General features: G+C 58.0%; 57 protein-coding genes and 1 pseudogene (1 of these 58 only partly in view). 21 read left to right on the top strand and 37 right to left on the bottom strand.

Translation table 11 applies throughout. The features are described 5' to 3' along the window. From ACQ4N7_RS17225 to der, 8 genes are all read right to left on the bottom strand, one after another. Positions 1–342, bottom strand: partial view of a cell division protein SepF gene (locus tag ACQ4N7_RS17225; protein ID WP_106867322.1) — the 5' portion only. It extends 258 nt beyond the left edge of the window; only the first 342 of its 600 coding nucleotides appear in the window; it begins with the start codon at positions 340–342; the stop codon falls past the left edge of the window. Positions 343–889: 547 nt separating this feature from the next. After that, entirely contained in the window at positions 890–1,576 is a 687-nt protein-coding gene (locus ACQ4N7_RS17220; protein WP_430712726.1) for a YggS family pyridoxal phosphate-dependent enzyme, read from the bottom strand. Then, on the bottom strand, positions 1,573–1,845 hold the full coding sequence (gene pipX / locus ACQ4N7_RS17215) for a transcriptional coactivator PipX (RefSeq protein WP_106867320.1): 273 nt from the start codon (positions 1,843–1,845) through the stop codon (positions 1,573–1,575). Before pipX ends, ACQ4N7_RS17220 begins: the two co-directional genes overlap by 4 nt. Before the next feature lie 268 nt (positions 1,846–2,113). Beyond that, positions 2,114–3,622, bottom strand: coding sequence for an anthranilate synthase component I (locus ACQ4N7_RS17210; RefSeq protein ID WP_430712725.1), 1,509 nt, complete (start codon positions 3,620–3,622; stop codon positions 2,114–2,116). Continuing rightward, positions 3,589–4,503, bottom strand: coding sequence for an energy-coupling factor transporter transmembrane component T family protein (locus tag ACQ4N7_RS17205; RefSeq protein WP_430712724.1), 915 nt, complete (start codon positions 4,501–4,503; stop codon positions 3,589–3,591). Before ACQ4N7_RS17205 ends, ACQ4N7_RS17210 begins: the two co-directional genes overlap by 34 nt. A 141-nt stretch (positions 4,504–4,644) precedes the next feature. Then, entirely contained in the window at positions 4,645–5,049 is a 405-nt protein-coding gene (locus ACQ4N7_RS17200; RefSeq protein WP_430712772.1) for a putative toxin-antitoxin system toxin component, PIN family, read from the bottom strand. Position 5,050: 1 nt separating this feature from the next. Next, positions 5,051–5,278 carry a hypothetical protein gene (locus tag ACQ4N7_RS17195; protein WP_430712723.1) on the bottom strand — a complete coding sequence of 76 codons (228 nt, stop codon included), beginning with the start codon at positions 5,276–5,278 and terminating at the stop codon, positions 5,051–5,053. Between the two features lie 105 nt (positions 5,279–5,383). Further along, a complete protein-coding gene (gene der / locus ACQ4N7_RS17190; RefSeq protein WP_430712722.1) occupies positions 5,384–6,745 on the bottom strand; it encodes a ribosome biogenesis GTPase Der in 1,362 nt (453 codons plus the stop codon). A 241-nt stretch (positions 6,746–6,986) separates the two neighbouring features. On the opposite strand from der, the gene ACQ4N7_RS17185 reads away from it, so the two are divergent. After that, entirely contained in the window at positions 6,987–7,625 is a 639-nt protein-coding gene (locus ACQ4N7_RS17185; protein ID WP_430712721.1) for a Uma2 family endonuclease, read from the top strand. On the opposite strand, the gene lgt is transcribed toward ACQ4N7_RS17185, so the two are convergent. The 5 genes from lgt to ACQ4N7_RS17160 all read right to left on the bottom strand — a co-directional run bounded on the left by lgt (position 7,622) and on the right by ACQ4N7_RS17160 (position 11,290). Beyond that, positions 7,622–8,449 (bottom strand): prolipoprotein diacylglyceryl transferase, encoded by an 828-nt coding sequence (gene lgt, locus ACQ4N7_RS17180; RefSeq protein ID WP_430712720.1) that lies wholly within the window; start codon positions 8,447–8,449, stop codon positions 7,622–7,624. The two genes, ACQ4N7_RS17185 and lgt, sit on opposite strands and share 4 nt — an antisense overlap. A 55-nt stretch (positions 8,450–8,504) precedes the next feature. After that, positions 8,505–8,942, bottom strand: a complete 438-nt coding sequence (locus ACQ4N7_RS17175; protein WP_430712719.1) for a PIN domain-containing protein — start codon at positions 8,940–8,942, stop codon at positions 8,505–8,507. Next, positions 8,929–9,198, bottom strand: a complete 270-nt coding sequence (locus ACQ4N7_RS17170; RefSeq protein ID WP_430712718.1) for a hypothetical protein — start codon at positions 9,196–9,198, stop codon at positions 8,929–8,931. The genes ACQ4N7_RS17175 and ACQ4N7_RS17170 overlap by 14 nt, the downstream gene beginning before the upstream one ends. 83 nt (positions 9,199–9,281) lie before the next feature. Then, positions 9,282–10,832, bottom strand: coding sequence for a sulfatase (locus ACQ4N7_RS17165; protein WP_430712717.1), 1,551 nt, complete (start codon positions 10,830–10,832; stop codon positions 9,282–9,284). Between the two features lie 194 nt (positions 10,833–11,026). After that, on the bottom strand, positions 11,027–11,290 hold the full coding sequence (locus ACQ4N7_RS17160; protein ID WP_430712716.1) for a hypothetical protein: 264 nt from the start codon (positions 11,288–11,290) through the stop codon (positions 11,027–11,029). A gap of 305 nt (positions 11,291–11,595) precedes the next feature. Between ACQ4N7_RS17160 and ACQ4N7_RS17155 the strand changes: the two genes are divergently transcribed. Further along, a complete protein-coding gene (locus ACQ4N7_RS17155; RefSeq protein ID WP_430712715.1) occupies positions 11,596–11,724 on the top strand; it encodes a hypothetical protein in 129 nt (42 codons plus the stop codon). A 531-nt stretch (positions 11,725–12,255) separates the two neighbouring features. Here ACQ4N7_RS17155 and ACQ4N7_RS17150 read toward each other — a convergent pair. After that, the gene (locus ACQ4N7_RS17150) at positions 12,256–13,188 is read right to left on the bottom strand and encodes an NAD-dependent epimerase/dehydratase family protein (protein WP_430712714.1); all 933 of its coding nucleotides are present in this window, start codon (positions 13,186–13,188) and stop codon (positions 12,256–12,258) included. A gap of 251 nt (positions 13,189–13,439) precedes the next feature. Between ACQ4N7_RS17150 and ACQ4N7_RS17145 the strand changes: the two genes are divergently transcribed. Then, positions 13,440–14,576, top strand: a complete 1,137-nt coding sequence (locus ACQ4N7_RS17145; RefSeq protein WP_430712713.1) for a pentapeptide repeat-containing protein — start codon at positions 13,440–13,442, stop codon at positions 14,574–14,576. Positions 14,577–14,743: 167 nt separating this feature from the next. Here the strand turns inward: ACQ4N7_RS17145 and queA are convergent, their stop codons facing one another. After that, positions 14,744–15,835, bottom strand: coding sequence for a tRNA preQ1(34) S-adenosylmethionine ribosyltransferase-isomerase QueA (queA, locus tag ACQ4N7_RS17140; protein WP_430712712.1), 1,092 nt, complete (start codon positions 15,833–15,835; stop codon positions 14,744–14,746). 143 nt (positions 15,836–15,978) lie between these two features. Here queA and ACQ4N7_RS17135 point away from each other — a divergent pair, with 143 nt between their 5' ends. After that, positions 15,979–16,368 carry a hypothetical protein gene (locus ACQ4N7_RS17135; protein WP_017299034.1) on the top strand — a complete coding sequence of 130 codons (390 nt, stop codon included), beginning with the start codon at positions 15,979–15,981 and terminating at the stop codon, positions 16,366–16,368. Positions 16,369–16,423: 55 nt separating this feature from the next. Here the strand turns inward: ACQ4N7_RS17135 and ACQ4N7_RS17130 are convergent, their stop codons facing one another. Next, positions 16,424–17,008: a hypothetical protein gene (locus ACQ4N7_RS17130; RefSeq protein WP_430712711.1), complete on the bottom strand. Its 585-nt coding sequence runs from the start codon at positions 17,006–17,008 to the stop codon at positions 16,424–16,426. A gap of 155 nt (positions 17,009–17,163) precedes the next feature. Between ACQ4N7_RS17130 and ACQ4N7_RS17125 the strand changes: the two genes are divergently transcribed. Then, positions 17,164–18,069, top strand: a complete 906-nt coding sequence (locus tag ACQ4N7_RS17125; RefSeq protein WP_430712710.1) for an ABC transporter permease — start codon at positions 17,164–17,166, stop codon at positions 18,067–18,069. 82 nt (positions 18,070–18,151) lie between these two features. Here the strand turns inward: ACQ4N7_RS17125 and rarD are convergent, their stop codons facing one another. The 6 genes from rarD to ACQ4N7_RS17095 form a co-directional block, all read right to left on the bottom strand. Then, positions 18,152–19,093, bottom strand: coding sequence for an EamA family transporter RarD (gene rarD, locus ACQ4N7_RS17120; protein ID WP_430712709.1), 942 nt, complete (start codon positions 19,091–19,093; stop codon positions 18,152–18,154). A gap of 24 nt (positions 19,094–19,117) precedes the next feature. Further along, positions 19,118–20,641: an ATP-binding protein gene (locus ACQ4N7_RS17115; protein ID WP_430712708.1), complete on the bottom strand. Its 1,524-nt coding sequence runs from the start codon at positions 20,639–20,641 to the stop codon at positions 19,118–19,120. Between the two features lie 144 nt (positions 20,642–20,785). Continuing rightward, positions 20,786–22,294, bottom strand: a complete 1,509-nt coding sequence (locus tag ACQ4N7_RS17110; RefSeq protein WP_430712707.1) for a UDP-N-acetylmuramoyl-L-alanyl-D-glutamate--2,6-diaminopimelate ligase — start codon at positions 22,292–22,294, stop codon at positions 20,786–20,788. A 32-nt stretch (positions 22,295–22,326) separates the two neighbouring features. Further along, positions 22,327–22,641, bottom strand: coding sequence for a glutaredoxin family protein (locus tag ACQ4N7_RS17105; RefSeq protein ID WP_430712706.1), 315 nt, complete (start codon positions 22,639–22,641; stop codon positions 22,327–22,329). A gap of 12 nt (positions 22,642–22,653) precedes the next feature. Then, positions 22,654–22,719: a hypothetical protein gene (locus ACQ4N7_RS17100; protein ID WP_430712771.1), complete on the bottom strand. Its 66-nt coding sequence runs from the start codon at positions 22,717–22,719 to the stop codon at positions 22,654–22,656. Further along, positions 22,716–23,579, bottom strand: coding sequence for a helix-turn-helix domain-containing protein (locus tag ACQ4N7_RS17095; RefSeq protein ID WP_430712705.1), 864 nt, complete (start codon positions 23,577–23,579; stop codon positions 22,716–22,718). Before ACQ4N7_RS17095 ends, ACQ4N7_RS17100 begins: the two co-directional genes overlap by 4 nt. A 133-nt stretch (positions 23,580–23,712) precedes the next feature. Here ACQ4N7_RS17095 and ACQ4N7_RS17090 point away from each other — a divergent pair, with 133 nt between their 5' ends. The 6 genes from ACQ4N7_RS17090 to ACQ4N7_RS17065 all read left to right on the top strand — a co-directional run bounded on the left by ACQ4N7_RS17090 (position 23,713) and on the right by ACQ4N7_RS17065 (position 28,134). After that, complete coding sequence (locus ACQ4N7_RS17090) at positions 23,713–24,270, top strand: Uma2 family endonuclease (RefSeq protein ID WP_430712704.1); 558 nt, start codon at positions 23,713–23,715, stop codon at positions 24,268–24,270. Between the two features lie 100 nt (positions 24,271–24,370). Then, a complete protein-coding gene (locus ACQ4N7_RS17085) occupies positions 24,371–25,027 on the top strand; it encodes an FMN-dependent NADH-azoreductase (RefSeq protein WP_430712703.1) in 657 nt (218 codons plus the stop codon). 99 nt (positions 25,028–25,126) lie between these two features. After that, complete coding sequence (locus ACQ4N7_RS17080; protein WP_430712702.1) at positions 25,127–25,609, top strand: DUF1772 domain-containing protein; 483 nt, start codon at positions 25,127–25,129, stop codon at positions 25,607–25,609. 70 nt (positions 25,610–25,679) lie between these two features. Continuing rightward, a complete protein-coding gene (gene blaOXA / locus ACQ4N7_RS17075; RefSeq protein WP_430712770.1) occupies positions 25,680–26,528 on the top strand; it encodes a class D beta-lactamase in 849 nt (282 codons plus the stop codon). Positions 26,529–26,562: 34 nt separating this feature from the next. Then, positions 26,563–27,132: a dihydrofolate reductase family protein gene (locus ACQ4N7_RS17070; protein WP_430712701.1), complete on the top strand. Its 570-nt coding sequence runs from the start codon at positions 26,563–26,565 to the stop codon at positions 27,130–27,132. A gap of 807 nt (positions 27,133–27,939) precedes the next feature. Further along, complete coding sequence (locus tag ACQ4N7_RS17065) at positions 27,940–28,134, top strand: hypothetical protein (protein ID WP_430712700.1); 195 nt, start codon at positions 27,940–27,942, stop codon at positions 28,132–28,134. A gap of 35 nt (positions 28,135–28,169) precedes the next feature. Here the strand turns inward: ACQ4N7_RS17065 and ACQ4N7_RS17060 are convergent, their stop codons facing one another. From ACQ4N7_RS17060 to ACQ4N7_RS17015, 10 genes are all read right to left on the bottom strand, one after another. Then, positions 28,170–29,645 carry a cache domain-containing protein gene (locus ACQ4N7_RS17060; protein WP_430712699.1) on the bottom strand — a complete coding sequence of 492 codons (1,476 nt, stop codon included), beginning with the start codon at positions 29,643–29,645 and terminating at the stop codon, positions 28,170–28,172. Between the two features lie 146 nt (positions 29,646–29,791). Then, entirely contained in the window at positions 29,792–31,075 is a 1,284-nt protein-coding gene (locus tag ACQ4N7_RS17055) for a dicarboxylate/amino acid:cation symporter (protein WP_430712698.1), read from the bottom strand. Positions 31,076–31,100: 25 nt separating this feature from the next. Continuing rightward, entirely contained in the window at positions 31,101–32,120 is a 1,020-nt protein-coding gene (locus tag ACQ4N7_RS17050) for a substrate-binding periplasmic protein (RefSeq protein ID WP_430712697.1), read from the bottom strand. A 10-nt stretch (positions 32,121–32,130) separates the two neighbouring features. Then, entirely contained in the window at positions 32,131–32,916 is a 786-nt protein-coding gene (locus tag ACQ4N7_RS17045; RefSeq protein WP_430712696.1) for an aspartate/glutamate racemase family protein, read from the bottom strand. A 63-nt stretch (positions 32,917–32,979) separates the two neighbouring features. Continuing rightward, positions 32,980–34,200, bottom strand: coding sequence for an MFS transporter (locus tag ACQ4N7_RS17040; RefSeq protein ID WP_430712695.1), 1,221 nt, complete (start codon positions 34,198–34,200; stop codon positions 32,980–32,982). Positions 34,201–34,326: 126 nt separating this feature from the next. Then, the gene (locus tag ACQ4N7_RS17035; RefSeq protein ID WP_430712694.1) at positions 34,327–35,247 is read right to left on the bottom strand and encodes an alpha/beta fold hydrolase; all 921 of its coding nucleotides are present in this window, start codon (positions 35,245–35,247) and stop codon (positions 34,327–34,329) included. Between the two features lie 78 nt (positions 35,248–35,325). After that, positions 35,326–36,375, bottom strand: a complete 1,050-nt coding sequence (locus ACQ4N7_RS17030) for a Rieske 2Fe-2S domain-containing protein (protein WP_430712693.1) — start codon at positions 36,373–36,375, stop codon at positions 35,326–35,328. Positions 36,376–36,508: 133 nt separating this feature from the next. After that, positions 36,509–37,570, bottom strand: coding sequence for a Rieske 2Fe-2S domain-containing protein (locus tag ACQ4N7_RS17025; RefSeq protein WP_430712692.1), 1,062 nt, complete (start codon positions 37,568–37,570; stop codon positions 36,509–36,511). A gap of 290 nt (positions 37,571–37,860) precedes the next feature. After that, positions 37,861–39,480: a sensor histidine kinase gene (locus ACQ4N7_RS17020; RefSeq protein ID WP_430712691.1), complete on the bottom strand. Its 1,620-nt coding sequence runs from the start codon at positions 39,478–39,480 to the stop codon at positions 37,861–37,863. Positions 39,481–39,693: 213 nt separating this feature from the next. Then, positions 39,694–40,050 (bottom strand): late competence development ComFB family protein, encoded by a 357-nt coding sequence (locus ACQ4N7_RS17015; protein ID WP_430712690.1) that lies wholly within the window; start codon positions 40,048–40,050, stop codon positions 39,694–39,696. Between the two features lie 695 nt (positions 40,051–40,745). Between ACQ4N7_RS17015 and ACQ4N7_RS17010 the strand changes: the two genes are divergently transcribed. From ACQ4N7_RS17010 to ACQ4N7_RS16995, 4 genes are all read left to right on the top strand, one after another. Continuing rightward, positions 40,746–41,330 (top strand): hypothetical protein, encoded by a 585-nt coding sequence (locus ACQ4N7_RS17010; protein ID WP_430712689.1) that lies wholly within the window; start codon positions 40,746–40,748, stop codon positions 41,328–41,330. 242 nt (positions 41,331–41,572) lie between these two features. Beyond that, positions 41,573–43,423, top strand: coding sequence for a biosynthetic-type acetolactate synthase large subunit (gene ilvB, locus ACQ4N7_RS17005; protein WP_430712688.1), 1,851 nt, complete (start codon positions 41,573–41,575; stop codon positions 43,421–43,423). 268 nt (positions 43,424–43,691) lie between these two features. Continuing rightward, positions 43,692–44,045, top strand: coding sequence for a hypothetical protein (locus ACQ4N7_RS17000; RefSeq protein ID WP_430712687.1), 354 nt, complete (start codon positions 43,692–43,694; stop codon positions 44,043–44,045). Positions 44,046–44,076: 31 nt separating this feature from the next. Then, on the top strand, positions 44,077–45,930 hold the full coding sequence (locus ACQ4N7_RS16995) for a peptidoglycan D,D-transpeptidase FtsI family protein (protein ID WP_430712686.1): 1,854 nt from the start codon (positions 44,077–44,079) through the stop codon (positions 45,928–45,930). A gap of 192 nt (positions 45,931–46,122) precedes the next feature. Here the strand turns inward: ACQ4N7_RS16995 and ACQ4N7_RS16990 are convergent, their stop codons facing one another. Beyond that, positions 46,123–47,100, bottom strand: coding sequence for a metal ABC transporter solute-binding protein, Zn/Mn family (locus ACQ4N7_RS16990; protein WP_430712685.1), 978 nt, complete (start codon positions 47,098–47,100; stop codon positions 46,123–46,125). Between the two features lie 201 nt (positions 47,101–47,301). Here ACQ4N7_RS16990 and ACQ4N7_RS16985 point away from each other — a divergent pair, with 201 nt between their 5' ends. From ACQ4N7_RS16985 to ACQ4N7_RS16975, 3 genes are all read left to right on the top strand, one after another. Next, positions 47,302–48,042: a metal ABC transporter ATP-binding protein gene (locus tag ACQ4N7_RS16985; RefSeq protein WP_430712684.1), complete on the top strand. Its 741-nt coding sequence runs from the start codon at positions 47,302–47,304 to the stop codon at positions 48,040–48,042. After that, positions 48,032–48,943, top strand: coding sequence for a metal ABC transporter permease (locus tag ACQ4N7_RS16980; RefSeq protein ID WP_430712769.1), 912 nt, complete (start codon positions 48,032–48,034; stop codon positions 48,941–48,943). Before ACQ4N7_RS16985 ends, ACQ4N7_RS16980 begins: the two co-directional genes overlap by 11 nt. Positions 48,944–49,034: 91 nt before the next feature. Next, complete coding sequence (locus ACQ4N7_RS16975) at positions 49,035–49,619, top strand: Uma2 family endonuclease (protein ID WP_430712683.1); 585 nt, start codon at positions 49,035–49,037, stop codon at positions 49,617–49,619. 6 nt (positions 49,620–49,625) lie between these two features. Here the strand turns inward: ACQ4N7_RS16975 and ACQ4N7_RS16970 are convergent, their stop codons facing one another. Together ACQ4N7_RS16970 and ACQ4N7_RS16965 are read right to left on the bottom strand one after the other, a co-directional pair. After that, complete coding sequence (locus tag ACQ4N7_RS16970; RefSeq protein ID WP_430712682.1) at positions 49,626–51,536, bottom strand: fumarate reductase/succinate dehydrogenase flavoprotein subunit; 1,911 nt, start codon at positions 51,534–51,536, stop codon at positions 49,626–49,628. 99 nt (positions 51,537–51,635) lie between these two features. Further along, complete coding sequence (locus ACQ4N7_RS16965) at positions 51,636–52,130, bottom strand: AAA family ATPase (protein WP_430712681.1); 495 nt, start codon at positions 52,128–52,130, stop codon at positions 51,636–51,638. A gap of 173 nt (positions 52,131–52,303) precedes the next feature. Here ACQ4N7_RS16965 and ACQ4N7_RS16960 point away from each other — a divergent pair, with 173 nt between their 5' ends. Then, the gene (locus tag ACQ4N7_RS16960; protein ID WP_430712680.1) at positions 52,304–53,218 is read left to right on the top strand and encodes an NmrA family NAD(P)-binding protein; all 915 of its coding nucleotides are present in this window, start codon (positions 52,304–52,306) and stop codon (positions 53,216–53,218) included. An 88-nt stretch (positions 53,219–53,306) separates the two neighbouring features. On the opposite strand, the gene ACQ4N7_RS16955 is transcribed toward ACQ4N7_RS16960, so the two are convergent. Beyond that, complete coding sequence (locus ACQ4N7_RS16955) at positions 53,307–53,921, bottom strand: Uma2 family endonuclease (RefSeq protein ID WP_430712679.1); 615 nt, start codon at positions 53,919–53,921, stop codon at positions 53,307–53,309. A 102-nt stretch (positions 53,922–54,023) separates the two neighbouring features. After that, positions 54,024–54,416: a GFA family protein gene (locus tag ACQ4N7_RS16950; protein ID WP_430712678.1), complete on the bottom strand. Its 393-nt coding sequence runs from the start codon at positions 54,414–54,416 to the stop codon at positions 54,024–54,026. Between the two features lie 36 nt (positions 54,417–54,452). Here ACQ4N7_RS16950 and ACQ4N7_RS16945 point away from each other — a divergent pair, with 36 nt between their 5' ends. Together ACQ4N7_RS16945 and ACQ4N7_RS16940 are read left to right on the top strand one after the other, a co-directional pair. Next, positions 54,453–54,698 (top strand): UPF0175 family protein, encoded by a 246-nt coding sequence (locus tag ACQ4N7_RS16945; RefSeq protein ID WP_430712677.1) that lies wholly within the window; start codon positions 54,453–54,455, stop codon positions 54,696–54,698. Next, positions 54,695–54,862, top strand: a pseudogene (locus ACQ4N7_RS16940) (DUF3368 domain-containing protein); the annotation flags it as partial. The gene ACQ4N7_RS16945 and the pseudogene ACQ4N7_RS16940, both read left to right, overlap by 4 nt. Positions 54,863–54,990 lie beyond the last annotated feature (128 nt).

The raw sequence follows: 54,990 nt of genomic DNA, 5'->3' as shown, positions 1-54,990 counted from the left end.
CACCACTGACTTGCGCTCCCGCAGGGCCTGAATGGCCTGAGGCATTTCCTCAAAGGAGCGAGGCTCCATTACAACCACTTCGGAGGTGCCGTTCATGGCACCGGGCATACCAATTACGTTACTGGCCATTGGGGTCATTCCTGCATCAGTGGGCATCATACGTTCGCGACGGGGGCGGCTCCGCCGAACTTCCTCGGGCTGGGGCTGCACAATCGGCTGGGTGTTCTCTTCCTGGTAGAGGTTTTGGTACTCCTCACCATCCATTTCTTCGTACTCGTAGTCGTAGTCTGCTGGGTCGTTTAGGCCAACGAAGTCCCGCAGTTTAGAAAACATGTTGCTCACAACTTACACTCCACGATGACTATCACTTAGGTAGGCAACCCCGTGGCCATTGACCGATGGGGAGGCGTTATGCTCCGGTTATCCGAGGGCCATGATAGCGCCAAATTTCCATTTGCAACGGCTGTTGTGAAAATTGTTGGGGCTAACTTGGGGTTAGGGGCTAATTTGACCCCCGAAGCAGGTCTTTGACCTCTCAAACCTGGCCACCTAAACCTGACCTAAAAAACCCAGTGGTCACCAACACCGAAGTGAAACGCTTCTCGCTGAGCTAAAGCAGGTTTAGGAGTCTGCATTAATATCCTGAACACAGAATATTGAGACCACAGTATACACGAAATCAAAAAAAGGAATAGCTAGTTCACAATTAGTTAAAAGTTTATCGAATTGTTGGTTTAGCTGCGCGCCTAAACGTAACTTCTGACTTAGACAATACCCAGGGTCAACGGCCACTGGCGATCGCCCCAGGGCCATACCCAGCGCGCCTATCCACCCCTGGTTTAAGTTAGAAATCAAATCTCAAGATTGCCAGATCCTGTGCGGTTGCAAGTCAGCCAGATGGCGGGCGAGGGCCAAACAGCACCGTCCCCAGCCGCACCATCGTGGCTCCACAGGCGATCGCCGTTTGGTAATCCCCTGACATGCCCATGGAGAGCTGATCGATGTGCAGGTGGGCAAAGGCTTTTTGGTTAATGGCACTCGCCAGGTCTTTGGCCCCAGCAAACACATCGCGCACCTCGTCTGGGCTCGCGTCTTGGGGGGGAATAGTCATAAGTCCGCGCAGCCGAAGATGGACAAGCTGGTCGAACTGGGGCAGCAGTTCGGTTAGCTCAGCGGCCTCCATGCCGTGTTTGGGCGGGTCGGGCACCAGCTTGACCTGCAGGCAGCACTGGGGGAGTTTATCCAGCTCCTGGGCCGCCTGGTCGAGCCGCTGGGCTAGCTTTAGGCTATCGACCGAGTGAATCCAGTCGAAGTGCTCGACGGCTTTGCGGGCTTTATTGGTTTGCAGGTGACCAATCAGGTGCCAGGTAATGTCGGGCAGGTCGGTGAGCTGGGCTTGCTTGGCGATCGCCTCCTGCACCCGACTTTCGCCAAAATGCCGTATGCCTCGCTCGTAGGCGGCACGAATGGTTTCTACCGGCAAGAACTTGGTTACCGCAATCAGCGTAACGGCGGCAGGAATGCTCTGGTAAATCTCGTCAAAGTGCTGGGGCAGGGCGCTCGAAGCAGCGGTCATTGAAAGGTCTGCTTGTAGGTGTGCTGTAGGCGATCGTAGTCGGCCTGCTGACCGGCCCGCCGCAGCGTGCGCAGGCGACTTTCCAGCATCAGGCGAGCGTTGCTGCGGCCTAGGGGCTGAAACACCAGCCCTTCAGTAGGGGAGTGAGTCACCACAAAAAACAGCCGCTGGGCATACAGAGTGGCATACAGTTCTTGACCGTCATCTACCATGCACACTCTGAAGAGCAGGCCAAAATTGGGGTGATTGAGATAGGTTTCTGTGCTCATTCAAGTATGGGAGAGGTGCTGTCAAAGGACAGGATGATAGTCACGTCTTGTTCACGCCACATGCATTCTAGAACCTGGTGTGCTGTATGCAAGCATTCCCCAGGCAGATCGGCGGTCAATTACAGGTAATGGCGGAGCTACTCCAAAAGTATTCCGTCTGAAAAATGTCCCTGTTGCCCTGGCCTGTCGTTTGAGTCGGGTATGGCAGCGCTAATGGACTAAGGACTGTGGCGAGAATTGAGAACACACCAAAACTCTAAACCAGTCTTTAGCTAGAACTCTCTAAGCCCAAGGCCAGCAGTTGTGCCCTGGCTTTTTGCAGAGATTCTTGCCACTCTCTCAGCGGATCGCTGTCAGCGACAATACCGGCTCCTACTTGCCCCCATACGGTAGATGCTGTCGATAGGCTATCAGTATGCCCAAACAGCAGGGTGCGAATCAAAATGTTGAGATCTAAATTCCCGCGTCGGTCTAAATAACCGCAGGAGCCGTAGAACAAACTGCGGCGCACCGGCTCCAGGTCTTCGATAATTTCCATACAGCGCACCTTGGGGCAGCCGGTGATGGTGCCGCCAGGAAAGACAGCGCGGATTAAATCGATGGCATTGCGCTGGCGCTGCCCCCCGGAGCGGGAATCGTGCTGCAGTTCTCCCACCACGTTGCTCACCAGATGCATGACGTGGCTGTAGTACTCCACAGTCAGCAGTTCATTCACCCGCACGGTGCCCCACTGGCACACCCGGCCCAGGTCATTGCGCTCCAGATCGACCAGCATGATGTGCTCAGCTCGCTCTTTGGGATGGCTGAGCAGGGTTTGGGCCAGCTCAGCATCCTCGGCGGGAGTGGAGCCTCGCGGGCGAGTACCGGCAATGGGGCGGGTTTGGGCAATGCCATCCTGCAGCTTGATCAGCCGCTCGGGCGAACAGCTGATCACGTCGCCCCAGGGGGTGCGCCAGTAGCAGGCAAAGGGCGACGGGTTAATGCGCTGGAGCTGGCGGTAAAGCTCCCAACTGTGGTGAGTAGTCTCGGTCGAGAACCGCAGCGACAGGTTGACCTGAAACACATCCCCGGCCTCGATGTGCCGCTTGGCCTGACGCACCGCCTGCTGGTACTCTACCGCCGCCATGCCCAGAGTGACAGCGCGGGGATCATGTGCGGCTGGGGCGATCGGGGGTTCCTCTGCGGGTGGCAGACTGAGCTGCTTTTCCAGGCGATCGAGCCCGTCTGGGGAGGGCGCGAAGAGCCACAGCTGCTGGGCCTGGTGATCAAGCACGGCAAAGGTGGCAGGCTCGTACCAGAGGGCCACCGGAAAGGGCAAGGAATCGTTATTGAAGGTGGGCAACCGCTCGATCTCCCAGGCCAGGTCGTAGCCCAGCCAGCCCAGCCAGCCGCCCGTGAAGGGGAGCGATCGCTGGGCGGCCTCGGCTTCGTCACCGAAGAGCTGTAGCTGCTCTCCTTTGGCCAACCGTTCGGCCAGCATGGGCAGAATGCTGCCCACGACTGGAGTCCACACCTGTGGAAGCGCTCTGACCTGGCGCGGTGGCCCGGCACAGATGGAATAGCGGCTGTGAACGGCATGGGGCTGAGCGGCGGCCGGAAGCGGAAAGGGGCTCTCTAGCAGGGCTACCAGGCTAGCAGGGGTAGGGGGCTGCCGCAGCAGGTTGCCATAGAGGCACTGAAAAATATCGCTGCCGGTGCGGTGCCCCAGGGGCTGCGATCGCACCCACCAGTGCCGCTTCTGGGTCAAATTTCGCCTCCCCACACCCACCTGGCCCACCAGAACACCGCCAGCAGCCCCAGGGAAAACCAGTCCCAGCTGCGCAGCACTAGCTGGTACCAGCGCACCCGGTGCTCGTTGGGGCTGGTAAAGCCGCGCACCTCCATCGCTGCCGCAATTTGCTCAGCCCGCAGCAGCAGATTTTCGAGCAGCCGCTCCGTCACCGCCAGCCACACCTGGGCCGAGCCGCGAAAGCCGAGCTTTTTCCAGTTAATAGCGCGAGTCTGCACCGATCGCACCAGGTTCTGCACTTCCTCCAGCACCAGGGGAATAAACCGCAGCGAGAGTGTCACCGTCAGCGCGATCTCGGTCACGGGCAGGCGCAGCCAGCGCAGCGGGGCCATCAGCGTCTCCAGGGCCAGGGTGATTTCCTCGGGCGCAGTGGTGAGCAGAAAGAGGTTGGTACCGTAGATCAGGGTGAACAGCAGCGTGCCAATGCGAATGCCCAGATCGAGCGATCGCCGCGTGACGGTAATCGGCCCCCAGTCAATCACCACGTAGCGATACGATGTCGGCTGCGGCAGCTCGGGCAGCACCTCAGGCGGGTTTTCTAAGGTCTCCATCGCCGCTGGCGTGGGCAACCGTGGCGTTTGCGACACCTGTAGCCCGTCCGGCATCACAAAGGTGAGCAGCATGACGATGCCGCTCAGCACCACCAGCCAGCCCATCTGCTGCCGCCACACCCGAAACGGAATCCGCACCGCCAGCGTTAGCACCACCAGCAGCACCACCAGCCCAAACCGCCAGTAGGCATTGGCCCAAATTGGTGTGACCAAAATGCTCATCAGCCAGGCCATCTTCACCCTGGGATCGAGCCGGTGCAGCCAGGTTACCGGCTGCTCCAGATACAGGCCTATAGGGAGAGAGCGAAGAAGATCCATCGAGTCAGGTCTAGGGAAGGGCCAGGGTAACTATGCTGTGATAGCAGGTGATGGATGCAAAACTCGATCCGGCTCAGGTTGTCCGTTAATACTTATCCCACTGCGGTTCACGCAAGCCACCTCATAATACGGGCAGAACAGTCAGGTGAACAACTCTAAAAAGCCTCCCGCCTTGAGTATTTGAGCATTGCGATAGGTACCCAAAACTAATAAGTCATCGTCTCCTGTAACAATATAATCAGCTCTGCCACTCGATGCGAGATTCAGGAATTTATCGTCTTTAGGATCTCGGCAAACCTTTGCATCATCCATTACCTTAATAAATTCCGACTCCTCCAAAAATGATTCCAGAAATTCTTCACGCTCTTCAAGGGTCAGATATCGGTCAAATTTTCGGCGATTGATAACCTCTACTAATTCCTCAAAGGTTTCCAAGGAAACCAATATGATCCCGTTGCCTAGAGTCAGATAAAACGCCCTGTCTGGAATCGAGTCCCTAAAAAGAAGAGCACTAACGACAACGCTGGTATCAAAAACGCAGCGCAAGTTACGACTCAGCCAGGATGGACTCAAGGATCTCTAGCGTTAAGCCTCTTTCCTGAGCTTTACGGCTGATTTCCGTCATTACCACTTCTAAAGGTCGAACGTTTCTGACCACATCTTTTAACTTTAAATTGAGGAGCACATCAATTTTTCTACGATCCGCCTCTGATGTAGCCTCATAGGCATCTGCTGTTGCCGCATCCACACAAATAGTAATTGTCCGCATTTCCATAGAGCTGCTCTCTTGCCGTGTAGTCTCACCAGAGGATTCTGCTTGTCTAGTTAGGCATGCAGGACTTGCCTCATCGTTAACCCATTGCTCTCTCTACCAGTCTATCTACACCTTGGTTGCTCGGTTGGGGTTGTTGCGCTCCAGGTCGCGCATCGCCTTGCCCCGCCAGAAAATCCGAATCGGTGTGCCCTCAAAGCCCAGGTTCTCGCGGAACTGGCGCTCCACGTAGCGGCGGTAGTTGTCTTTGAGCAGGTGAGGATCGTTCACAAATAAGGTGAACGAGGGCGGACGCACAGTGACCTGGGTGCCGTAGTAGATGCGGCCCTGACGGCCCTGACGGGTGGTGGGGGGCGTGTGCCACTTGACTGCGTCTTCCAGCACTTCGTTGACGACCGAGGTGCTGACCCGGCGGCGGTGCTGCTCCACCGCCGCGTCCACCAACTCCAGAATTTTGGGCACCCGCTGGCCCGTCTTGGCGCTGACGAAAATGCGCTTGGCCCAGTCGAGAAAGTTCAGCCGGGCGGCAATCTGGTGGTCAAAATCGTAGATGGTGTGACTGTCTTTTTCGACCGCATCCCACTTGTTGACGACGATGACGCAGGCGCGACCGTCTTCTTCGATGCGGCCTGCCAGCTTCTGGTCTTGCTCGGTGACGCCATCGAGGGCGTCGATCACCAGCAGCACCACGTCGGCCCGGCGAATGGCCTTAAAGGCGCGGTTGATGCCAAAAAATTCGGGGCCGTACTCGACGCTCTTTTTCTTGCGAATGCCAGCGGTATCGATCAGCCGGTAGATCTGGTCGCCATGCTGCACCTGCATATCGATCGCATCGCGGGTCGTGCCCGAAATGGGGCTGACAATGGCGCGGGTTTCGCCTACGAAAGCATTCAGCAGGCTCGACTTGCCCACGTTGGGCCGCCCCACAATAGCCACCTTAATCTCTTCGGTTTCGGCTTCCTCGACGGTTTCGGGCAGAAACTCCACCAGGGCGTCAAGCAGATCGCCCGTGCCGGTGCCGTGAATGCCAGAGACGGCGTAGGGTTCACCCAAACCCAGCTCCCAAAACTGAGCCGCCTGCACCAAACCGTGATCGAGGGATTCGCACTTGTTGACCGCTAGCAGCACCGGCACCGACTGCTGCCTGAGCCAGGTGGCGATCTCCCGGTCAGACTCGGTAGGGCCAACCTGGCCATCCACCACAAATACTGCGGCGCTGGCCTCGCTCAGGGCAAGCTGAGCCTGCTCGCGAATGTAGGGCAAAAACTCGGTGTCGTCGTCGAACACCAGGCCGCCGGTATCGACCACCAGGTAGTCGCGATCGCGCCAAAAGGCAGGCTGGTAGGTGCGATCGCGCGTCACCCCCGGCTGGTCGTAGACGATGGCATCCTGCGCCCCGGCCAAACGGTTCACCAGGGTAGATTTGCCCACATTTGGGCGTCCGATAACCGCAACAACAGGCAGTGGCATGGCTAAATTCTTTTGCGAAAGGGTAGAGGTCAGGGTTCACAAGTACTCGCGACCCTAGGAACTTAAACCCTTTGAACTCGACAAATACTCAATTCTCCCATTGTAGCGATCGGAGAACGGTCTGGGAAACCGGGATGAGGAAACGCCAACCTAAGGGGATATGTGGGAATGCGATTCGCTACCAAACGGGCTGATGGAGCTGGCGCGATATGATAAAAGCACGTCTAACAGGCTCGGTGCTATGATCCCCGCTGCATTGGTCACAAAGCCTATCAGCCAGCTACAGCTAGCCCCCGGCAGTCGGCTGACGATTCCAAATGTAAGTTGGAATGAATTTGAGGCCATTCTCGACGAGCTGGGCAACCATCGGGCGGTGCGGGCCACGTACTTTGAGCACACCCTAGAACTCATGGTTCCACTGCCTGAGCACGAAAAGCCTAAAGAAATTATTGGCGACATTGTTAAAACCCTGCTAAAAGCCTCTGGTCGTCGCTACGAACCTTTTGGCTCGACAACGTTTCGCGAGATTGGGGTGGCTGGGGTAGAACCCGATGCCTGCTTTTACATTGCTAACTATCAGCGCATGATTGGCCGCCGTCGTCTAGAGCCGGGCGATCCGCCGCCAGATTTAGCAATTGAAACTGATGTAACGTCAAAGACAACGCTGGATGCCTACCTGGCTATTGGGGTGCCTGAGTTGTGGATTTTTGCCAACGGCAAGTTGACCATTTACGTATTGCAGCAAAACCACTACATTGCCGTTGAAGAGAGCCCCACGTTTCCCGATCTGCCGCTAGCAGAATGGATTGCGACTACAGTGAAGCGATCGTGGCAGGTAGGTACATCTCAAGCGCTAGAGGAGTTAGAAGCGCAGATTTAGGTGATGACGCGGCGGTGGCGGCGGTAGAGGACAAAAGCTGAGAGTGCGATCGCCCCCGCCGACAAAATATGCACCGCATTGAACGGCGTACCGGGAAAAAACCACGAATCCGTGCGCAGAAACTCAATGAAAAACCGCCCCAGCGGATACCAGATCAAGTAGCCCAGGGCTATATCCCCCGGCTTAAGCTGCCGCTCAAACTTGCGTGAAATCCAAAACAGCACCGCAAAGCCCAAAAAATTCCACAGCGACTCGTAGAGAAACAGCGGGTGAAACCGGATGGAATCGGGATATTGGGTCAGGTCGTTGTAGGGCGAGATGCGGTGCTGGGCATCAATGCGCAGGCCCCAGGGCAGGGCTGTGGGTGGGCCGTAGAGTTCTTGATTGATGAAGTTGCCCCAGCGGCCAATGGCTTGGGCCAGGGGTAGCCCCAGGGCAATGCCGTCGAGGTAGGGCAATGGGTTGAGCTTGCGAAGGCGGGCGAAGATGAAGAGCGCGATCGCCCCAAAGATAAACCCGCCAAAAATGTGAATGCCGCCGCCCCAGATCTGCAAAATCTGGCCCGGATTTGCCAGATAATAGCCCAGCCCCTCTGGCCCGCGCGGCGACTGAATAAACACGTAGTACAGCCGCGCCCCAATAAAGCCGGGAATCAAAATCCAGAACAGCATGTCCCAAAGATTGTCGGGGTCTTCGCCCTGGCGGGCCACGTAGCGACCGGCCACCGTCGCTGCTGTGAGAATCGCCGCCAGCATCAAAAGCCCGTACCAGCGCAGGGCGAAGGGGCCGAGTTCGAAGATGATGGGGGAGACGGGAGGGTACATGGGGTGGATGGGTCGGCAGGTGGATGGGTCGGCGGGTGGGTGAGAGAAAATGTGGTTATTTCACGAGTGATGTGAAGGGATTGACGATAGTTAGGACATCGTGGACAACTAGGCCGTGCCGCATGTCTTCTGTATAGAGAATTGGGCACTGGGACTGAAGCGCTGTACTGACGATCATGGAATCCCAAAATGACAGGTTGTAGCGCTGCCTCACGGCGGATGCTGCCAGAAGAATTGCTTCATCCATCGGGCAGACAACGTACTTCTGATAAAACGAGCTGATAAGGGTCTGAATGGTGGGTTCAGTAAACTTAAATTTGCGCATTAGATTGACGCAGACTTCGTTGATGACCTGTACCGAAAGGTAGGGCTCGATTTCATTTATCAAAGTCCTGGCCGCCTCATGTCGAGGATCGGGCGGCACATCCTCAGATTGAGTAGCTGCGTAGATCCAGATGTTGGAATCGACAAAGCAGTGATTAGCGCCGGTCATAGATCTCGTCTCGGCTCAGGGGCTTAAAGCTGTGAACCGAGATTGGATGAGTTAAAAGGTAGCCAATGCTGCCCTCCTGGTTATCAATATCGCTAGCCGTTGGGTTGCTTGCCGCTGAGGATGCTACGGCTGGGTTGATAGCCTCCGCAGGATTGTCTAGCTGCCGATCGACGAGCCGAAGCAGTTGAGCGGCGAGTTGGAGCTGTTCTTTGAGAGATAAATGACTGGCCTGGCTAAGCAACTCTTGAACAGTCATACATAGTCTCCCTTTTGGAAAAGGATGGCCGGGCAATGTATGTGGAACTTATCTTCCTCAACCCTGCCTAACCCATCATAGGATTAATCCTCTAGGTAGCCTAGTTCTTCGAGGCGACGGCGGACTTCGGGGTCGTCGTAGTCGGTGGCGCGGGTAATGGCGGCCTGGGCGAGGTGTTGGTCAGACCGATCGGCGAAGGCTTGCAGGCAGTCTTGCAGCGCTTCTACATTTTCGGGCAGGATGGCGCTGAGGTCGAGGGCTTCGGTAGGGTCTTCGAGCACGTCGTAGAGTTCGGCGACGGAGCCTTCGGTTTCGATCAGCTTGTGCTGGCCCATCCAGACGGCGCGACGGACGCGATCGCAACCCATTTCCTTCACCAGCTCGGGCTGGCGTTTTTGCATCAGGTTGACCACGTTCTGCGGCGGAATCGCTTCGGCGAAGACGTAGTCGCGTTCCTTGAGTTCGCCCTGGCTCTGAACCAGATCGAGGGCTAATTCCTTTTCGTTGGCGAGGCCTGCTGCGGCCAGCACCGTGTGAAACAGGCGGCGGGTAGAGACAACGGCATCCACCACCGAACCCTGCTCCAGCCGATTTTGCGGGTCGCGGATGATCAGCGGCACCCGCACTAGCTCGTTGTAGATTGAGAGGCTGTGGCCCATGTACTGCTTTTCGCCCAGGTGCTCGCCGTGGTCGGCGCAGATGATTACCAGGGTGTTGTCGAGCTGGCCAGAGTTTTGCAGGCGATCGAAGAACTGACCCAGCAGCGCGTCTTGATAGGCCACCTCGGCGTCGTACATGCCGTCGAGGGTTTGCTTTTGGTGGTCGTCGAGCGCACCCGTTAATGGGGCCAACCAGCCGTAGACATCGCCGTTGAAGCGCTGCAAAAAGGTCTGGGCCTCGCGATCGGCCAGTACGTGGGGGGCAAACTGCTCGATGTAGCGGCGGGGCGGATGGTAGGGCATGTGGGTGCCCATCAAATTCACGAAGGTGAAGATGGGCTGGTCTGCCGCCGCGCCTGTGCGGTTGATTAACAGGTTGGCGGTGTCTTCGAGCGACTTTTGCGTGTTGCCCTTAAAGCTCAGCGCCGTTTGCCACAGGGGCACCATCAGCGGCGTAAAGCTGAGCGCCAAGAGCGCGTCCGATCGCGCAAACGCATCCTGAATACGGTTGAGGAATGTGGCCACTTTGCCCTTAAACCACTGACGATAGCGACTCACCAAGCCAGGATGGCTGCCCGCCTGGTTGGGTCTGGAGGTGAGCAGACCGCTGTAGTTAAGAAAGCTGGTGAATCCGCGCCGCAGCCCGTTGTTGATGACGCCGACTAAGGGGTTGTTGCAAAACCCGGCAGTGTAGTAGTCGCTGGCCTCAAGGCGTTCCGCTAATGTTTGCAAATCCTGGGGAAGTACCGAATACGACTGCACCATCGTGTGCTCGGAGGGGTAGAGCCCTGTGAACATGGAGGCGTGGGAGGGCACAGTCCACTGGGCGGCGGAGACGGCCTGGGTGAAGCGGGTAGCATCGGCTGCGATCGCATCCAAGTTGGGCGAGGTCGGCTTGTCGTAGCCGTAGCAGGAGAGGCGATCGGCCCGCTGGGTATCGAGCACCAGAAAGAGAATGTCGGGGCGATCGGCCATTGAAAATTCACCAACACATCAACAGGGCACAGGCTCCATCGTAAACAGAAGCGTTCTCAATTGTCTTAACCAGGGGTTAGAGATTGAGTACCGTTCGAGCTGTTGCTATTGTCGGCTATCTTGTGTGTTGAATTTAAGATGCTTTGCTATAAGCTTTTTTCTCCCCCGGTTTAGGGGGAGATTGGTGGTGCAAGCTATTCGTCTGTGGCTACTAGGCGGCGCGTCATCACGCTGATGTATTCGCCGCTGCGTCCGGTGGGGATGGGCTCAATCCATGCAACGCGATCGCAGTACCTGAGCAATTCCATCCGGTTGATCGCCTCGACCACAGAGGCGTAGTCACCCAGCAGAATGTGCGTCAGGCGATGGCCCTCTGGGCCGGTAAAACCAACGGGCCGATAGGTAGGCAGGGCAAACGAGGTGGGCAGGCCGCGCTGCCCCGAGGGTTGAAAAGTCATGCGGTTGTCTCCGTTTTCGGGTGAAGGAAAACGGGGAACGCTCTAGCGCTGTCCCAAACAAAGGCAAACGAAGACGCTAGCTCCTAGAATGCACCTAGGGCATCTCACTTACCTCGGATAAGCTGGGATGCTTTAGGGTGTAGGGGGAGTTGCAGCTTCCCTTACGCCCGTTTTAGATACATTCCCCGCACTGAATACAGTACAGCAAGTTATCCGGTGGGGCATCCGTACAGGCGTTAAGGAATGCGATCGGTGGATCTGGCCATCAGGCGGCTGACATCGCATTGCAGAGCGTGGATATCCTAATGCGATCGGTTGATATTGCAATGCGAGCCGTGGATATCGCAATGCCAGGGGTGGTCATCGCATTGCAGGCCAATGACATCGAAAATCCAGCCGATGATATGGCATTGCAGAAAAGCTCGATGTCGTAAGCGGTGCATTGCGGCCCAAAGGCAGAGTCTGTAAGGGCTTTGCATCGATTTGTGAGCCGCTAATGCACCCTACGCAGGTCATTGTGTTTGAGCATTCAGCCAGTGCAAAATTTTGGTTAAGAAGCGATCGCCCCCCGATCACCTACATGCCACGACCGATGCGAAGCGCGATGGGCTAACCAACAAGCCAACCCTTCCGTTGGGTCCAGGGCGGCGGCACGGCCCTGGTCGACGGGGTCTGGGGGCGATCGAAAAGCCCCCAGCAGCACATCTGGCTCCTCACCAACCAAACTCCGTCTTATAAAACCCTGCCACCCCAATATTCTCCGAGTACCACAGGCAAAATGCCTTCTCTTAATCTCGCCCCGGCATTGCAAGCCAGTAGGTAGTCAGGGCGATCGCGCGATGCGAGAAGGTTTGCCCTGGCTAAGGTGTTGTTATTAGGTGCTGGGGTGGGTGTTGGGCGGTGCCCACCCTACCGGGCTGGGGCATTGTTGAGCGTGCGATTGCCCCAGCCCAGTCAGCGATCGCCTAAGCGCCCAAAATCATGTCATCCACGGCGAAATCGACCTCGGTCTTGTCGTGGCCAGCGGCCAGGTAATCATTCTGGAACGAATCCTTTAGCCCGGTGACCAAATCGTAAGTCGGTGCCCAGCCCAGCTCGGCCTGGGCTTTGTCGATGGCGGTAAAGAAGTGCTGCACCCGCATCGGAAACGCCTTGGCTTTGCCAAAGTCAAAATCCTTCGGGTCGTAGTGCACAATCTTGAGGCTGTCGGGATCTTTCCCCGCCGCTGTGGCGCAGGCGCGAGCCAGGCCATCGAAGGTGACCGCCTTCTCGCCAGAGATGTTATAGATCTGGCCGATCGCTGTTTCGTTGCCCAGCACCGCTGCCATCGCCGCCGCCAGGTCTTGCACATGGCCCAGCTGTGTCAGGTGCATGCCGTTGCCAGGAATGGGGATGGGGCGATCGCGCACCACCCGGTCGAAGAACCACTGCTCTAGCGGGTTATAGTTCTGCGGGCCGTAGATGTAAACCGGGCGCACGGAGGTAAACGGTACCCCCTGGGCTTGCAGGTAGGCCTCGGTTTCGAACTTACCCTTGTGGCGGCTTTTAGGATCCACTGCATCGCCTTCGATGTGCGGCATCTGGTCAGACTTGAGGTACACCCCCGCCGAGCTGACATAGACAAAGTGCTGGAGCTTGCCGCCGAAAATTTCAATCAGCGGCTGGGTATCGCTCAGCTCGCGCCCGTTGTTGTCGAAGATGGCGTCAAAGGTTTCGCCCGCAAGCTGGGTTTTAAGGCTGTTGGGGTCGGTGCGATCGCCCACAATTGTCGGCACCCCCTCCACCGGGGCGGGGCGATTGCCCCGGTTAAACAGCACCACCTCGTGGCCCTGCTCAATCAATAGCTTGGTGAGATACACCCCAATAAACCGGGTGCCACCCATGACCAATACGCGCATTACCTCTCCCTCCTGTTAACCAGGGGTCCCCAAGACTGGCTGAGAGACCCGCTGAACTTAATGTATGTATATTAAGCTGCGCCGATCCCCTCCATTCTCTTGAAGAATCAAGGGATTTGAGCTTGATTTGTCTTTAACGGCGTTAAGCAAAACGGTAGATAACCGCCCAGGTCTTACGCTACGGGGGGAAGCCGCCTAAAATGTTATGAGTTGAGCACCGGCCTCAGCACCCTACGCGAGATGGTCTCTACATGCGTGAGCTGGACAACGCCTATCGAATTCTAGAGCTAGAGCCTGGTGCCTCCCTGGAGGAAATCAACCAGGCTTATAAAGATTTGGTGTTTGTCTGGCACCCCGATCGCATTCCTCAAGATAACGAGCGGCTGTACCAAAAGGCCCAGGATAAGATTAAGGCGTTGAACCAGGCGCGGGACTTGCTGCGATCGCACAACCGCAATGGCCGCAGCACTAGCTCGGCCAGCCGCTACGGCACCGCCAGCAGCAGCTACAAGACCTCCACGGCAGGCTACGGCACCAGCGACTACCGCTCGGCCTACGGCAGTGGCTACACCAACAAAGGCTACGGCAGCGCCCGCTCCCAAAGCGCCAGCGACGACCCAGACGATGAGCAGCGATCGACCTCCCACAATCGCTACTACCGCTACCAGCGCAGTACCTACGGCGGTAGCTACTACGGCAGCGGGTCAGGTAACGGCAGCTCTGGGCAAAGCAGCGACAGCACCAGCCCTAGCGGCTCCGCATCCTCCAGCACTGGCCAGTCGCAGACCTACCGCCAGCGACGCGATGCAGCGGCAGGGGTAGGAGGCAACAAAGCCCCCAGCGCCAACGGTAGTTCCAGCAGTTCCAGCGCCCAAAATCAGGCTAGTTCAACCGAAAGCAAAACGGCTAGCGGCAGTTCGGCAACCAACAATTCAGCCAGCCGCAAACCCGCTGACGATTCCTACAACAGCTACAACGCCCACACCCGCAACGGGGCGGCCAGCACCCACCGATCGCGCCAAAGTCCAGACCTCAGCGGCACCGACCTGAGCGGGGCCAACCTGCGCGAAAAAGACTTTGGGGGCCGCAACCTCAGCGAAGCTAACCTGAGCGGGGCCGACCTCAGCGATGCCTTTTTGCACAAGGTCAACCTCAACCGGGCTAACCTCAGCAAGGCCAAGCTGTTTCGCGCCAACCTGCTGCAGGCCGACCTCAGCCACGCCAACCTGCGCGAAGCCGACCTGATTGGCGCAGACTTTAGCGGAGCCGACCTCAGCGGGGCCGACCTCAGCGGGGCCAAGGTAGCGGTGGGGGGCCGCACCATGGTTAAGCTCACCGGCACCATTCTCACCGGGGCAATCATGCCCGACGGCTCGATCCACGATTAGACGCCTGCCCAGATTTCTGGTTAAGCGTGGATTCGCTACGAGCACCCCATTGACTAGCGGGATCTTCCCTAAGCCGTTAGAGATAGGTGGTGGGCGATCGCGCCGCTGCCCGATTTAACGCTCCACTGACCTCGGCCCTGCCGCTAATCGAGCGATCGCTGACAACCCTAGCGCCCCTGCACCGCCTCGGGCAAAATCAGCATGGCATCGCCGAAGGAATAGAAGCGATAGTCTTGCTCGATGGCGGTTTCGTAGAGCGCCAGCAGCCGCTCTCGCCCAATCAGGGCGCTGACCAGCATCATCAGGCTAGACCCCGGCAGGTGAAAGTTGGTAATCAACCCGTCAATCACCCGGTACCGATAACCAGGGTAAATAAATAGGTTGACCTTGCCCTGGTAGGGCTGCAGTTCGCCGCCCTGGGCCGCGCCCTCCAGGGCTCGCACCACCGTTGTGCCGACGGCAATCACGCGACCGCCTCGGGCTTTGGTGGCGTTGATCTGCGCGACGGTTTCAGCCGAGACATCGATCCATTCGCCGTGCATTTTGTGGTCGAGAATGTTCTCGGCCTCCACCGGGCGAAAGGTGCCGACGCCGACGTGGAGGGTAATGCGCGATCGCCCCACCCCCAGTTCCTCCAGCCGCTCAAACAGCTCGGGCGTAAAGTGCAGCCCCGCCGTGGGGGCCGCCACCGCCCCAGGGGCCTCGGCGTAGACCGTTTGGTACTGGTCAGGCGACGCGGCTGTATCGGTAATGTAGGGCGGCAGAGGGACTTCCCCCAACCGCTCAAACAGGGCAAAAAGCAATTCACCGCTTTGGGGCTCAAACTTCAGCAGGCGACCGCTGGTGTCGGGGTCGGTATCGAGCACCTGGGCAACCAGGTCGGGCTGGTCGGGGTTGGGGCCAAAGTGTATGGTAGCCCCCGGCTTGAGGCGGCGACCGGGGCGCACCAGGGCCAGCCATCGGTTGTCGCCCTGGTCTTCGAGCAAAAACACTTCTACCTGAGCACCGCTGGGCTTGTACCCCAACAGGCGGGCAGGAATAACCCGCGTATCGTTGAGGACGAGCAGATCGCCTGGCTGCAGCAGAGTGGGCAGGTCGCGAAAGCGGTGGTGACGATGGGTAGTGGCGCTGTCTACCACCAGCAGACGCGAGGCATCGCGGGGGGTGACGGGGGTTTGGGCAATTTTGTCTGGCGGCAGAGAATATTGATAGGCCGCCAGGGAATATTCAAAAGGGGAGCAGGGGATCTCTGGTGACATCTCTGAGGCCATTGTCTAAAGATTGTGCATAGCCTAACCAGGTTGGGGGGATACACCCAGGTCAGGTAGGGGGACTTAACCCTAACCCTTTCAGGGCCAGTCCCAGACAATAAGAACTGTAGCACCTGTCTATAAGGTCAACGATGGAATACACCTACTATCTCGCCAATGCCAGTTTGACCCTCCGTGTGGTTGAGCACCTGCTGGGCACCCCGAGATTGCCCCTAGAGTTTATGACGGTGATTCATCAGATCGATGGATGGGTCATTCGCGTCAAGATGGACGACAACATCGGCGTTCCCGATGCTGAAGATTTTCGCGCCTACATGAACGAGCTGGGCATCGCCTACGACCCCGGCATTCGCGTGCGGATGGCCCTCTGGGGGCTAGAAACCGGGCAGTCGCCCATCGATGTCATGCGTCGCTATCAGGTGGCGATTGTCTCCCACGGCAAGCCCGATCGCGAAGAGATCGAAGCCTTTCGCCGTCAGTTCGTAATGGGTCTGGGCTACTGCCCCGAAACGCTGGCCTAAGCCTTGCAGACCGTCGTCTCAAAGACGTATCTCGCATGGGGTAGGGGAACCTACCCTATTTTTTTGCCCACAGAGCCAGTCCACCACTGCGGCCACGGGCGGCAACATAGCCCCTTCGAGCCGCGAAAAAAGAGAAAAACGGCAGCCTGGCCACCGAAGCATCGGCAAAATCGCCTGCTTTAGCCGCTTTGCTGTGCAGAGGCAGGTTAATCAGGCTGAGGCCACCCACCAGTACCTGCAGGCGCACAAAGTCGAAGGCCAGCAAGTTTTTCTTGGGCAAAAACTTAGCTGGTCCGGTAAACCGCAGCCGGGCAGGGCCAACCTGAAGCTGGTTTTGAATAGTTAACTCGCCGCTATCGTCGCGGCTAAAGCTAAGGGTTGCGATCGCCAGCCCAGGCACGTAAAAACCGCTGTCAGTCGGTTGCCCGGCTCTGTAGGTAGGCTTTTTAGGAGCGGTAAACCGCAGCCGCCAGGTGCCGAGCAGCGCCTCACTCGAAATCTGCTGCCGCTGCTGCTTGGTTTGCCGCTCGGCCTTTAGCAGCGCAGCGGTGACCTGTTTGCCGTCAATTCGCGCCCCCGAAGCAACGACCTCTAATAGGTCAGGGGTGGGTAGGGTAAGGGCGCTATCGGTGACGGTCATGGAGACTCCGTATGAGTTCGACAGAACAGTATGCTGCGGTCTGGTACCTCCATTATGCCCGAGTCAGTCAGTCGTCAGAGACGAGCGATCGCCCATTGGCCCGGTCTTTGCGCCTGGCTCTGGCATAATAGAGCCTGTCCACTCACGGCGCTGCTATGGCTACCACTCCGCGATCGCCCCTGCTGCGCAACCCCCCTGGCAAACCAGGGTCCAGGTCTGCCGCCAATGTATCGGTAGTGCTGATGTGGGTGGGTCTGGCTATTACCCTGGCGTTTATTCTGATTGCCCTGCTGACGCCCCTGATGCAGAGCTGGGGCTGGCTGCTCGACCCCACCACGGCGCTGCAAAACCCCATTCACCAGCCCCCCAGCGATGAGCACTGGTTTGGCACCACGCGCCAGGGCTACGACGTGTTTGCCCGCACCCTGTTTGGCACCCGCGCCGCCTGGCAGGTGGTGCTGCTGGCGACGCTGCTGAGCGTGGCGATCGGGGTACCCCTGGGCATGGTCAGCGGCTACCTGGGCGGCTGGCTCGATCGCGCCCTGCTGTTTTTTATGGACACGATCTACACCCTGCCGGGGCTGCTGCTCTCGGTCACGCTGGCGTTTGTGGTGGGTCGGGGGGTGGTGAATGCGGCGATCGCCCTCAGTATTGCCTACATTCCCCAGTACTACCGGGTGGTGCGCAACCACACCGTCAGCGTCAAGACCGAGCTGTTTGTGGAGGCAGCCCAGGCCATGGGGGCCGATCCCTGGACGGTGCTGACCCGATACCTGTTTCTCAACGTGATTCAGAGCGTGCCGGTGCTGTTTACTCTCAACGCCGCCGACGCCATTTTGGTGCTGGGAGGGCTGGGCTTTCTGGGCCTCGGCTTGCCCGAGCAGGTGCCCGAGTGGGGGGCCGACATTCGCCAGGCCCTCGACGCGCTGCCTACGGGCATCTGGTGGACGGCGCTGTTTCCCGGCCTGGCGCTGACGCTGATGGTGACGGGGCTATCGCTGGTAGGCGAAGGGCTGAACGAACTCATGAACCCCCTCCAGCGCCGCGAAAACTGGCGCTAGCAATCAAGTAGGGCGGTTGAATTGCTCTACCAGCAGGGCTGGCTTACTTATAAGCCAGCCAGCCTAAAGCACCGAAACCCACCTACCCACCCCCACTTCCCCTCAATCTAAACGCCGTTACCGAGTAGAGCAGCAGCGCCGCCCAAATGCAGCCAAAGGTAACGACATGCACCGAGGTAAACGGCTCGCCGTACACAAACACCCCCAGCAGCAGCGACAGCGAGGGAGCCAGGTACTGAAAAAAGCCCAGGGTAGCCAGCTTGAGCCGTTTCGCCGCGTTGTTAAACCAGAGCAGGGGCATTGAGGTGGTTACCCCGGCTCCAACAAACAGCAGCGTCAGCGGCCAGCTCTGGCCAAAGTGACCCTGCCCTGTCACCCCCAACCAGCCCACAAACAGCAGCGTAATCGGCGTTATCAGCAGCGTTTCGACCGCCAAACCCACCAGGGGGGCCACCGCCACCACCTTACGCAGCAGGCCATAAAACGCAAAAGAAACCGCCAGCGCCAGCGCAATCCACGGTACGGTACCCAGTTGCCAAACGAAGTAGCCCACCCCCACCACCGCCAGGGCTACGGCCACCTGCTGCCCCCGGTGCAGGCGCTCTTTGAGAAACACAAAGCCCAACAGCACGGTGACCAGCGGGTTGATGTAGTAGCCCAGACTGGCTTCAACCACGCGATCGCTGTTTACCCCGTAGATATACAAGCCCCAGTTAAAGCTCAGCAAACTGGCCGTCAGCAGCAGCACGAGCACCGGGTGAAGCGATGCCCCCTCAGGGTTGGGCTTTGACCCTCGCAGCAGCGCCAGCAAGTCGGGCAACCGCCGCTGCACCACCAAAATGCCCACCAAAAACACCGCCGACCAGATCATGCGGTGGCTCAGCACCTCCAGAGCAGAGGTTGCCCCAAAAAATTTCCAATAGATGGGCAGCAGCCCCCAGGTGCTGTAGGCCAGCAGCGCGTAGATCGAGCCAAGATTAGCCTCAGAGGAGCCGCCTGAAGCAGCCGATTTGGGTAACGTCAAAGCAATAGTTACCTTGCAAAGTCCCTATTCTAGCGATCGCCGCTCCCCGTGGTGCAGCGGCAGCCGCACCGCGATCGTGGTGCCTTCGTTGGGCTGGCTGCGAGCTACCACAGTACCCCCGCAGTAGAGCAGCAGCTGTTGCACAATCGTCAGCCCCAGCCCAGCCCCCTCGGTTTCGTCGGGCGGCAGGTTGCGACCCCGATAAAAGTGGTCAAAAATGCGGGGTAGATCGCTCGCCGAAATGCCGATGCCGGTATCGCGCACCTCGATTTCGGCATAGTTTGAGGTGCTGCGGGCCGTCACCCACACCCGACCACCGCTGAGCGTGTATTTGAGACTGTTGTTGAGCAGGTGAATCATAATCTGCCGCAGCCAGCTGCTGGGGCAGACTACCGCAGGCACATGCCGGGGAATGGTGTAGGCCAGTATGATGCCTTTTTCAGCGGCTAGGGGTTGATAGGTACTTACCACCGGGGGCACGGCTTCCGCCAGATTCAGCGGGTCGAGCTGGGTTTGACCCACGCTGGTTTCCATTTGCAGCAGGTTGAGAACGCCGCTGATGAGCGCACTCTGGCGATCGCACTCGTGGCTGATCATCTCCTTGTAGCGCTGCCGCTGGGGGGGCTTGAGGTGGGGCGAATCGAGCAGGGTGAGCGCCGTTTTGATAGTGGTCAGAGGAGTGCGCAGCTCTTGACCAACGGTGTTGAGAAAGTCATCCTTGAGGCGCAGGGTATTGAGCAGCACCTCATTTTGGGTGGATAGGCTCGACATGCCCAGGGCCTGGCGGCGATAGGTTGAGGCCGACTGGCGCAGATGCTCCTGCCGGGTGAGTTGCCAGTTCAGCCAGCGATCGACCAGAGTTAAGTAGGCCGGGGTGAGGGTTTGAGCCGCCCTGATTTGAGCCCACTGCTGCGTCAGCGCCACCAGGTCGGTGCCGACATCGGCAGCAGCGCCCTGGTTCACCTGATGACAGATGGCGCTGACCACGGTGGCAACCAAATCGGGGTTCACCGAGCAGCACACCGACAGGTACGATGAGCGAGCCGCACTGGCCTCTTCCAGCGAGGGAGAGCCCTCGTCGTCATCGTCAGCTTCGGGAGGCTGTTGCGCCTCAGGAGTCGGTCGTTTACTTTCGCTTAGGGCCGTAGCCGACAGCGGCTGCAGGCGATGGGCCACAACCATGGCTGCAAAGGTCTCAGACTGCACCACCACAAAATAGTCGCCCCGCCAGGTATGGTCTGCACTGAGGGGTAAAATTACGTCTTCAGCGCCAGACGGCGGCGGCGATGAGTCGAGCCGCACAAACCGATATACGCGGTGGGGCGACGCCAGCCCCTGGCTGTAGCGCGACACATCCTCATTCCAGGCCTCGCCTACGGGCAGCTTTACCAGCAGGTTCGCCTGAATGTCGTAGGCTTCGAGAAATTCTACGGTCGACTGCAGAATTGCCCTAAACCCTCTTGGTTTGACCTGTACGTAGTCTGGGGTTGCTGCACTCAGCTGAAGCAGCCGGTGTAGCGACACCTCTTGCTCTTGGTAAGACTGCATGGTGCTCCAACGGGCCGGGGCCGAACCAGAACTGAGCCAGGTATGGATCAGCAGTGGCACCTATTAGGGTATCTTTAACCACCTGGAATGACGGCGAGAATGTTGCGTGTATTCACATACCGCCGCCATTTCTGGGCAAAAAAGTTATCCCATATACCGTTTTCCAAGGAAATGACGGGCCTGCTCGCGGTCGTCAAAGTGTATTTTCTCGGTACCCAAAATTTGATAGTCTTCGTGGCCTTTGCCCGCAATCAAAATGCCGTCGCCGGGTTGAGCCATCGCGATCGCGGACTGAATAGCCGTAGCGCGATCGCCCACCACCTGATCACTCCCCAACTCTGCCGGAATGCCTGCCACGACATCCCGCAAAATCTGCTCCGGATCCTCGGTGCGGGGGTTGTCGGAGGTGACGACCACGGTATCGGCCAGTTCGTAGGCGATGCGGCCCATTTGAGGGCGCTTGGTGCGATCGCGATCGCCGCCGCAGCCAAACACGCAGATCAGCCGCCCCGGCACAAAGGGCCGCGCGGCGGTCAGTGAGCTTTTCAAGCTGTCGGGCGTGTGGGCGTAGTCGACAATCACGCTGATGTCCTGGGCTTCAGACACCTTTACCTGCTCCATGCGCCCCGGCACGCCGCCAAAGCTGGGCAGAGCGGCGGCAATTGTGTCTAGAGCAACGCCCAGGTGCAGTGCAGCCCCCACCGCCGCCAGCAAATTCTCGAGGTTGAACTGCCCCACCAGCGGCGAGCTAAAGGGCACGGTGCCCATAGGGGTCTTGAGGGTGCCGATAACGCCATTAGCCTGGTAGGTAAGGTCGCCCGTGTAGAGATCAGCATTGGGATTTTGAGTGCTGTAGGTCCACACCCGCTCAGCGGGAAGCTGGGCGACGAGGCGATCGCCGTAGGGCGTATCGATATTCACCACCGCTCGCCCGGCCAGGTAGCCCCCGCTAAACAGCAGCGCCTTGGCCTGGAAGTAGTCTTCCATATCGCGGTGGTAGTCGAGATGGTCCTGGGTCAGGTTAGTGAACACCGCCACCTCAAAGGGGCAGCCCCACACCCGCTTCTGGGCCAGGGCGTGGGAGCTGACCTCCAGCACGGCGTAGCGACAGCCTGCATCCCGCGCTTTGGCCAGTTCGGCCTGAAGTTCTACCGCGAAGGGGGTGGTGTAGAGAGCAGTTTGCTGGTGCCCCGGCCAGCGGGTATAGAGCGTTCCCAACAGCGCCGTGGGCTGAGCCGAAGCATTCAGCAGATGTTCAACCAGGTGGGTGGTGGTGGTTTTGCCGTTGGTGCCTGTCACCCCCACCAGCCCCATCTGCCGGGCTGGGTAGTTATAAAACCGCGCCGCCACCTCCGCACAGGCCACTGACATATCGGTCATGGGCACTACGCAGGCATTCCCTTCGGCGGGGCGAGCCTTTAAAGCCTGGGCTGACACCAGCGCCGCCGCCGCCCCAGACTCCACCGCGCTGGGCCAAAATTCGCCGCCATCGACCCGCGTGCCGGGCATGCCAACAAACACATCCCCTGGCTGGCAGGCGTGGGAATTGGTGCAGAGGCCTTTGATGTCAGGGTCGCCCATTTCCTCAGGCAGGGTAAACCCGGCCTCGATCAGCCCCGCAGGCAGGCCCTCAAGCAGTTGGCGCAGCTTCATGTCAGCAACTCCTCACATCATTGAAGTGTGACCTATTCTGCCTTACTCTGCCCCAAATAAGTCTGTATCAATTGCTCCACCTTGGCCTGGGGTGCCCGGGGCGACAGGCGCGGCAGCGGAATTTCTTGGGTTCCAGCCTCGGTGGACTGCACGCAGCACAGCACTGGAATTTCGTATTGGTAGCGCTGAAACCAGTCGTCGCGGGTGGTGATGTCGCGCACCTCTAGCTCAAAGGGCAGGTGGCGGGCCGCAGCGAGTTTTTCTTCTAGCCCTTCGCACAGGTGGCAGCCGGGCTTGCTGTAGAGCACAAATTGGGTCACGGGGTCAGTCACGGGAAGGGCGGTCACGACTAGGGGCAGTCACGATACAGAAGCACGGTAGGCGCTGGGGGTGGTGCCGGTGGCCTGGCGAAACTGTTTGCTCAGGTGCTATGGCTGTTAAACCCGCACAGCAGGGCGATTTCCACAATAGAGTGGTTGGTTTGTTTCAACAACTGTTTGGCCCGCTCAATGCGCTGCCGCAGCACGTACTGGTAGGGAGCAACCCCCATCGCCTGCTTGAACTGATGGCTGAAATGGAAGGGGCTGAGACCCGCGATCGCCGCCAAATCCGCCAGCCTCAGGTCTTGGTCAATCGCCTCATGGATGTAGCTGAGTACGGGCAAAAGCTGGCGATCGCGCAGCCCGCCGACAAAATCTACCGCTGTTGGCCCCGCCTTCGGCCTGTCTACCGCGTACTGCCGCAGCAGGTGTACCGCCAGCAGGTTAGTCAACGACTCGACATAGAGCTGGCCGCCGGGGTTGGCCTGGTTGAGTTCGTCGAGCAGCATCAGGGCGATCGCCTCTAGCCGCCCGTCCCGCAGGCGAAACTCGGGAATTAACTCAATGCGATCGGGGTTGAGCCCGAGAGATTCTTGCGCGACGTTGGCCATAAAGCCCGAGTTGAGCCGCAGTTCAACGTAGTGATCGTCGTCCTGCCAGCGGGCAAAAAACGGCGTCTGGGCTGGCGTAATGGAGATATCGCCTTTGCCGTAGAGGCTGCTGTGGGTTTTGCCGTCTTTGATCTGCAAAAATCGCACCGGACGGGTCGCCAGCGATAGGCAAATCGTGTGATCTTCGCTTAAGGGGCTGCTGCACTCCCCCGGCGGATGCTGAAACTGCTCTACCTGAATGTACTCCCAACCCAGTTCCTGGCTTGAGCGCGTGGGTAGGCAGGTAAACTCAGCGTTTTCCACGCTCAGGCCGTTTTGGAGACCCTTAACACGCCTGGTTTTGGCTGCATCCATGGCTATGTTCTCCGTTGTGGAGATAGGTGACGCCAGACCCGTTTGCCCAGCTACCTCAAGTCTATCCGGCAGAATGGCTGTCAGAATGGAGCAATAGGCAAATTCTCTCCTTGGCGGCAGCTGGACAAACGCGATGACTCCCCACGTTGCAATTGCAAAATGGACTCTTGAGGACTACCACCAGATGATTGCGGCGGGCATTCTTAGCGATCGCCGAGTAGAGCTTTTGAACGGAGAAATCATCGAAATGTCCCCCGAAGGAGAACCCCACGCCTACTACGCCAGCACTGTTGGAGACTACCTCAGAACCCTGCTTGGTGAGCAGGCGCAAATCCGTGAAAGCCATCCCATTACCATTCCCGCTACCCAGTCTGAGCCAGAACCTGACCTGGCGATCGTGCAACCCCTGGGCAGGGAGTATTTGCAGCATCACCCCTATCCTGAGAACGTCTTTTGGCTGATAGAGTTTTCGGACACGAGCCTGCAAAAAGATTTAGAGCCCAAGGCAAATGCCTACGCTGCGGCAGGCATTTCCGAATACTGGGTGATCAACCTGCAGCGCATGGAACTTGTAGTCATGCATGACCCGGCCAATGGGTTGTATCAATCGCAAACCAAGCTCCGAGAAGGCAACATTGCGCCGATCGCATTTCCCAACGTGCCAGTATCCGTACGCCGCCTGCTGGACTAGCCGCCAGCTCGCCGCAAGAATTTGACAGCGCCCTAAGAATTAAATAGCGCCCGGTTAGCAAGGTTTTTTTAGGCTAAGCGAGTCCTGACCTGGAGGCCCTATGGCACACCTTCTGCACATCGACTCTAGCCCGAGGGGCGTTGGCGAAGCCAGTGCGAAGCACTCTCGCTCCCACTCTCGCCGCCTCACCCGCGAGTTTGTCGCCGCCTGGCAGCAGGCTCACCCCGCCGACACCGTCACCTACCGCGATGTCGGTCGCCAGCCCGTGCCCCACGTGGATGAACCCTGGATTGTGGCCGCCTACACTCCCGCTGAGCAGCGATCGCCGGAGCTTCAGGAGGCAATCCGGGTGAGTGACCAACTCATCGACGAACTGATCGCCGCCGACATTGTGGTCGTGGGCTGCCCCATGTACAACTTCAGCGTGCCCAGCACCCTCAAAGCCTACATCGATCAAATAGTTCGCGTGGGCCGCACCTTTGCGATCGACCCCGAGGATGCCGAAGACCCCTACAAACCGCTGCTCCAGGGTAAAAAAATGTTTGTGATTACGGCGCGCGGTAGCTCAGGCTTTGGCCCCGGCGAGCGCTACGGCCACATGAACCACCAAGACCCCTACCTGCGGGTGGCGTTCGGGTTTATTGGCATTACCGATATCACCTTTGTGCATGTCGAAAACGACGAGCACAGCAGCGAAAGTTTGGCTGCATCCATTGCCGCAGCCCAGGCCCAGGTGGCGCAACTGGTTGCCGCCTGACGCGAATGTTGTCTCAACCAGCGGGTGCGGTGGTCAAAGGCCCAGCCTTCATCGCCATCGCACCTTCCCCACCTTTAGGAGCCAACCTTAGGAGCCGCTATGCCCTCGACTAATGCTGGGTTATTTACCCTTCAGCTCTGCACCGCCCTCGGCTGTGGGCTGGTGGCCGGAGTCTTTTTCGCCTTCTCTACCTTTGTCATGCAGGCCCTCGGTCAGCAACCGCCCGCCCAGGGCATTGCCACCATGCAGGCCATCAACGTTACCGTGATCAACCCCTGGTTTATGGGAGTGCTGTTCGGCTCGGGCCTGGCCTGTCTAGCCCTGGTGATCGCCGTCTTGGCCAAAGGCAATCAGCCCGGTGCCGGTTACGTGCTGATCGGCAGCCTGCTGTACCTAGTAGGCACTATTGTAGTGACGATCGCCTTCAATGTGCCGCTCAATGACGCTCTGGCTGTGGTAGAACCAAACAGCACAGAGGGCACAACCCTATGGGCCAGCTACCTTAATACTTGGACGCTCTGGAACCATGTGCGGATGTTGGCATCCCTGGGTGCCGCGGCCTTGCTGACCCTATCCCTTTAAACTCTAGGTAAACCGTATGGATCGTGCTTGTTGGTGGTGGTTTCAGGGGCTGGTTGCGAGCAGCGTCGTCATGCTCCCCGCTGCGTCTGCTCTGGCTGCGTCTGAGATTGTAGCGATCGCCCCTTGGGGCCAGTCTTTGGCCATCGTCCCCCGGGTTGCTCAGCAGTCAGTTCCTGGGCAACCCTCTGTGGAGGAACGCTTTGCCCAGCACTTCCAGGATCTTGGGATGGAGGGGGCAATCATCATCCATGACTTGAACCAGAACGTGACCTACCAGCACAACCGCGATCGCAACCTTCAGCCCTTTCTGCCCGCCTCCACGTTCAAAATTCTCAACTCGCTGATTGCGCTCGAAACGGGCGTTATCCCCAACGACCTGGCTATCTTGACCTGGGACGGTATCGAGCGCATGGTGCCCGCCTGGAACCGCGATCAAAACATGCGCACGGCGTTTAGTCTTTCTGCCGTCTGGTTCTATCAGGTACTGGCCCGACGCATCGGCCACGATCGCATGCAGCAGTGGGTCAGCGCCGCGGGCTACGGCAACCAAACGATCGGCAGCCCCGCTGCTATCGACAGCTTTTGGCTGGAGGGCGACCTGCGGATTACGCCCCAGCAGCAGATTGAGTTCTTGCAGCGCCTGTACCAGAACGACCTGCCGTTTTCTGAGGCGGCGATCGCGACGGTCAAAGACATCATGATTGTCGAGCGCACTCCCGACTATACCCTGCGTGCCAAGACCGGCTGGGCTGGCCTGGGGGAGCCCGACCAGCCCCAAATCGGCTGGTACGTCGGCTACTTGGAGCAGGGCGACAACGTCTACCTGTTTGCCACCAATGTGGACATGCGCCAGGACAGCGATGGCCCCGCCCGCCTAGAACTCACCCGCCGCTGCCTGCGCGACCTAAACCTGTTGTAATCTCAATTCAAACCTCACCCGCCAGCAGCCTCCTATGGCCACCATCTTTTACACAGCGACCAGCCTGGATGGCTTTATTGCCGACCCCCACAACTCCCTCGACTGGCTGTTTCAGTTTGGCGAGCTAGAACCCAACACGTTTGACGACTTTTTGGCGGGGGTCGGGGCGATCGCCATGGGCTCGACCACCTACCAGTGGATCCACGACCACGATTTTGGGGACGGGGCAGACCATCCTCAGCCCTGGCCCTACCGGGTGCCCGCCTGGGTATTTACCTCGCGCCAGCTGCCCACCATTGCCGGGGCCGACGTGCGCTTTGTCAGCGGCGATGTGCGGCCCATCCATCAGGAGATGGCGATCGCCGCCGGCGACAAAAATCTCTGGGTAGTGGGTGGCGGCGACCTGGCGGGCCAGTTCTACGACGCCGGGCTGCTCGATGAAATGGTGGTGCAGATTGCTTCGGTTACGCTGGGCAGTGGTGCGCCCCTGTTTCCCCGCCGCATCGACCCACCCCTCAAGCTGCTGGCGGCGAGAACCTACGGTGAGAATTTTGCGGAGCTACGCTACAGCGTTTTGCCACCGCGATCGCCCCTGCCGCACTGAGCTTGGGCAACGGCATGATCATGCTGGGGTCTGCCCACAACGACAGCTTTGGCAAGCTCCAGCCACCGCCTCAACAGGTAGGCGATGTGGTCACCCGTGGAACTTTGGCACCTACGATCCCTAGAGCAGCCCGCTAAATTCTTAAGCCTCAACTTGAGCAGCAAGATCATGCATACTCAGCTGACCTGGGGCGGCTGGGGCATCATGGGCTCTGACTGAGGCTCGTAACACGACCGCTCGCCGTGGACACAGGGGGGCGACGAGCGCTCGTGTAAAGCTGTTCAAGCGAGCGAACATACTACAAACTCGTAAACCTTAAATAGGCAGGTCACCTTTGCAGAACTGGTGAGAGCAACATCCATAGCACTAGCGCGGGCACCCCAAACGATAAAAACACCCACAGCCCGTTCCCTAGACCCTTTGTGGCGGCTGAGTGCCCAGCACTCGCTCCGCGAACACCAACGACTTCGCTCAAGGAATGGCTATTTTTAGCGCAAATTTCACTTTAATCAACGCGCCTGAACAGACTCGCGCCAGTTTGATGAAGACTACGGCGCAAAAACTTACCTCGCCAATCCGGAATCGAATGTATTACGTTGTAGTATACCGAGGGCCGTGCTCCGCAGCGCTTCCACAGCAACTCTGCTGGAACTGCTGAGAGCCGGTACCAGGTTTGCCGCTGTCCTCATCGGTCTGTCACCTCTGGGTTTGACAGGCTGACTTTGCCCTGAAAACTTTGCAGCCGGCAAGGCGATCGCGGCGGGCTACTCAACCTGCACAGTGCTAAATACCGTTCCGAGAAAAACCATGCTGCTCTACCTCCGCGTTGCCAAACGCCCCAACCAACCCGACCCACCAACGCCAACGCCCCAGTCATCCACACTCGAGTCGTCAGCACCTTTGGAGCAAGACTCGCTGGCTCGACATCACCGGGCAGAGGCCCACAAGGTGTACCAAAAAGCCAGAGAGGACCACCTCTGTGAACGACGGTTCATGCTCTGAATCAGCCCCTAGAGTCTGGCGGTCAATCGCGGCTGTCAGGCTCTCTTGGGTTCCACAACAGCAGGTTTAGCCGCGCTGTTGCGGTTGCGCAACACCTGAGCCTTGGCCGTCAGATCCTGAAAGAAATCGGTTTCGACAATTTCTTTGACCTGCTTCTGGCGCTTGGCTTCATCAATTTCAATTCGCAGGTCACGCACCTGCTGTTTCAGCTTTTGCTCGCGGCTGTAGACCTGCTGGGCCATCCGGTCAAATACGCGAGCCAGCTGGCCAATTTCGTCGGTGCGGCGGGCGATCGCCCCCAGCTGCCCCAGCTCAAACTTTTCGGCCTCGATCGCTGCCGCCGTGCGAGCAATACCGAGCACAGGCCGAGCGATCAGGCGATCGGCCATCAGCACGGCCACCCCAGCCGTCAGCCCGGTAAAAATAGCGATTACGCCCAGCAGCATTCGCTTGTTGCGGTTCACTTCTACCAGGTAGCTAGCCTCAGGAATCACCGTGCCCACCACCCAGTCGAGCTGTTCCAGTCGGGTAAACGAAATCAAATAGCGTTCTCCAGTCACCGGATCCTTAAAGGCAAAGCGCCGCAGGTCCGTCAAACCCTCCAGGTCTATGCCCTGCTCTTGCAGAGTTTTGCTGGCAATACGCAGCAGAGGATTTTCTACGGTCTCAAGCTGCTGTAGACGAGGGTCTGCCGAGTCTTGCCCCTGGGGCGGCATCACTTCGGCTACATCAGTCGAGGCAATCAGCTCCTGCCGAGCGTTAATAATAAATGCCTCACCGCTGTGGTTGTTTTGAAGCTGCTGCAAGTACTCCGAAAGCTGGGTCAGCTCTATGCCAACCCCAATCACGCCCCAGATTTCTCCTGCCGGGTTAATCAGCGCTGTCGTAGCATCCAGCCCTGGCGTCTGAGTCGAGCGGTAAACGTACACGGTCCAGGCCCGCTTTTCTGGAGACTCCAGGGCGTTGCGATACCAGGGCCGCTCCGGCGCAAAGAAAGGCGGATCCATCTTGTAAGTCTCAGTGTTGACCCGCTCTAAGCCGCTCGCCGCGATCGCATAGGTGTTGACCGTAGCCGTCGTGCTTTTGCTCTCCCCATCCCAATCGCGCAGGTGAAAGTGAAGCCGCCCATCGGCGGTGCGCTGAGCCCCAAAAAAATCGCCCTCGGCGTCCCCATACTGCACCCAGGTAAAGTTGGGGTTGGCCCGCAGCACGCTGAGCAAAAACAGCTCCCGATCTTGAGCGCTGGTCAAGTCAATCAGATTCTGGCCCAGGCTGCTGTTTAAGAGCGACTGCGCCGATTCTGCATTGTTAAACAGCTTTTCCACCTCCTGGGAGGTGCCCAACGTAATCTCCTGATTCACCTGATCCACAATGGTGTCGATATTGCGCTTAGACACCAGCGACCAGGGCACATAGACAATCGCCGCCGTAGTGCCCACCGTTAGCAGCATAGCTGCAACCAGCGTGGCCTTGAGGCCGGGAGGTTTGGGAAGGCGAAAGGGGAGGGGCATGGTGGGTGAGGTAGGTGAGTGGGTGAGGTCGGGGGAGTGCCAAGTGCAAAATTCAAAATTGAGAATTCAAAAATTTGCCCTTTGAATTTTGCCCTTTGAATTCATCTCTACTCTGCGGGAAGCCGCTGCGCGTCTACATCCCCCGGTTACTTCCGATTGGCTACCAGTGCTGTCGCTGCCATGCCGGTGTGCACAATGCCCAGGGTACGAAAGGGATCCATCAAAGGATCGATGGCGATAAAGAGCACCAGCACCGCTTCTAGGGGCAGCTTGAGCGGGTCGAGCACCAGGCCCAGCATGGTCAGGGTGAGAATGCCGGTCACGCCAGAGGTGGCCATACCCGCCAGAATCGAGCCCATGATTACTATGCCCAGTCCAGCCAGTCCCAAATCACGCTGATAGAGCTGCACCACAAATAACGTGGCCAGGGCAAAGTAAATGACGGATCCGAAGCGGCAGAGAGTAATGGCCAACGGCGTGACCAGGTTGGTCGTTTGGGGATCAAATTTGAGATTTTCGCTCAGGCTGGTGATGGCGGCAGGTAGGCAGGCCAGGCTGCTGGAGGTAGCGAGGGACAGAATGGTGGGATCTTTGAGTGCTAGTAGGGTAGACCACAGGCTTTGACCCGATCGCCGCCAGATAATCAGAGTACTGATCAGGTAGATGAGGGCAAAGGTGGCGATCGCCACCGCCACAAAATCCACCATCGACAGCAGTACCTCGATGCCTACCTGGGAGAGCTGGTAGGCCAGCAGGCTGCACAGCCCAAAGGGCAGCAGGTACGTCAGCCCGTGAATCACCTTGTTGAACGCCTGATAAAGGCTATCGAGCGTATCAAACAGCGCCGCTGTAGAGGGCGCTTTGACCAGCCCCAGCGATACCCCAAAAATCATCGCAAACAGCAGCACCTTCAGGGTTTGCCCTTCGCTGAGGGCGGCAAAAATATTGTCGGGCACCATGCTGTCTACCAGAGTGGTCACGCCGCCAGTAGCTGCTTCGGGAATCGGGCCGCTGAGGGACATCTCGAGATCGACACCAGACTGATTGACCAATACGCCGAGGGTTTGCAGGGTTTCTATGCTCAGGTCGCGACCTGGGCCAGCGAGGGCGGCCACGGCCACAGCGATCGCGCTCACCACCAGCAGGCTCAGCGGAAACACCACGGCAATCCGCTGCACATACTGCCGCGCATCGTGGCTCTGCATCAGCCGCCCCAGGCTGTTCGTAATGGCCGACAGCAAAATCGGCAGCACGCACATCTTCAGCAGCCCCAGGTAAAGGTTGCCAAAGGGGGCCATCCAGGCGGCTACCTGAGGCTGGGTCGTGCCAAGGTATACCCCCAGCCCGCTGCTGATCACGATGGCCCAGGGACTACGCAGCCACTCAATTGATGGTTGGCGGGGGATATAAGCTTTCAGGGAAGTAACCATGGGGGTTGCCAGGTATGGTTATAAACTACGGTTGCTGCGGGCGCTGGGTAGCCCAATAGTCGGCGTATTCATCGAGCACCGTATCCACGGTGTACTGAGCGGTGAGGGTGTCTAAGTACTGGTCGACAAAGGCCAACAGGTGGCCACTGCTCCAGGGCAGCACCACCGCCAGCGAATCTTGAGTGTCAGTAAGGGCAATGGTTTGCAGTTGCAGAGCCACATCAGGTCGGGTACGCACCACCTTCTTAATTTCCAGTTCATCGCGATAAGCGGCCAGAATGTCACCCCGCACCACGGCCTCCACAATCTCCTCCCAGGTGGGATACTCCACGATGCTGGCCTGGGGAAACTTTTGCTTCAAAAAGCCGACGTAAGATGACCCCTTAATCACGCCGACCTGACCCCGCAGATCGCGGATGGTTTCGACCATCGATCGCCCCTGGGCCTGCTCAGCCATTTGCAAACGGTTGACCAACAGCCCCTGGCGCATGCGCAGGTAGGGCCGCGAAAACCGCACCCGCTGCGCCCGCTTGAGCGTGCGGCTAATCTTTGAAATCGCCAGGTCGGCCTTCTGTCCGTAGACCGCATCGACCACCTGATCAAAGGTCTGAGCCGAGCGAGTGATGTCTAAACTGACGCCCAATTGATCGGCCAAAGCTTGTGCCAGCTGAATGTCTAATCCGCTCAGTTGCCCTTGCGCATTCATGAAGAAGGGGGCGTTATCCTGCCCCAGCACGGCCACCGTTAGCCTGCCTTTGTTCAAGATGCGCTGCACATCTGGCGGCATAGCCGATATCGCCGGAGTTGAGGCTGAGGAGGGCGATCGCGTCACTGTAGATCCGGTAGAGGCGGTTCGGCTAGCCGCGATCGCAGAAGGCGCTACGACAGTTCCTTTAGCAGCCGCCTGTGCCCCACCGCTAAACCCCAGGGTGAGCACCAAAAAGAGGGTCAGCCCCAGCAGTAGCACCCGAATCCGCAGGGCTATCGCACCGCTTGTTCCTACCCCTTTCCCAACAGAAGGTTCTAAATCATTGGTTTTTGGCACATTCTTTCTCCTAGGCAGCTTGCCAGAGCGGCAGGGAACGGTGGCCCCAGGCCAGATCCAGGGTGATGTCAGCCACCACCTGTAGTGGATCCACCCAGGGCAGCGGCAGTGCTGGCATTTGGGCAAAGGCCACAGACAGTTCTGTACAGCCTGCAATTACCACTTCGGCCCCCTGGGTCTTGAGCCAGCTGGTCGCCTGCTCTAATACCGTCAATGCTTTGGTAGATACCTGAGTCCCTGTGGTTTTTATTCCCCAATCGGAGTGGTAGATCGACTGCATAACCAAATCTTGCCAGGGAGAATTGAGCGCAAAACCCACAGGCGTTATTCCTACCTGGCTCAAACTGCGACTGTAAAGCCCACACTGCACTGTGCCATCAGTAGCCAGCACCCCCACCCGCTGCACCGCCGGATAAACCTGGCGAATGTGGTCACTCGTACAGGCCATCAGGTGAATCCAGGGAATATCGAGCTGGGTCTGCACCTGGTCATAAACGCCGTGGGCGGTGTTGCAGGTGACAACTAAAAAGTTGGCCCCAGCGCGCTCCAGCAGCTGAGCGTAGCGCACCAGCCCAGGCACGCAGTCTGGCCCAGTGCCCTGCAAGCTCTCAGTGCGATTGGGGATGTTGGTGCCGTTCACCAACAACCATACCGGGTGGTCTTGGTCGCCCTGTGCCCCCCGTTCGGCACTGCCTTGAATTAGCCGCTGCTCAAACTGCACGTGGGCCATTGGGCCAAGGCCGCCCAGAATGCCGGGGATAGCGACTTGTGGATCCTGACGCGATCGCAAAGACATATGGCTCCTGACGGGATTTTGCGTTGCGGTGGCGGCACCCAGGCGAACGAGAGCTGTCGAGATTTATACAGACAACTGGCGACGGGGCAGATTAGTCAGAGCGAAACCGACGGCCATGATCATGACCAGAGCCCCCATCCAGAACGGGGAAAGCATGCCCGAGCGATCGAAAATCCAGCCTGCCCACAGCGGCCCTAAAATAGAGGCCACGCTTTGCAACGCCTGGTTGCCGCCCAGGGTTTTGCCCTGCTCCTGGGCCGACACGCGAATCGAAATTAGCCCCCGCAGCGAGGGAATCACCAAGCCCACGCCCAGCGCCAGCATGGCCTGTGTAGTGTATAAGGCCGGAATCAGCACCGGGCTACCCGCCGGAATTAGCACCACTCCACCAAAGGCCAGCACCACCAGCACCAGCCCTGCCACAGCCAGTTTTGCTTCACCAAAGCGGGGCAGCAGCTGGCGAATTAGGCCGCCCTGCACAATGGTTGAGACAATGCCGATGAAAAAGAACACCATGGCCGCCTGGCTTGGCCCCCAGCCGTAGCGGGTGTTCAAAAACAGCACGAAGACGCTGCTAAAGCCCGCAAAGGCAAAGTTGAAGATAAAGAAGGAAATCAGCAGCCCCTGAATGCGGCCGTCGCGCAAAATGTCGCTGAGCTGGCCGATGGGATTGAGGTCGCGCAGGGCCAGGGGGCGGCGATGCTCTTTATCCAGCGACTCGGCCAGCACAAAATAGCCTAGCCCAAAGTTCAGCAGCGCAATGCTGCCCGCCACAAACACCGGCAAATTGAGGCTAATACTGGCTAAAGCACCTCCCAAGGCTGGCCCCAGGGTAAAGCCCAGGCCAAAGGCCGCTCCGGTAATGCCAAAGTTTTTGGCTCGGTCTTCAGGCGCAGAGATATCGGCGATGTAGGCTTGAGCCGTCGCCGCGACTCCCCCCGTTGCCCCATCGAGAATGCGGGAGAAAAACAGCATCCACAGCGTGGTGGCGAAACCAAAGATAAAGTAGGAGATGGCCGTACCCAGTACGCACACCAGCATCACCGGGCGACGACCGTAGCGGTCAGACAGGGCACCAATGACCGGGATGGCGATAAATTGCGCGATCGCATAGCTCGACACCAGCATGCCCAGGGTAAAGGCGTCAGACCTGAACCGCTCGACCAAAAACGGCAAAATTGGGAAAATCAGGCTTTCTCCCAGTTTGTCAAACAGAATAGTGACAAAAATAAACACCAGCCGGGGAGTCGATAGGGTTTTGGCGTTGACGGGCGTTACGGCCATGGGTGGGTTGGTAAGTGGGTGGATGGGTGAGAGAGTAGATGGGTGAAGGAGGCGCAAATTACGTAGCGTGGGTCAGTGCCTTAGCCTCAAGATCTGGCTACCTACCGATCTCCAGACCCACGATTCTCAACTGCAAGTCGATGGACTAACGAGCGCCGCTATCGAATGACGAGCCACCCAGGTTTGCAGATGGCCATTCACCACGTCGGGAATTTCGTCCTGGGGGCAGTGGCCTGCGCCTTCGAGGGGAATGAAAGCTTCTACAGCGGAAAAGTTAGCCAGTTCGCGCCCCAGGGCGATCGGTTCCCAGGGGTCGGCGGTGCCCCAGAGAATAAGGGCTGGGCAGGTAAGCTGCGGCAGCAAGTCCTCGGGCAGCGGCCCGTCAAAGTTGTTAATAAAGGCCCAGAAGACGTCTGCGGCACCGGGTTCGCGGGCGGGTTCTAGCAGCAGCTCGATCAGTTCGTCAGTGACAGCTTCGGGGTTGCCGTAGGCGGTGCGGAGGACGGCGCGGATTCTCTCTGGCCGAGCAATTTGGTGAAATAGCCAATGCACCAGGGCGCGGTTTTGGAGGACTTTTTTGAGCACTGGACGACCCAGGCGACGCATGGGGGGTTGGGTGTGAAGTTTGCGATCGCTGATTTGCCGCAGCGCACAATCCAACAAAACAACTCCCTGGCTTTGCTCAGAGTTCATGACTGCCGCCTGTAGCGCCACCACGCCACCGATGGAATTACCCACTAAAAAGGCAGGTTCGCCGACGACCTGTTGTACAAATTCAGCAACCTGAGCCCCCCAGGTATCAAAGTCGTAAGGCAGTGGCTCTCCGGGGGCAGGCTTGGCCGATTTGCCAAAGCCCAGCAGATCCAGGGCAAACACTCGGTGGCTCTCAGCCAGCGCCGGAATGTTTTTGCGCCAGTGACCGACGCTGGCCCCAAACCCATGAATCAGCACCAGGGCAGGCCCAGTACTGCCCGCTTGCTGGTAGTTGATCGGCTGGCCCCGCCACATCCAGGTTTGGTTTTGGAGAGGAAACTCAGCAATGGACATCGTTGGGCGCTCCATAGTTTGTTGTGATGGGTCACCGGCTGACCGTAGAGTGGGCAGTACCCACCAGCTTCAATGGACTTAACCTGCGGTTTGCTCCACGGGCAGCACCGCCTCCGGCAGTACCGATGGTCCGGCGTACTGCTTCAGCAGCTTGCGGTAGGCAATTAGCGTGGCATCGCTGGCCACCAAAAGCTCCTGGCGCATATCCTGATAAGGCGCAATCTGGGGCACTTGGGTTTTAACTACCACATCGTCTTCCTGCATGATTTTGTTGCCCACCTGGGCTGTGTTGCCATCCAGCCAGTAGCCCAGCCCCGGCACCTGGTTGAGGAAATTGCGAATATTCACCGACTTGACCACGGTGGTGCTGTCATCCACTGGAATGTGGACCATGATGCTCTCGATTTTGTAGCGGCCAAACTGCACCGCCGAGTAGGTGACGTTGGGCAGGGCAAAGCGGTAGCTCTTGTGGGCTTCGGGGTCGTCCTGTTGCAGTACAAACCGCATTACGCCGTTGAGGCGGTTGACTTTGATCGGCAGGCTGGCTGTCAGCTCGTACTCGCCCACCGTCACCTCGTAGTCGTCGATTTCAGTGTTTTGGGGAGCGTTACTGGCCCCGATCGCGCCCTTGTGCATAAATAGCGCGTGGGAAGTGTCGATGGCATTCTCCATCGTGCGGGTGAAGTGAGCCGCGAACTCGTGGCGGCTGTAGGTGGCGGGCCGCACGGGGGCTTCAAACTGAGGAAAATCTGGGATTGGCGGACGGCGATCGGCAGGGAGATCTAGACTGCCAACGAACATCCAAACCAGGCCGTACTTCTCTTGCACTGGGTACGACTGCACCCGCGCCCGCTTAGGAATAGGCGTACCGGCAGCATCGGCAGGAATGTGGCTGCACTGGCCATCGGCTTTGTAGCTCCAGCCGTGGTAGGGGCAGCGCAGGCAGTTGTCTTCCACCCAGCCCAGGGCCAGGCTGGCCCCCCGGTGGGCGCACTGGTTATCGAGAGCAATCACCGTTCCTTGAGAATCGCGGTAGAGCACGTAGTCGTGGCCCAGCAGCCTCAGGGGCGTGGGCTTCGTGCCGACTTCGTGGCTAAGTTCCACGGCGTACCAAAAGTTTTCGAGCATGGCGGTGTGCTTCCAGTTCGGTGCGATCGGGTGACGGGGGTAGATAGCAGGGAAGGAGGCCCCCCTTAAAAAGGGAGGCGATGAATCCGGGTAGGGTGGGCACTGCCCACCGGACAATCTTGGGAAAAACAACCTACCCAACGCTGACTTCGATGGGAGCTTTGCCGTTGCCGTTGGTCGAGACAGAAACCGAAGGAATGCCGTAGTCACTACCCACGGCCCAGCCGCGCTCGACGCACTGGCGAATCAGCTTGCGGTAGGCCAGTTGCAGACTGTCGGAGGCCAGCAAAATTTCGCCCGTAAGGGGCACCACGCGCGGTACCTGGCTCTCGATCACCGCTTTGTCTTCGAGGTAGGTGTCGTTAGTGTTTTTGCGCGAGTTCCAGTCGGCCCAGGCCTGGGGCAAGAAGTTGCGCAGGCCAATCCACTTGGTCAAGGTGGTGTTTTCATCCACCGGAATGTTGCTGGCAAAGTAGATGTACTGATAACCCCGGAAGTTGAAATCGAGGTGGATGCGGTTGATGTTGGGCATGTGGGCGGTGAGCGTGGCGCTGGAGAAGGGGCGATCGCGCTTCACAATCAGCTTCAGCAGCCCGGCCCGCTTGGGTGGCTTTGAGATCGTGCGAGCGGTGGCGCTCCAATCCTCCATTTGCACCTCGTAGGGCGGCACCTCGGCATCGTCGCGCAGGTTGAAGAAAACAGAATGGACAAAGGGAGCATGGGAGCTATCCAACCCGCTTTCGACCACTCGGGTATAGTGGGCATTCCAGGTGTATTCGCCAGTAATCATCCGCCAGGCCGGGTCACCATACTCAGGCAGGGCCGGAATGGGCGGACGCTGCTCGGCGGGCAGGTCACCCACAAACAGCCACACCAGGCCGTAGCGCTCTTCTATCGGGAAAGAGTCTATCCGCGCCCGTTTGGGAATGGGGGTGCCCGCCTGGTCTGCCGGAATGTGAACGCAGGTGCCATCGGCCTCGTAGCGCCAGCCGTGGTAAGGACAGCGAATGCAGTTACCCTCAACCCAGCCCCCCGCCAGCGATGCGCCCCGGTGAATGCAGCGATCGCGCATCGCCACAACCTGACCATCCTCCCCCCGATAGAGCACGTAGTTTTCGCCCATTAGCTTTACGGGCGTCGGCGAGCCAGTTACAGCAGCGCTAAACTCAACGGCGTACCAGAAATTCTTGAGCATCGGGAGTCTCCTGGGGGTTGTGCAACCGCGTTTGATCACCGCTATGCCTATGAAAAAGCATGTCTACGGCAGCAAACTAGGTCTACGCAAAAGCTTGGTTTGAGATTGCCCAGAGATACTCAAAAAATCCCTGCTTTAGGACTTGAAACCCTTAATTTAGCTAAAAACCCCTAGACCTATGCAGCCAAGCGCAGCTATAGCCGCATAGGTCTAGGGGTAATTACGGATACCTCAATGCAGTGGAATTGCGGTTGCAGGCTGCCCTGTTCGAGGGCGATCGCGCCAACCAGCTAGAGCGTTTTGGTCTCTAAGGGCAAAAATACGGTCAGCACTTCTCCAGCCTGGGGGCGCTGCCGCACGATCAGCTTGCCGCCTAGGGCTTGAAACAGATTCTTGGTAGCGTTGAGATTTAGACTCAGGCCGCCGGTTTCGGGCTGAAACATGAGGAGCTGACCCAGCGCCTTAAAGGGCGATGCAAAGGGGTCATCCTGAGTTTGAGCCTGGGCATCATCGCCATCGGGAGGCTGAGACTGAAACTGAAGCTTGAGCTGATGGCCAGCCAGCGTCACCGCTAGCTCAATGTGGCTGTAGGGGGGCAGGCTGTGGGTAAAGCGGTCAATCAGCCCAGTTAGAACCTGCGTCAGCATGGCCGGGTCACTGTTGACCATCGGCAGGCAGGCAGGCACGTTCACCGTCAGATCAAGGTTGCGACGGCTGGCCTGCTGCTGCCAGCGAGGAATGGCATCGTCAAACAGCTGGTTGAGCGAAATGGCCGACAGGGGCGATCGCGGCCTGGGCGCGTGGTCAGTCTCTAGCTCTACAGCGCGAAAGATCAGACTGAAGCGATCGATCTGCTGGGTGCATTCTCGATCGATCTGCTGCAGGCGCTTGGCCACCTCACCGCCAATGTCTTTGCGCTTGAGCAGCGATCGCGTCAGGGTGCGAATGGTGGTCAGCGGCGTGCGAATTTCGTGAGCCATTGCTTTCAGCAGCTCGGTGTCAGGGCTGTCTTCAGGCGCTGGGGTAGGAGTTGGTTCAGCAAAGGCTGCCTGATTCACCCCAACTTTGATGTGGGGGCTAGGATCAGTCTGAAACGCCGCCAGTGTGGGGCGACCGGGCAGCGCCAGGGCAGGCATAATGCCGGCTGGAGGCCGAAACTCGGCACTCGCCTCTGGCTGAAAACGCTGGCGCAGCTGGGCCAGAAGTAGCTGACTGTAGCGGCTGACCAGCCGATAGTCAGGGGCAACCGGGGGAAACTGATCGAATAGGCGATCTAGCGAGGCTACCAGAGGTGGCCGGGTAGCAGAAACGCGATCGCGCAGCTGCTGCCACCCCTGGCCTACAACCTCTGGGTCAAAGGAAAACTGAAACTGGGGTAGCCCATTGGCAGCATAGCCCAGCACCAGCAGCAGGCTAAATCGGCGGGTTAGCAGTAGACAAAAACGCTCGCCAATCAGGGGATCGTGGTTCACCAAAGGCACCATTTGCAAATCACAGGCAGGGCCTTTAGTCCCCCCATACCCATGCCCTGGCAGTAGGGGGCGCGTTACCGAAAGAATTTGCTCCAGTGGTTCTGGCACCAGCAGCCAGTGGGAGAGCCGCTGCCCCATCAGGCGATCGGGCAGCACCGGAAACGGCCCTGACAGCACTCCCCCCATCAGCGGCATCAGTGCGCCTGTTGCAGGTGAATCTGGGCCTGAATCTGAAGGGAGTTCGAGCAACAGCTTAATTAGGGCCGTCAGCCCTCCCAACCATTCGTGCTCAGCCTGTAGGTGAGCCTGAGGTAAAGGGTCGCTACCGCCAAACGAGTCTGAGGGCGCACTATGCTGCCAATGGGCACCTTCTGTCCCGGCGATCGCAGGACTCTGCTGCTCATTGAGTAATGCACTAAGCGGGAGAAACTGCTGCACTAAGGCCTCACCTGTCTCTGCGATAGACTAACTGCGGCCCCTGAGCCACAGTTGGCAGGTTGCCCGCTCCAGACAACCCGCCATCTATTACGAGACTACGCCCTTAGCCACCGATTGAGCTATGGGTAGAACCGAACGGAAACCCGGCCATTCCCCCAGGGTGAGTTGAACCGATCGCGGTGAGACCTAGACAGGTATTTAAGTAAAGCACTCTTAGCCAAACCAGCTAGATGGAACTGCTTCCGCCTCAGTCCGCTCAACGCTGGGACGGCGCTGCCAAATTTCAGGCCGACCCAGTAGAGCATCAATGCCTTGGTGAATGAGCCGATTAATTTGGTCGTGCTGCTCAGAGGAATAGCAGTGCCCAGTCGATGTCATGTCGCAGGCAACACCGCTATCCATCGTCACGTAGACTACCGGCAGCCGCGCCAAAACGTAGGTTGTTAGTTTTTGACGCAGTTCAGGAACAGCAAAAACCTGACGATATTCGTAAAGCGGGTAAGCGGCTAAAATGTCGTCGATCTTATCCGTTACGATCGGTAAAGTTAGGTTGACAATCGTTTGGGTCATTGGGTTCAAACTCCAGGAAAGCTTATGGCGAGGTCAGGATTTGTTTCAACTATTTAGGTCAGGGATCAAGCTAAACAGTCCGAGAAAGGCGTCAAGCGAAGTTGAAACGCTGAAAAATTAATCTTCTAACCGGGACTGGCCAACTCGTAAATTGATTGAAAAAGTGTGGCCAAAGTCCAAAACTGAAACAGGCTTAAAGCGCCGAAGCGAAACACACCTCACCTCCATCAGGTATTCCCTATATAAACGCGACAGTGATGATGGTCCTACTTAAGTTTTAGAAAAAAATAATTATTCTCTTTCGGGTGATTACAAAAACTACGTAAAGCGCATCGTTTCTCAATCGTTGTTGTTTTTGCCAGGAGTGCTGGTCTCCCATTTGTTACGCAAGGCACTCGTTTTAGCAGATGTGCCCGGTTAAACACCGCTCCAAATTGTTGAGCGCCAAATTGCTGAAAGCATTGACTGTGTCGTTTCTGACCGGGCTAACACCAAATCTGAATCGCCTAACCCGATGCTCAACAGGCGGCTTGCGTAGGGGCAAAAAGCGTTTGCCCCTACGCAACTGGGTGGCCAAGGCGGATCCAGTATGAATTACAGTAGGACAGCCCAAGGTGACGCTACATTGGTTTCAGCAGGCGGGGTTGGAGGTAACGTTGGCATTACAGCGAGTTGTTTTACTGGTCTGTGGAGGCATGCATCCTCCTAGCTATACGGAGCAGATGCTCGCCACCATGGCTCCAGATCAGGTGTTGAACCAGCTCAGCGAGGTGATCTGCGCGCCCCAAAGCTCTCTGGGGGTGCTCTCACCCTTTGCCCTGCGCCAGACTCTCGAAGCTCACTTAGACGATACGACCCGATCTAGATCCACCCTCAAGACAGCACCTCCAGCGCTGTTGATTTGGGCGTTTAGCGCCGGCTGTGTGGGGGCTGTAGCGCTGGCAACCCACTGGCAGCGCCACCGTGGCCCTGTGCTGGCTCTGTTTATGGTGGATGGTTGGGGAGTGCCGCGCGACCCAGGGGTGCCAACGTACCGGCTCAGCCACGACTCTGTTACCCACAGCACCTCGCGCCGGCTGGGCGCAGGCGATGTCGATTTTTATGCCGAGCCAGCGGTGCCGCACCTAACCCTGTGGCGGCAGCCCCAGTTAGTCACGGGTTGGGCAGCGGAGACAGGCAAGGGGAGCGAAAGACTGAGCGCGGCGGATTTCCTATGTCGGCGATCGCGAGCGGCCATTCACCGCTACCGCACCCGTTACCAGGGCTTGACCAGCAGCTGAATATCAGCAGCTCATAACTCGTCGGCTAAAGTAGTAGACCCTGGGACCATAAAGACCCTAGCCTCTGCTGCTAATATGAGGAGAAATGTTCGTCATTTAACAGCATTTAGCAGCACCATTCCTGTAAAGCAGCGGCGGTGAGCCTTTCACTGCCCGTGTGGCCCAAGGGAGAAAATGTTCGCAATTTATTTTCTTCTTTAGCAATGCACTCTAGCCCTAGCCAAACCCAAGCACCCGCCGCTATGACGACTCCCATTGCCGCTCCTAACAGTGTTCTCGTGCGCCGCGCTTCCGGTGCCTTTGCCCTGATCGACAGCCTCAGACGGCATGGGGTAGAGCATATTTTTGGGTATCCTGGCGGGGCGATTTTGCCTATTTACGACGAACTGTACCGGGCCGAGGCGGCAGGGGGCATTAGCCACATTCTGGTGCGGCATGAGCAGGGCGGTACCCACGCCGCCGATGGCTACGCTCGCGCCACGGGTAAGGTGGGCGTTTGCTTTGGCACCTCTGGCCCTGGGGCCACTAACCTGGTCACCGGCATTGCCACTGCCCAGATGGACTCGGTGCCAATGGTGGTGATTACAGGCCAGGTACCCAGCCACGCGATCGGCAGCGATGCCTTTCAGGAAACCGATATTTTTGGCATTACGCTGCCGCTGGTCAAGCATTCCTATGTAGCCCGCACGCCGGATCAAATTCCCCGCATGGTGGCGGAGGCCTTTTACATTGCCCAAACGGGTCGCCCCGGCCCGGTGCTGATCGACATTCCCAAAGATATTGGCCTGGCAGAGTTTGACTACATACCGGTAGAGCCTGGGCAAGTCAACCTGCCCGGTTACAAGCCCACGGTTAAGGGCAATACGCGTCAGATTAACCCGGCCCTGCGGCTGCTGCGCCAGAGTGAGCGACCGCTGCTGTACGTCGGCGGTGGCGCAATTACGGCTGGAGCCCATGCGGAGATTCGCCGTCTGGCCGAGTACTTCCAAATTCCGGTGACGACGACGCTGATGGGCAAGGGTGCCTTCGACGAGCACCATCCGCTGGCCCTGGGCATGCTGGGTATGCACGGTACCGCCTACGCCAACTTTGCGGTTAGCGAGTGCGACCTGCTGATTGCGGTGGGGGCGCGCTTTGACGATCGCGTTACCGGCAAGCTCGACGAGTTTGCCTCCCGCGCCCAGGTCATTCACATTGATATTGACCCCGCAGAGGTGGGCAAAAATCGTACTCCCCAGGTGCCGATTGTGGGCGATGTGAAGCAGGTGCTGACCCATTTGCTCAACCGCTTAGAGGAAGAGAACCAGCTGCCGCCCCCCAACCAAACGGCGGCCTGGCGCGATCGCATTGACCGCTGGAAGCGCGACTACCCTCTGACGGTGCCCACCTACCCCGATGTGCTGTCGCCCCAGGAAGTGATTACGGAGCTGGCCACCCAGGCCCCCTATGCCTACTACACCACTGATGTGGGTCAGCACCAGATGTGGTCGGCCCAGTTTTTAAAGAATGGCCCGCGTCAGTGGGTGTCTAGCGCCGGGCTAGGCACGATGGGCTTTGGTATGCCCGCCGCGATGGGGGTGCAGGTGGCGCTGCCCAACGAAACGGTGATCTGCATTAGCGGCGACGCCAGCTTCCAGATGAATCTACAGGAGCTAGGTACCTTAGCCCAGTACAACATTCCGGTCAAAACCGTCGTTATTAACAACGGCTGGCAGGGCATGGTGCGCCAGTGGCAGCAGGCCTTCCACGGTGAGCGCTATTCGTCCTCAAATATGGAAATCGGTATGCCCGATTTTGAGCTGCTCGCCCAAGCCTACGGCATTAAGGGTATGGTGGTGCGCGATCGCAACGATCTCAGCGCCGCCGTCGCCACGATGCTGGCCCACGATGGTCCTGTACTGCTGGATGTGCGCGTGCGCCGCGATGAGAACTGCTACCCCATGGTCGCCCCCGGCAAAGGCAACCACCAGATGATCGGTCTACCCGAGGTGCACGGCATTGGTATAAGCAATGGCGCGGATCCCTGCGTCAGCTGCGGTCACCAAAATACCTCAACCAGCAATTTCTGCTCGGAGTGCGGTACAAAGCTATAGATTCTATAGCTTGAGGCAGTTTTGCCGGGCAATGGCCCAAATATTTCAGAATGCAGTATCCTGACTTCAGTTTCACTACTGGTGTGGGTCGTCTATGTCTGCTGCGCTGAAATCCTACGTGCCGCGTCCGGTGCCATCTCGGGCTCGGACAGCAACAGCCCTTGGCTCAGCGCGTCAGAGTGCTGCCGCTCTACCCGCAGAAACCAGACCTAGGGTTTCTGCGCCCGCAATACTGCCTACGGCACCAGGGCTAGATGCTTCTAGCCCCGTGGTACGGCGTCTGTCTCAGCTGAACTTGGTCTCGTCGGCTCTGGCTGTGTCGCTGGTATCCCTGACCCTACTCAGCTACGGCACGTCGGTCTACATTAACCGCCAGCTCAACCAGGTCAATCAGCGACTCAATCGACTGCAGCGCAGTGAGCAGCAGCTGACCACCGCTAACGAAGTGCTCAAAAATCATCTGGCTCATCAAGTCGAAGCCCCTGAAATGGGGTTTCTACCCCCTCAGCCTGGGAACGTCATTTTTCTGAAGCCCACGCCCCAAGCCGCTACAGCTCAGGTACCCGCTTCGGTAGTTCACCGATTTGCCTTGCCCAAAGTAGATGTGCCCCTGGGTTACTAAGCGCTAGCCCACTCTTTACCTATGTTTCGATATGGCTAGTTCTGCCTACTCTGCTCGCCGTCGCCGCCGCAAACGAACTCGCCCCCCCGCTGTCGTCGCCTTTAACCCAGCGACGACCCGAGTGCGGGTGCTCATAGTATGGGGGTTGCTGTTGCTGGCTATGGTGGCGATCGCAGGGCGGTTGGCATGGCTACAGCTAGCCCAGGGCGATACCCTAACCAGTTTGGCCCAGCAGCAGCGGCTTTCACCCTCGGTGCAGCGGCAGGTGCGCCACTCAATCGTCGATAGCCAGGGCAACGTGCTGGCTGTTGACCAGGTGGTCTATACCCTCTACGCCCACCCTCGCCTCTTCGACCTCACAATGCAGGAGGTAGCCGCCGCCCTTAGCCCGCTGCTTGAGACATCAGAATCTAAACTAATCGGCCAGTTTAGCCGCCAGCCGACGGGTATTCGTCTCGTTGACGGGCTGAGCGAAGCCACCGTTGACCGCATTCGAGCCCTGCGCCTGAACGGGCTAGAGCTGCAACCCCAGCAGCAGCGATTTTACCCTCAGCAGCAGCTGTTTGCCCCCATAGTCGGATTTGTCAATATTGATGGTCAGCCCCAGGCCGGACTAGAAATTGCCTACCAGGAGCAGCTTTCCCTGGCTCCCCCCGTAGAACCACCCCAGAGCGAGACGAGCGCTGAGGTCGAGGTCTACGGCCCCCCGGTAGAGCTGCTCACACAAGCCTCAGCAGAGGCTTCTGACCCCAAGGCTGACCGCCCAGAAGTCGCTGCTTCGGGCGATTCTGCGCTGGCTGGCAATGTTAGTCTGCGCCTTACCCTAGACAGTCGCCTACAGCGGGCGGCTCAGCAGGAGTTGCAGGCAACGGTCGATCGCCACCATGCCAAGCGGGGTACCGTTATGGTGATGGATGCCCACAGCGGCGAAATGCTGGCTCTGGCCAGCGTGCCCACCTACGACCCCAACCAGTATTACAAAGCCGATCTCAGCGACCTCAGAAGCTGGGTAATCAGCGATCTCTACGAACCGGGGTCAACTTTTAAACCGATCAACATTGCGATCGCCCTCGAAGCTGGGCTGATTACTCCCGACGAAATGGTTAACGACAGTGGCCAGATGCAGTTCGGCGAGTGGAAAATTAGAAACCACGACTATGCCACCGCTGGCGGGCGAGGGCCAATTTCGATCACCGACGTGCTGAAGTATTCCAGCAACGTGGGTATGGTGCGGATTATGCAAAAAATGCCCGCTGCCGACTACTACACCTGGCTCCAACGCCTTGGCCTTGATCAGGCCACCGGCATTGACCTACCCGCCGAAGCCGCCGGGCAGATGAAAGACCACGAACAGTTTGTCAAAAGTAAAGTAGAGCCAGCTACAACAGCCTTTGGACAGGGCTTCTCGCTGTCGCCAATTAAAATGATGCAGCTGCAGGCCACCCTGGCGAACGGCGGCAAGCTGGTTACTCCCCACGTGGTAAGCGGCATGATCACCGACGACGGCCAGGAGGTTTGGACTCCAGACAGGCCTGCGCCCAAGCCTATTTTTTCGCCCCAAACCACGCAGCAGGTACTCACCATGATGGAAGCTGTGGTAGATGAGGGCACCGGCAGCCCTGCCAAACTACCCGGCTACCGAATCGGAGGCAAAACCGGCACGGCCCAAAAGGCCGCCGCCTCTGGGGGCTACGGCCGAGGGCGAGTCACCAGCTTTGTCGGTATCTTGCCCATCGACGCACCCCGCTACGTGGTGCTGGCCGTGATTGATGAACCCCAAGGCGATGATGCCTACGGATCGACCGTAGCAGCACCCCTGGTGAAAAAGGTGACTGAAGCTCTGGTCGTCTTAGAAGGTCTGCCCCCCTCAGCACCTAAGCCTTAAAGTAATCGTCCCCTGAGCGGAGTCGTTGGCAAAGCCGCCCCAGAGAGGTTAGGGGATATCTCGGCTGGGTTTGGCTTTCTCCCTTTGGGAGACGTTCTACGTTGGCGTAGCCTGTCCAAAGGACAAACGACTCTGCTCAGCCAGCCTAGTTCTAGGGACGCTGACGCATTGAGCGGCACAAGAATTAGGGTCTTAAAATTCCGACTCCGCGACTGTGCCGCCCAGGTTTTCGACAATGGAGCGAGTGTTGGCGGCCATCATTTTTAGGTAGGTATCACCATCGCTGCCGGGGGCACCCGTCGAGTCAGAGTAGAGCTGGGCTGGGGCCAGCGCAACACCGGCCTCGTTCGCTACGGTCGTAATTAGCCGGGGGTTGATGGTAGTTTCAGCAAAAATGGCGGGTACCCCCAGCTCCTGAATAGACGTCACTAGCTCCTGCACAGTGCGGGCGCTGGGCTGCTCTTCGGTGCTGAGACCAATCAGAGTGCCTGCCACCGTCAGGCCGTAGGCGCGCGCATAGTACTGAAAGGCATCGTGGGTGGTCACGAGCTGTCGCTGGTCAGGGGGAATGGTGGCCGTTTGCGCCTCAATCCAGGTGTGAAGCTGGTTCAATTCGTCGATGTAGGCGGCAGCGTTTTGGGTAAACAAAGCTTCCTGCTCCGGGGCTAGCTCGATCAGCTGATCGCGAATGGCCTCAACCATGGGCACCGCATTGCTAACATCGCCCCACACGTGGGGGTCAGGTACGGTGCTATGGCTCGTTTCTAGGTCTAAGGGTGGTACTACTTCGCCAACGGCAAACCGGCGGGCATTGACCCCAGCCGCGTTAAGCAAACGAATGAGGTTGGGCTCCAGGTTGTAGCCGTTGTAGAGAATGAGATCGGCCTGTTCGAAGGCAATGCTGTCGGCAGGCACCGGCTCGTATACGTGGGGATCGGCACCGGGCTGCAAGATGCCGGTCAGCTCAATTTGGTCGCCGCCGACTTCGGTAGCCCAGTCAGCAATCAGGGTACTGGTGGCGACGACGGCAGGGAGGTCGTCCCCCGCCGCTGCCCCGTCAGGAGCCGATGTCCCTCTTCCGGTCGCATCGCAGCCTATCAATCCTAGCCCTGCGGCAAATACCACGGTCGCTAAGCACGCATACCTTGAAACTATATTCATTCGTTGCATAGACCATATTTCATATTCCTTTCATTTTTACGATACAATACCTTTCATAATCGTTTCATTTTTGAACTTGATCCTCCCTGCCAAACGGTTGAGGGGTGGGTCAGACTAGACTTTCCAGGTCCTGCCCAGCGGCAGCATTTGCCTTAGGCAGGGATGGTAAGAGTCATGCCCGAAACTTAGGCCCGCGCTGGACATACTGCTATGGCAACTTCTCCTCAAATTACGGTTGACCACCTCAGCGTCAACTATCGCGACGTACAGGCGCTGCGAAACGTTAATATGACTATCCGGCCTGGCAAGATGGTGGGCATTTTTGGCCCCAATGGGGCGGGCAAGAGCACGCTGATTAAAGCCATGCTGGGGTTGATGCCGGTCGTGACCGGGCGCGTAACCTACGGCGACGATGCCCTGGCCCATCAGCTCGATCGCGTGGCCTATGTACCCCAGCGATCGCAGATCGACTGGACCTTTCCCGCTACTGTGTGGGACGTGGTGATGATGGGCCGGGTGAAAAAAACTGGCTGGTTTAACCGCTTTTCGGCCAGCAGCCGCCAGCTGGCGACGGCGGCGCTAGAGCGGGTGGGCATGCTGGAGTACCGCGATCGCCCCATTGGTGCCCTGTCGGGCGGTCAGCAGCAGCGGGTGTTTCTGGCCCGCGCCCTGGCCCAGGAGGCAAAAATTTTCTGCTTTGACGAACCCTTTGTGGGGGTGGATCAAAAAACTGAAACCGTGCTGTTCACCATCTTTCGAGAGCTGGCTGAGGCCGGAAACATTGTCATGGTGGTCAACCACGACCTGGGCGAGTCGATTACCAATTTTGACCAGCTGATTTTGCTCAACAAAGAGCTAGTTGCCGCTGGCCCCCGCGACTGGGTGCTCACCCGCGACAACATGACCCGCGCCTATGGCGGCCACGTGGGCTTCTTTGGCCATGCTGCTTAATCTGGCGGTATTGAATTGGTTCTTTGAACCCTTGCAGTTTGCCTTTATGCAGCGATCGCTGGCGGTTGCGATCATGGTGGGCATTATTTGCTCGGTGGTGGGCAGCTACCTGATGGTGCAGCGGCTGGCCCTGCTGGGCGATGCGATTAGCCACTCGGTGCTGCCGGGGCTGGCGATCGCGTTTTTGCTCGGGGTCAATATTTTTGTGGGGGCCTTTATCGCTGGAGTGATCAGCACGGTGATCATTGGCTGGATTCACACGCGATCGCCCATCAAAGAAGATGCGGCGATGGGCATTGTGTTTTCGGCCTTCTTTGCCCTGGGCATTACGCTGATTACTACTATTCAAAAAGACAACAAAATCGACCTCAACCACTTTCTATTTGGCAACATTCTGGGCGTTACGGTTGGGGACGTGCGCGATACGGCCATCATTGCCGCCCTAGTACTAGTTGCTGTTTTTCTGCTCTACAAAGAGCTGCTGTTCTACAGTTTTGACCCCCTTGGAGCCCAGGCCAGCGGCCTACCCACGGGCCTGCTGAACGCGGGGCTGATGGTGCTGATCGCCCTGACGGTCGTAGCCAGCATGAAGGTGGTAGGGGTGATTTTGGTGCTGTCGTTGCTGATTGCGCCAGGGGCCACCGCCTACCTGCTGGTGCCGCGCCTGCACCAGGTCATGCTGCTGGGGGCTGCGATCGGCGTCTTCTCCAGCGTTAGCGGTATGTACTTGAGCTACTACGTCAACCTGCCCTCGGGGCCAGCGATCGTGATGGTGGTATCGGCCCTATTTGCCCTGTCGTTTTTGTTTAGCCCTCGCCACGGGGTGCTGGTGGGGCCGAGGCGAGGACGGCCCTGGCAAAGGCTACGGTCGCTGCTGCTTTCCAAAGATTCCCGTCCCTAGTTGCCCTTACCCGCAAGGGCAGATCGGTAACGCGCAGCCTCAACACCTAAAATAGATTCATTTCCGCACGGCTCGCCGATCAGTCTGCACTATGGTTCAGCTCAAACAGCGCTTTCAAAGCTTTGAAGACTACCTGGCCTACGACGATGGGACAGAGACCCTGTACGAGCTATTTAACGGAGAGTTGATTGAGGTGCCGCCAGAGTCTGGTTTCAACGTTGAAACGGCGAACTTCCTTTTTGCAGTACTGCTGCCTCTAGTCGGCCACCGCTGTCTTAGAGGACATGGCTTGGAGCTAGAAGTCCGGGGAGAACCCAGGAATCGCTATCCTGATCTCACGGTCATTTACGCAGAGCAAGCCGATCTGCTGCGGCGACGAAACACGCTGCGGATCTCGATGGGGCCACCGATGTTAGTGGTTGAGATTGTTAGCCCAGGAGAAGTGCAGCGCAACCGAGATTACATAGCCAAGCGAGGCCAGTATCAAGACTTAGGTATACCTGAATACTGGCTTGTGGATCCGCAGACAGCTACTATCTTGGTTTTAGAACTGCGGGAGGGGATTTATTGCGAAGCGGCGACGTTTAGCGGTGAGGATGAGCTGCGATCGCTCCAGCTTGGCTCCCTCAATGTGACGGCTCAAGACTTATTTGAGGCTGCTGCTTCACAAGAATAAACAACTTTACTTATAGCTGCGCTGGGTGAGCTGCACATTTTCAAAGTCGAGATCTTCGCGGTGCAGCTGGGGAGTACGCCCCTCGCCCATGTATTCCCACGCGGCTACAAACGCATAGTGCTCATCGTCGCGCTTGGCCTCGCCGTCGGCGGTCTGGTATTCTTCGCGAAAATGGCCACCGCAGGACTCTTCGCGTTGCAGAGCGTCGCGTGCCATTAGCTCAGCCAGGTCGATAAAGTCGGCGACGCGCCCGGCAAACTCCAGGTTTTTATTCAGGGTATTGGCCTGGCCGGGGAGTTTGAGATTTTGCCAGTACTCGGCCCGCAGGTCTTGAATTTGTGCGATCGCACTTTCCAGCCCCTCCCGGTTCCGCGCCATCCCCACGTAATCCCACACAATGCGGCCCAGCTCGCGGTGAAACTCCATCACCGTCTTGCTGCCACCGATACTCAGCAGCTTGGTGATGCGGGCCTTGGCGCTGGCCTCGGCTTCCCCAAAAGCGTCATCGTCAGTGCTCACTGCGGGCAAAGACTGCCCCGCAATGTAGTCACCCAAGGTGTAGGGAATCACAAAATAGCCATCCGCCAGGCCCTGCATCAGCGCGCTGGCTCCCAGCCGATTTGCGCCGTGGTCTGAGAAATTCGCTTCACCCAGCACAAACAGGCCGGGAATGGTGCTCATCAGGTGGTAGTCAACCCACAGGCCGCCCATGGTGTAATGCACGGCGGGGTAGATGCGCATCGGCGTTGCATAAGGGTTTTCGCCCGAGATGCGCTGGTACATGTCGAACAGGTTGCCGTAGCGGGCGGCGATGGTGTCGCGGCCCTGGGATGCGATCGCGTCCCGAAAATCTAAATACACCGCCAGCCCGGTTTCGCCCACGCCGCGCCCCTCATCGGTCATCGACTTGGCATTGCGCGAGGCTACATCGCGGGGCACCAGGTTGCCAAAGGCGGGGTAGCGAGTTTCTAGGTAATAGTCGCGCTCGTCGTCGGGAATGTCGTCGGGATGGCGGGTATCGCCCGGCTTTAGCGGCACCCACACCCGCCCATCGTTGCGCAGGCCCTCGCTCATCAGCGTCAGTTTAGACTGGTAATCGCCTGACACCGGAATGCAGGTGGGGTGAATCTGCGTATAGCAGGGGTTGGCAAAGTAAGCCCCGCGCCGATGGCAGCGCCAGGCCGCCGTTACGTTAGAGTTTTTCGCGTTGGTCGAGAGGTAGTACACATTGCCGTAGCCCCCGGTGCACAGCAGCACCGCATCTCCAGCGTAGCGCTCGTATTCGCCCGTCACCAGGTTGCGCACCACAATGCCCCGCGCTTTGCCGTCCGCGACCACCAGCTCCAGCATTTCGCGGCGCGGGTAGACCTCGATCTTGCCCGCTTGCACCATCCGCATCATGGCGCTGTAGGCTCCGAGAAGCAGCTGCTGCCCGGTCTGCCCCTTAGCGTAGAAGGTGCGCGACACCTGGGCACCGCCAAAGGAGCGGTTGTCGAGCAGGCCGCCGTACTCCCGCGCAAAGGGCACCCCCTGGGCCACGCACTGGTCAATAATGCCGCTGCTGATTTCCGCCAGCCGATGCACGTTGGCCTCGCGCGAGCGGTAGTCGCCGCCTTTGATGGTGTCGTAGAACAGCCGCCACACGCTGTCACCATCGTTGGGGTAATTTTTCGTGGCGTTGATGCCCCCCTGGGCGGCAATGCTGTGGGCGCGGCGCGGCGAGTCTTGAATGCAAAAGCTTTTGACGTTGTAGCCCAACTCGGCCAGGGTAGCCGCTGCTGAGGCCCCCGCCAGCCCAGTGCCGACAATGAGAATGGTGTGCTTGGCCTTATTTTTGGGGCTGACCAGGCGACAGTGGTCTTTGAAATCGCTCCACTTTTGGTTCAGCGGGCCAGCGGGAATGCGGGGGTCGAGCATGGGGATGGGGGGAAGATGAGGCGCAGCGTATACCCTCATTTTAGACCTGTCAGCCTGTTGGCGCTCAGCCCAACTGCACCGCGCTGAGGTCACGCAGGGTTAAGCACGGCGATGGAGAATGATATTGAAGTTTTCATCGTCTGCTGGGGGCTGAAAGTAGGCCGTGATGGCGTCAAACTCGGCATCGCTTGTAAATGCTGTGCCTGCGGGCAGCACCTTGCTTCGCTCCCGCAGCTGGCGCTTGCACAACTCGTCGGGTACATCGACATAGTGCAACTCATGGTCGGCGCTGGCGCTTTCAAAGAGCTGCCGAAACCAGGCGCGCTGATTTTGGGTATTGCCAGGAAAGTCGAGCACAACCGAGATGCCCTTGCAGAGCAGCGAGACGATGTGCGGTGTCAGCGCGTCCCTCAGCCGGGACGAATACTTGATAAAGTCAGGGATGTCTGCGATTTCACCCGGAAATAATGTGGTCAGCAGCTCGTCTTGCACCATCAAAATGGCGTCTTCGCGCTGCGCAATTTTTCGAGCCAGGGTCGATTTGCCTGCCGCCATTTTGCCGCAGAAGAAGATGAGTTTTCCCGACTGTTGCATATCTCAATCTAGCGTTGGGAGGTAGGCCTACCGATCTTAACCCTTGACAATTAAGCGTAGTGCAATGAGGGTAGCACGGGGTGGCGCGATCGCTAATCCTGTGGTTTATTTGGCTCTGCTGTTTGGGGCAGAGCTGGCAAATTGGCTAATTCGCGCTTTGTGGAGCAAGGATTATGAGTAATGCAGAAACAGCGATCGGCAAAGTGCTGCTCATCGGTGTGACGGGGGGCACGGGCAGCAATGCCGTGAAAGGATTGCTCGAACAAGAGGTCACCAGCCTGCGTGCCATTACTCGCAACATCCATCCTGGGCGGCCTTCTCTGGCTCAGCTACACCGCAGCGGTGTTGAGCTAGTTGAAGCCGATCTTGATGATGAGTCTTCACTGCAAGCCGCTTTTGCAGGTGTTTCAGCGGTTTACTGTCACGCCTTGGCTCCAGATTTGGCTAAGCCTGACCCTCAAGAAGTTGCCAGGGCACAGCGAGTTGCCCAGGCTGCAAAGCAGGCCAATGTTAGCCACGTTGTCTACAATTCGGCGGGAGGAGCCGATCGCAAGTCTGGCATTCCCCACATTGAGCAAAAATATCGGGTAGAGCAAATCTTCAAGCAGGCCAACTTGCCCACAACAATGCTGCGCGCTTGCTTATTCATGGAGGAATTTTGGAAGCAGTACGCTCGCCCGTCTATTCTCAAGGGGTCTTTTTCTTTCGCGGTTCAACCTGATAAACCGCTGCATCTCATTACAACCAAAGATATGGGGCGAGTGGCGGCGCACGTGATGAAGCACCGTTCTGAATATCTAGGCAAAGAAATCGAGCTGGCTGGAGACATGTTAACTCCCCAACAGATGACAGAAGCGTTTGCTGTCGCGCAAGGAAGCCCTGTGGTCTATAAAGCAGTGCCTCCCTGGATTTTCTTGCTTTTGTTTCGCAAGTCGCTGTTCGATTTAATTCAGTGGTATCGCAAGCAGGGCTATCAGGCGGATGTCTCTGCTTTGAGAGAGGAATTTCCTGGGCTGCTAACCACATTTACTGATTTTTTGGCAGAGACCCATTGGGCAAATGCTGAGTTGAGGTACCAGGACTTATAAACGTTCTAAGGGTACTTACGAGTGCTGAAACCTGACGTTATCAGCCAATTAAGTATTGACATAGCCGTTGCGCGTCACGCTTCGCGATTTAGATACTTGATCGAATTGCTCTAGGAGGACTGGCACCTTCGGCAACGGCTGCAATCACCTGCTGATAGAGTTTTGGAATTGCAAGATCGGGGAAAAACTGGCTGGACTCTGTTGGACTATATCCCTGAAGGGTTAGAGCAAAAATTGCTAAAACATCCCCTCGAATCAGCCATACTTCAGGAACCTTAAAAAGTTCGTAGTCGGCGATATTGGTGAAGTTAGTCACATCTACTTCAACTGCAATATCGGGTGGCGGATCAGTTGCTAAAACAATTCGGCTTTTGCCGCTTACCGCTGCCCAGTTGCTGAGCCAAAAACAATGGTCGGGTTCGATGCCTGCCTGTTCAGGAATTTGCAGGGTGACGGGCGTTGTTCGCACGTAGTCGCGCAGCTGCTGATTGAGAATAGCAACAATTAGATCAGCAACAATGGCATCTAGCTGGCCGTGCTCAAAGGTTGGCGTCTTGAGAGTCAGGTATCCATTAGCATACTTAAGACGCGGAGTACTGTGGGCACCTCTGCTCGCAGCTAGTTGCTGGTACTCGGCCCAACTCATGGGGATGGTTGCCACTGAGCCATCTGGTAAAGCCTTGATAGGCGCGATCGCGATCATACCTCTGCACCAAAGCCGTTCTACTGCATTGATTATAGGCTGCCGGTCAGCGGCTCGATTACCGTCGCTGCGGCCTTTGGAGCTGGAAACTTATCGTGAAACCTACGGTTCCAAGCGTCTGGTGGCGTCGCGATCGCGCTCATACCGCCTGGCCAGCGGAAACGACGGCAGCCACGACTCGCGACGGATAGTCCAGTTTTCGTAGGTGGGCATCAGCTGGTCGGGGGCATCCAGGCAGCCCAGGTGCACTTCGATTTCATCATCGGCGCGGGCAAAAACGGATGAGCCGCAGCGAGGGCAGAAGAATTGCCCGTTGTAGTCGCGGGTTTCGCCAGCGATGGTTACGGCAGCTTGAGGGAAGATTGCGGCGGCGTAGAAGAGGGCTCCATGATGTTTGCGGCAGTCGAGACAGTGACAGAGGCCAACTCGGTATGGCAGCCCTGCTGCCACAAGTCGAACATTGCCGCACAGACAACCGCCAGTGAATTGCTCCATAAGCGTACAATAGAAAAAGTAGCGAGAAATTGGGCTATGAGCATTGTTGTTCCCGATGAGATCTTAACTGCTACTCGCATGACTGAAGCTGAAATGCGTCAGGAGATCGCTGTGATGCTCTTTCAGCGTGAAAAGCTTACCCTTGCCCAAGCCAGTCGTTTTGCAACAATGCACCGCGTCGCCTTTCAACACCTGCTCGCCAGTCGACACATCCCAGTGCATTACGGGGTAGAAGATTTTGAACAGGACATTCAAAACCTGCGGGAGATGGGTAGATTGTGATTATTGTCAGCGACACATCACCCATCAATAACCTCGCTGCAATCAATCACCTTTACCTCCTACACCAACTGTACGGAACAGTTTTGATTCCTGAAGCCGTTTATCGAGAACTAACTGACCCTAATTTTCCTGTTGCAGGTGCGACTGAAGTACAAACCTTTGACTCAGGGCCATTTCATTCTCAAGGAAGGCTGAAGATGCTAGAGTTTCAGGCTGATTCATCTTTTCCTTAGGCTCTATGCATCTTTCTCCTCCATCCCCTGCTACGGTTCCCCAAACCCACCCCGAGTCG

Origin of the sequence: Nodosilinea sp. AN01ver1 (genome assembly GCF_050565655.1) — a bacterium.
Lineage (GTDB): Bacteria > Cyanobacteriota > Cyanobacteriia > Phormidesmidales > Phormidesmidaceae > Nodosilinea.
Note: the sequence above shows the minus strand (reverse complement) of the source record. Positions and strands in the feature narration are given on the sequence as shown.

Excerpts from the sequence above, each read along its gene's own strand:
- ACQ4N7_RS16955 (WP_430712679.1), bottom strand. The coding sequence starts at position 53,921 with ATGATCGCGATCGCGCCTATCAAGGCTTTACCAGATGGCTCAGTGGCA.
- ACQ4N7_RS16965 (WP_430712681.1), bottom strand. The coding sequence starts at position 52,130 with ATGCAACAGTCGGGAAAACTCATCTTCTTCTGCGGCAAAATGGCGGCA.
- ACQ4N7_RS17150 (WP_430712714.1), bottom strand. The coding sequence starts at position 13,188 with ATGCGCGTATTGGTCATGGGTGGCACCCGGTTTATTGGGGTGTATCTC.
- ACQ4N7_RS17090 (WP_430712704.1), top strand. The coding sequence starts at position 23,713 with ATGACTCCCCACGTTGCAATTGCAAAATGGACTCTTGAGGACTACCAC.
- ACQ4N7_RS17045 (WP_430712696.1), bottom strand. The coding sequence starts at position 32,916 with ATGTCTTTGCGATCGCGTCAGGATCCACAAGTCGCTATCCCCGGCATT.
- ACQ4N7_RS17170 (WP_430712718.1), bottom strand. The coding sequence starts at position 9,198 with ATGACTGTTCAAGAGTTGCTTAGCCAGGCCAGTCATTTATCTCTCAAA.
- ACQ4N7_RS17085 (WP_430712703.1), top strand. The coding sequence starts at position 24,371 with ATGGCACACCTTCTGCACATCGACTCTAGCCCGAGGGGCGTTGGCGAA.
- ACQ4N7_RS17130 (WP_430712711.1), bottom strand. The coding sequence starts at position 17,008 with ATGACCGTCACCGATAGCGCCCTTACCCTACCCACCCCTGACCTATTA.
- ACQ4N7_RS17145 (WP_430712713.1), top strand. The coding sequence starts at position 13,440 with ATGCGTGAGCTGGACAACGCCTATCGAATTCTAGAGCTAGAGCCTGGT.
- ACQ4N7_RS17040 (WP_430712695.1), bottom strand. The coding sequence starts at position 34,200 with ATGGCCGTAACGCCCGTCAACGCCAAAACCCTATCGACTCCCCGGCTG.
- ACQ4N7_RS17205 (WP_430712724.1), bottom strand. The coding sequence starts at position 4,503 with ATGGATCTTCTTCGCTCTCTCCCTATAGGCCTGTATCTGGAGCAGCCG.
- ACQ4N7_RS17155 (WP_430712715.1), top strand. The coding sequence starts at position 11,596 with ATGCGATCGGTTGATATTGCAATGCGAGCCGTGGATATCGCAATGCCA.
- ilvB (WP_430712688.1), top strand. The coding sequence starts at position 41,573 with ATGACGACTCCCATTGCCGCTCCTAACAGTGTTCTCGTGCGCCGCGCT.
- ACQ4N7_RS17025 (WP_430712692.1), bottom strand. The coding sequence starts at position 37,570 with ATGCTCAAGAATTTCTGGTACGCCGTTGAGTTTAGCGCTGCTGTAACT.
- ACQ4N7_RS16990 (WP_430712685.1), bottom strand. The coding sequence starts at position 47,100 with ATGCAACGAATGAATATAGTTTCAAGGTATGCGTGCTTAGCGACCGTG.
- ACQ4N7_RS16970 (WP_430712682.1), bottom strand. The coding sequence starts at position 51,536 with ATGCTCGACCCCCGCATTCCCGCTGGCCCGCTGAACCAAAAGTGGAGC.
- blaOXA (WP_430712770.1), top strand. The coding sequence starts at position 25,680 with ATGCTCCCCGCTGCGTCTGCTCTGGCTGCGTCTGAGATTGTAGCGATC.
- ACQ4N7_RS17055 (WP_430712698.1), bottom strand. The coding sequence starts at position 31,075 with ATGGTTACTTCCCTGAAAGCTTATATCCCCCGCCAACCATCAATTGAG.
- ACQ4N7_RS16950 (WP_430712678.1), bottom strand. The coding sequence starts at position 54,416 with ATGGAGCAATTCACTGGCGGTTGTCTGTGCGGCAATGTTCGACTTGTG.
- ACQ4N7_RS17015 (WP_430712690.1), bottom strand. The coding sequence starts at position 40,050 with ATGACCCAAACGATTGTCAACCTAACTTTACCGATCGTAACGGATAAG.
- ACQ4N7_RS17080 (WP_430712702.1), top strand. The coding sequence starts at position 25,127 with ATGCCCTCGACTAATGCTGGGTTATTTACCCTTCAGCTCTGCACCGCC.
- ACQ4N7_RS17195 (WP_430712723.1), bottom strand. The coding sequence starts at position 5,278 with ATGGAAATGCGGACAATTACTATTTGTGTGGATGCGGCAACAGCAGAT.
- ACQ4N7_RS17115 (WP_430712708.1), bottom strand. The coding sequence starts at position 20,641 with ATGCAGTCTTACCAAGAGCAAGAGGTGTCGCTACACCGGCTGCTTCAG.
- ACQ4N7_RS17030 (WP_430712693.1), bottom strand. The coding sequence starts at position 36,375 with ATGCTCGAAAACTTTTGGTACGCCGTGGAACTTAGCCACGAAGTCGGC.
- ACQ4N7_RS17065 (WP_430712700.1), top strand. The coding sequence starts at position 27,940 with ATGCTGCTCTACCTCCGCGTTGCCAAACGCCCCAACCAACCCGACCCA.
- ACQ4N7_RS17160 (WP_430712716.1), bottom strand. The coding sequence starts at position 11,290 with ATGACTTTTCAACCCTCGGGGCAGCGCGGCCTGCCCACCTCGTTTGCC.
- der (WP_430712722.1), bottom strand. The coding sequence starts at position 6,745 with ATGCCACTGCCTGTTGTTGCGGTTATCGGACGCCCAAATGTGGGCAAA.
- ACQ4N7_RS16975 (WP_430712683.1), top strand. The coding sequence starts at position 49,035 with ATGGTTCAGCTCAAACAGCGCTTTCAAAGCTTTGAAGACTACCTGGCC.
- ACQ4N7_RS16980 (WP_430712769.1), top strand. The coding sequence starts at position 48,032 with ATGCTGCTTAATCTGGCGGTATTGAATTGGTTCTTTGAACCCTTGCAG.
- ACQ4N7_RS16985 (WP_430712684.1), top strand. The coding sequence starts at position 47,302 with ATGGCAACTTCTCCTCAAATTACGGTTGACCACCTCAGCGTCAACTAT.
- ACQ4N7_RS16945 (WP_430712677.1), top strand. The coding sequence starts at position 54,453 with ATGAGCATTGTTGTTCCCGATGAGATCTTAACTGCTACTCGCATGACT.
- ACQ4N7_RS16960 (WP_430712680.1), top strand. The coding sequence starts at position 52,304 with ATGAGTAATGCAGAAACAGCGATCGGCAAAGTGCTGCTCATCGGTGTG.
- ACQ4N7_RS17035 (WP_430712694.1), bottom strand. The coding sequence starts at position 35,247 with ATGTCCATTGCTGAGTTTCCTCTCCAAAACCAAACCTGGATGTGGCGG.
- ACQ4N7_RS17010 (WP_430712689.1), top strand. The coding sequence starts at position 40,746 with ATGCATCCTCCTAGCTATACGGAGCAGATGCTCGCCACCATGGCTCCA.
- ACQ4N7_RS17165 (WP_430712717.1), bottom strand. The coding sequence starts at position 10,832 with ATGGCCGATCGCCCCGACATTCTCTTTCTGGTGCTCGATACCCAGCGG.
- ACQ4N7_RS17125 (WP_430712710.1), top strand. The coding sequence starts at position 17,164 with ATGGCTACCACTCCGCGATCGCCCCTGCTGCGCAACCCCCCTGGCAAA.
- ACQ4N7_RS17110 (WP_430712707.1), bottom strand. The coding sequence starts at position 22,294 with ATGAAGCTGCGCCAACTGCTTGAGGGCCTGCCTGCGGGGCTGATCGAG.
- lgt (WP_430712720.1), bottom strand. The coding sequence starts at position 8,449 with ATGTACCCTCCCGTCTCCCCCATCATCTTCGAACTCGGCCCCTTCGCC.
- ACQ4N7_RS16995 (WP_430712686.1), top strand. The coding sequence starts at position 44,077 with ATGGCTAGTTCTGCCTACTCTGCTCGCCGTCGCCGCCGCAAACGAACT.
- ACQ4N7_RS17175 (WP_430712719.1), bottom strand. The coding sequence starts at position 8,942 with ATGACCGGCGCTAATCACTGCTTTGTCGATTCCAACATCTGGATCTAC.
- ACQ4N7_RS17185 (WP_430712721.1), top strand. The coding sequence starts at position 6,987 with ATGATCCCCGCTGCATTGGTCACAAAGCCTATCAGCCAGCTACAGCTA.
- queA (WP_430712712.1), bottom strand. The coding sequence starts at position 15,835 with ATGTCACCAGAGATCCCCTGCTCCCCTTTTGAATATTCCCTGGCGGCC.
- ACQ4N7_RS17095 (WP_430712705.1), bottom strand. The coding sequence starts at position 23,579 with ATGGATGCAGCCAAAACCAGGCGTGTTAAGGGTCTCCAAAACGGCCTG.
- pipX (WP_106867320.1), bottom strand. The coding sequence starts at position 1,845 with ATGAGCACAGAAACCTATCTCAATCACCCCAATTTTGGCCTGCTCTTC.
- ACQ4N7_RS17220 (WP_430712726.1), bottom strand. The coding sequence starts at position 1,576 with ATGACCGCTGCTTCGAGCGCCCTGCCCCAGCACTTTGACGAGATTTAC.
- ACQ4N7_RS17070 (WP_430712701.1), top strand. The coding sequence starts at position 26,563 with ATGGCCACCATCTTTTACACAGCGACCAGCCTGGATGGCTTTATTGCC.
- ACQ4N7_RS17060 (WP_430712699.1), bottom strand. The coding sequence starts at position 29,645 with ATGCCCCTCCCCTTTCGCCTTCCCAAACCTCCCGGCCTCAAGGCCACG.
- ACQ4N7_RS17135 (WP_017299034.1), top strand. The coding sequence starts at position 15,979 with ATGGAATACACCTACTATCTCGCCAATGCCAGTTTGACCCTCCGTGTG.